Annotated in this window: 51 protein-coding genes and 1 pseudogene (1 of these 52 running past the window's edge); 24 read left to right on the plus strand and 28 right to left on the minus strand. The window is 69.3% G+C overall.

Going from position 1 to position 56,321, the window contains the following annotated elements:
- Window positions 1-57: 57 nt before the first annotated feature.
- On the plus strand, window positions 58-621 hold the full coding sequence (locus tag AMK34_RS09165) for a TetR/AcrR family transcriptional regulator (protein WP_073844295.1): 564 nt from the start codon (window positions 58-60) through the stop codon (window positions 619-621).
- Here the strand turns inward: AMK34_RS09165 and AMK34_RS09170 are convergent.
- From AMK34_RS09170 to AMK34_RS09195, 6 genes are all read right to left on the minus strand, one after another.
- Window positions 618-1,613, minus strand: a complete 996-nt coding sequence (locus tag AMK34_RS09170) for a TerC/Alx family metal homeostasis membrane protein (RefSeq protein WP_073844296.1) — start codon at window positions 1,611-1,613, stop codon at window positions 618-620. The genes AMK34_RS09165 and AMK34_RS09170 overlap by 4 nt on opposite strands.
- Window positions 1,614-1,652: 39 nt before the next feature.
- Complete coding sequence (locus tag AMK34_RS09175) at window positions 1,653-2,567, minus strand: LysR family transcriptional regulator (RefSeq protein ID WP_073844298.1); 915 nt, start codon at window positions 2,565-2,567, stop codon at window positions 1,653-1,655.
- The gene (locus tag AMK34_RS09180) at window positions 2,564-3,745 is read right to left on the minus strand and encodes a glycine C-acetyltransferase (protein ID WP_073844300.1); all 1,182 of its coding nucleotides are present in this window, start codon (window positions 3,743-3,745) and stop codon (window positions 2,564-2,566) included. The genes AMK34_RS09175 and AMK34_RS09180 overlap by 4 nt, the downstream gene beginning before the upstream one ends.
- Window positions 3,745-4,776 (minus strand): L-threonine 3-dehydrogenase, encoded by a 1,032-nt coding sequence (gene tdh, locus AMK34_RS09185; protein WP_038511790.1) that lies wholly within the window; start codon window positions 4,774-4,776, stop codon window positions 3,745-3,747. The genes AMK34_RS09180 and tdh overlap by 1 nt, the downstream gene beginning before the upstream one ends.
- A gap of 70 nt (window positions 4,777-4,846) precedes the next feature.
- A complete protein-coding gene (locus AMK34_RS09190; RefSeq protein ID WP_073844302.1) occupies window positions 4,847-5,527 on the minus strand; it encodes a GNAT family N-acetyltransferase in 681 nt (226 codons plus the stop codon).
- A 55-nt stretch (window positions 5,528-5,582) separates the two neighbouring features.
- Window positions 5,583-6,266: a TetR/AcrR family transcriptional regulator gene (locus AMK34_RS09195; protein ID WP_038511784.1), complete on the minus strand. Its 684-nt coding sequence runs from the start codon at window positions 6,264-6,266 to the stop codon at window positions 5,583-5,585.
- 66 nt (window positions 6,267-6,332) lie between these two features.
- On the opposite strand from AMK34_RS09195, the gene AMK34_RS09200 reads away from it, so the two are divergent.
- Window positions 6,333-7,091: a sigma-70 family RNA polymerase sigma factor gene (locus AMK34_RS09200; RefSeq protein WP_038511781.1), complete on the plus strand. Its 759-nt coding sequence runs from the start codon at window positions 6,333-6,335 to the stop codon at window positions 7,089-7,091.
- A 2-nt stretch (window positions 7,092-7,093) separates the two neighbouring features.
- On the opposite strand, the gene AMK34_RS09205 is transcribed toward AMK34_RS09200, so the two are convergent.
- Window positions 7,094-8,833 (minus strand): ABC transporter ATP-binding protein, encoded by a 1,740-nt coding sequence (locus AMK34_RS09205; protein ID WP_241832728.1) that lies wholly within the window; start codon window positions 8,831-8,833, stop codon window positions 7,094-7,096.
- A gap of 73 nt (window positions 8,834-8,906) precedes the next feature.
- Here AMK34_RS09205 and AMK34_RS09210 point away from each other — a divergent pair, with 73 nt between their 5' ends.
- Window positions 8,907-9,476 carry a TetR/AcrR family transcriptional regulator gene (locus AMK34_RS09210; RefSeq protein WP_038511776.1) on the plus strand — a complete coding sequence of 190 codons (570 nt, stop codon included), beginning with the start codon at window positions 8,907-8,909 and terminating at the stop codon, window positions 9,474-9,476.
- 52 nt (window positions 9,477-9,528) lie between these two features.
- Entirely contained in the window at window positions 9,529-10,410 is an 882-nt protein-coding gene (locus AMK34_RS09215) for a CPBP family intramembrane glutamic endopeptidase (RefSeq protein ID WP_073844306.1), read from the plus strand.
- Between the two features lie 172 nt (window positions 10,411-10,582).
- Here the strand turns inward: AMK34_RS09215 and AMK34_RS09220 are convergent, their stop codons facing one another.
- Window positions 10,583-11,632 carry an NAD(P)-dependent alcohol dehydrogenase gene (locus AMK34_RS09220; RefSeq protein ID WP_073844308.1) on the minus strand — a complete coding sequence of 350 codons (1,050 nt, stop codon included), beginning with the start codon at window positions 11,630-11,632 and terminating at the stop codon, window positions 10,583-10,585.
- Between the two features lie 88 nt (window positions 11,633-11,720).
- On the opposite strand from AMK34_RS09220, the gene AMK34_RS09225 reads away from it, so the two are divergent.
- Both AMK34_RS09225 and AMK34_RS09230 read left to right on the plus strand, forming a co-directional pair.
- Window positions 11,721-12,323 (plus strand): TetR/AcrR family transcriptional regulator, encoded by a 603-nt coding sequence (locus AMK34_RS09225; protein ID WP_038511767.1) that lies wholly within the window; start codon window positions 11,721-11,723, stop codon window positions 12,321-12,323.
- Window positions 12,324-12,412: 89 nt separating this feature from the next.
- Window positions 12,413-13,768, plus strand: coding sequence for an MFS transporter (locus tag AMK34_RS09230; protein WP_073844310.1), 1,356 nt, complete (start codon window positions 12,413-12,415; stop codon window positions 13,766-13,768).
- A 6-nt stretch (window positions 13,769-13,774) separates the two neighbouring features.
- Here AMK34_RS09230 and AMK34_RS09235 read toward each other — a convergent pair whose 3' ends face one another.
- The 6 genes and pseudogenes from AMK34_RS09235 to AMK34_RS09260 form a co-directional block, all read right to left on the minus strand.
- Window positions 13,775-14,236: an ATP-binding protein gene (locus AMK34_RS09235; protein ID WP_038523034.1), complete on the minus strand. Its 462-nt coding sequence runs from the start codon at window positions 14,234-14,236 to the stop codon at window positions 13,775-13,777.
- Between the two features lie 101 nt (window positions 14,237-14,337).
- Complete coding sequence (locus AMK34_RS09240) at window positions 14,338-14,973, minus strand: TetR/AcrR family transcriptional regulator (protein WP_241832729.1); 636 nt, start codon at window positions 14,971-14,973, stop codon at window positions 14,338-14,340.
- A complete protein-coding gene (locus AMK34_RS09245) occupies window positions 14,949-15,782 on the minus strand; it encodes a class I SAM-dependent methyltransferase (RefSeq protein ID WP_073844314.1) in 834 nt (277 codons plus the stop codon). Before AMK34_RS09245 ends, AMK34_RS09240 begins: the two co-directional genes overlap by 25 nt.
- 72 nt (window positions 15,783-15,854) lie before the next feature.
- Window positions 15,855-16,562, minus strand: a pseudogene (locus AMK34_RS09250) (hypothetical protein); the annotation flags it as partial.
- 79 nt (window positions 16,563-16,641) lie between these two features.
- The gene (locus AMK34_RS09255; protein WP_073844318.1) at window positions 16,642-18,714 is read right to left on the minus strand and encodes a YhgE/Pip domain-containing protein; all 2,073 of its coding nucleotides are present in this window, start codon (window positions 18,712-18,714) and stop codon (window positions 16,642-16,644) included.
- A complete protein-coding gene (locus AMK34_RS09260; protein WP_073844320.1) occupies window positions 18,714-21,410 on the minus strand; it encodes an MMPL family transporter in 2,697 nt (898 codons plus the stop codon). The genes AMK34_RS09255 and AMK34_RS09260 overlap by 1 nt, the downstream gene beginning before the upstream one ends.
- Before the next feature lie 116 nt (window positions 21,411-21,526).
- Between AMK34_RS09260 and AMK34_RS09265 the strand changes: the two genes are divergently transcribed.
- The gene (locus tag AMK34_RS09265) at window positions 21,527-22,180 is read left to right on the plus strand and encodes a TetR/AcrR family transcriptional regulator (RefSeq protein ID WP_073844322.1); all 654 of its coding nucleotides are present in this window, start codon (window positions 21,527-21,529) and stop codon (window positions 22,178-22,180) included.
- A gap of 4 nt (window positions 22,181-22,184) precedes the next feature.
- Here AMK34_RS09265 and AMK34_RS09270 read toward each other — a convergent pair whose 3' ends face one another.
- On the minus strand, window positions 22,185-22,664 hold the full coding sequence (locus AMK34_RS09270) for a hypothetical protein (RefSeq protein ID WP_073844324.1): 480 nt from the start codon (window positions 22,662-22,664) through the stop codon (window positions 22,185-22,187).
- 155 nt (window positions 22,665-22,819) lie between these two features.
- Between AMK34_RS09270 and AMK34_RS09275 the strand changes: the two genes are divergently transcribed.
- Together AMK34_RS09275 and AMK34_RS09280 are read left to right on the plus strand one after the other, a co-directional pair.
- Window positions 22,820-23,557, plus strand: a complete 738-nt coding sequence (locus AMK34_RS09275) for a carbonic anhydrase family protein (RefSeq protein WP_073844326.1) — start codon at window positions 22,820-22,822, stop codon at window positions 23,555-23,557.
- Window positions 23,558-23,843: 286 nt separating this feature from the next.
- Window positions 23,844-24,284 (plus strand): hypothetical protein, encoded by a 441-nt coding sequence (locus tag AMK34_RS09280; RefSeq protein ID WP_038523025.1) that lies wholly within the window; start codon window positions 23,844-23,846, stop codon window positions 24,282-24,284.
- Here the strand turns inward: AMK34_RS09280 and AMK34_RS09285 are convergent.
- The 4 genes from AMK34_RS09285 to AMK34_RS09300 form a co-directional block, all read right to left on the minus strand.
- Window positions 24,256-27,138, minus strand: a complete 2,883-nt coding sequence (locus tag AMK34_RS09285) for an AfsR/SARP family transcriptional regulator (protein WP_198941648.1) — start codon at window positions 27,136-27,138, stop codon at window positions 24,256-24,258. The two genes, AMK34_RS09280 and AMK34_RS09285, sit on opposite strands and share 29 nt — an antisense overlap.
- A gap of 20 nt (window positions 27,139-27,158) precedes the next feature.
- Window positions 27,159-27,821 carry a response regulator gene (locus tag AMK34_RS09290; protein WP_073844330.1) on the minus strand — a complete coding sequence of 221 codons (663 nt, stop codon included), beginning with the start codon at window positions 27,819-27,821 and terminating at the stop codon, window positions 27,159-27,161.
- Window positions 27,818-28,984 (minus strand): sensor histidine kinase, encoded by a 1,167-nt coding sequence (locus tag AMK34_RS09295; RefSeq protein ID WP_038511741.1) that lies wholly within the window; start codon window positions 28,982-28,984, stop codon window positions 27,818-27,820. The genes AMK34_RS09290 and AMK34_RS09295 overlap by 4 nt, the downstream gene beginning before the upstream one ends.
- A gap of 120 nt (window positions 28,985-29,104) precedes the next feature.
- Window positions 29,105-29,476, minus strand: a complete 372-nt coding sequence (locus AMK34_RS09300; protein WP_073844332.1) for an MmcQ/YjbR family DNA-binding protein — start codon at window positions 29,474-29,476, stop codon at window positions 29,105-29,107.
- A 114-nt stretch (window positions 29,477-29,590) separates the two neighbouring features.
- Here AMK34_RS09300 and AMK34_RS09305 point away from each other — a divergent pair, with 114 nt between their 5' ends.
- From AMK34_RS09305 to AMK34_RS09315, 3 genes are read left to right on the plus strand one after another with little or no spacing between them, the layout of a single operon-like run.
- A complete protein-coding gene (locus tag AMK34_RS09305; RefSeq protein WP_073844334.1) occupies window positions 29,591-30,805 on the plus strand; it encodes an SGNH/GDSL hydrolase family protein in 1,215 nt (404 codons plus the stop codon).
- Between the two features lie 45 nt (window positions 30,806-30,850).
- Window positions 30,851-32,236, plus strand: a complete 1,386-nt coding sequence (locus AMK34_RS09310) for an FAD-binding oxidoreductase (protein WP_073844336.1) — start codon at window positions 30,851-30,853, stop codon at window positions 32,234-32,236.
- A gap of 27 nt (window positions 32,237-32,263) precedes the next feature.
- Entirely contained in the window at window positions 32,264-33,526 is a 1,263-nt protein-coding gene (locus AMK34_RS09315) for a class I SAM-dependent methyltransferase (protein WP_073844338.1), read from the plus strand.
- 5 nt (window positions 33,527-33,531) lie between these two features.
- On the opposite strand, the gene AMK34_RS09320 is transcribed toward AMK34_RS09315, so the two are convergent.
- Window positions 33,532-35,142, minus strand: coding sequence for a thiamine pyrophosphate-binding protein (locus AMK34_RS09320; protein WP_073844340.1), 1,611 nt, complete (start codon window positions 35,140-35,142; stop codon window positions 33,532-33,534).
- Window positions 35,139-35,915, minus strand: coding sequence for a cyclase family protein (locus AMK34_RS09325; protein WP_038511724.1), 777 nt, complete (start codon window positions 35,913-35,915; stop codon window positions 35,139-35,141). Before AMK34_RS09325 ends, AMK34_RS09320 begins: the two co-directional genes overlap by 4 nt.
- A gap of 100 nt (window positions 35,916-36,015) precedes the next feature.
- On the opposite strand from AMK34_RS09325, the gene AMK34_RS09330 reads away from it, so the two are divergent.
- On the plus strand, window positions 36,016-36,492 hold the full coding sequence (locus tag AMK34_RS09330) for a GNAT family N-acetyltransferase (protein ID WP_073844342.1): 477 nt from the start codon (window positions 36,016-36,018) through the stop codon (window positions 36,490-36,492).
- 159 nt (window positions 36,493-36,651) lie between these two features.
- Window positions 36,652-37,896: an HNH endonuclease signature motif containing protein gene (locus tag AMK34_RS09335; protein WP_073844344.1), complete on the plus strand. Its 1,245-nt coding sequence runs from the start codon at window positions 36,652-36,654 to the stop codon at window positions 37,894-37,896.
- A 54-nt stretch (window positions 37,897-37,950) separates the two neighbouring features.
- Here the strand turns inward: AMK34_RS09335 and AMK34_RS09340 are convergent, their stop codons facing one another.
- From AMK34_RS09340 to AMK34_RS09350, 3 genes are all read right to left on the minus strand, one after another.
- Window positions 37,951-39,303 carry a deoxyguanosinetriphosphate triphosphohydrolase family protein gene (locus AMK34_RS09340; RefSeq protein WP_073844346.1) on the minus strand — a complete coding sequence of 451 codons (1,353 nt, stop codon included), beginning with the start codon at window positions 39,301-39,303 and terminating at the stop codon, window positions 37,951-37,953.
- 124 nt (window positions 39,304-39,427) lie between these two features.
- A complete protein-coding gene (locus AMK34_RS09345) occupies window positions 39,428-40,291 on the minus strand; it encodes a sigma-70 family RNA polymerase sigma factor (protein ID WP_073844348.1) in 864 nt (287 codons plus the stop codon).
- A 9-nt stretch (window positions 40,292-40,300) separates the two neighbouring features.
- A complete protein-coding gene (locus AMK34_RS09350) occupies window positions 40,301-41,215 on the minus strand; it encodes a glycoside hydrolase family 16 protein (RefSeq protein WP_073844350.1) in 915 nt (304 codons plus the stop codon).
- A gap of 121 nt (window positions 41,216-41,336) precedes the next feature.
- On the opposite strand from AMK34_RS09350, the gene AMK34_RS09355 reads away from it, so the two are divergent.
- The 3 genes from AMK34_RS09355 to AMK34_RS09365 are packed head-to-tail and all read left to right on the plus strand — an operon-like array spanning window position 41,337 to window position 45,782.
- Window positions 41,337-42,047: a GntR family transcriptional regulator gene (locus tag AMK34_RS09355; protein ID WP_073844352.1), complete on the plus strand. Its 711-nt coding sequence runs from the start codon at window positions 41,337-41,339 to the stop codon at window positions 42,045-42,047.
- 52 nt (window positions 42,048-42,099) lie between these two features.
- The gene (locus AMK34_RS09360; RefSeq protein ID WP_073844354.1) at window positions 42,100-45,495 is read left to right on the plus strand and encodes a TM0106 family RecB-like putative nuclease; all 3,396 of its coding nucleotides are present in this window, start codon (window positions 42,100-42,102) and stop codon (window positions 45,493-45,495) included.
- Window positions 45,492-45,782, plus strand: a complete 291-nt coding sequence (locus AMK34_RS09365; RefSeq protein WP_073844356.1) for a hypothetical protein — start codon at window positions 45,492-45,494, stop codon at window positions 45,780-45,782. Before AMK34_RS09360 ends, AMK34_RS09365 begins: the two co-directional genes overlap by 4 nt.
- Window position 45,783: 1 nt before the next feature.
- Here the strand turns inward: AMK34_RS09365 and AMK34_RS09370 are convergent, their stop codons facing one another.
- Complete coding sequence (locus tag AMK34_RS09370; protein WP_073844720.1) at window positions 45,784-48,867, minus strand: AfsR/SARP family transcriptional regulator; 3,084 nt, start codon at window positions 48,865-48,867, stop codon at window positions 45,784-45,786.
- 117 nt (window positions 48,868-48,984) lie between these two features.
- Here AMK34_RS09370 and AMK34_RS09375 point away from each other — a divergent pair, with 117 nt between their 5' ends.
- The 4 genes from AMK34_RS09375 (at window position 48,985) to AMK34_RS09390 (ending at window position 52,336) form a co-directional block, all read left to right on the plus strand.
- Window positions 48,985-49,854, plus strand: a complete 870-nt coding sequence (locus tag AMK34_RS09375) for an alpha/beta fold hydrolase (protein ID WP_073844357.1) — start codon at window positions 48,985-48,987, stop codon at window positions 49,852-49,854.
- Window positions 49,855-50,138: 284 nt separating this feature from the next.
- Window positions 50,139-50,633 (plus strand): hypothetical protein, encoded by a 495-nt coding sequence (locus AMK34_RS09380; RefSeq protein ID WP_073844359.1) that lies wholly within the window; start codon window positions 50,139-50,141, stop codon window positions 50,631-50,633.
- 147 nt (window positions 50,634-50,780) lie between these two features.
- A complete protein-coding gene (locus tag AMK34_RS09385) occupies window positions 50,781-51,470 on the plus strand; it encodes a sigma-70 family RNA polymerase sigma factor (RefSeq protein ID WP_038511698.1) in 690 nt (229 codons plus the stop codon).
- A 95-nt stretch (window positions 51,471-51,565) separates the two neighbouring features.
- Window positions 51,566-52,336, plus strand: a complete 771-nt coding sequence (locus AMK34_RS09390) for an SH3 domain-containing protein (RefSeq protein WP_037348265.1) — start codon at window positions 51,566-51,568, stop codon at window positions 52,334-52,336.
- On the opposite strand, the gene AMK34_RS09395 is transcribed toward AMK34_RS09390, so the two are convergent.
- On the minus strand, window positions 52,326-52,847 hold the full coding sequence (locus tag AMK34_RS09395) for a hypothetical protein (RefSeq protein WP_038511695.1): 522 nt from the start codon (window positions 52,845-52,847) through the stop codon (window positions 52,326-52,328). The genes AMK34_RS09390 and AMK34_RS09395 overlap by 11 nt on opposite strands.
- A 38-nt stretch (window positions 52,848-52,885) precedes the next feature.
- On the opposite strand from AMK34_RS09395, the gene AMK34_RS09400 reads away from it, so the two are divergent.
- Both AMK34_RS09400 and AMK34_RS09405 read left to right on the plus strand, forming a co-directional pair.
- Window positions 52,886-53,323 carry a MarR family winged helix-turn-helix transcriptional regulator gene (locus tag AMK34_RS09400; protein WP_083649796.1) on the plus strand — a complete coding sequence of 146 codons (438 nt, stop codon included), beginning with the start codon at window positions 52,886-52,888 and terminating at the stop codon, window positions 53,321-53,323.
- A gap of 60 nt (window positions 53,324-53,383) precedes the next feature.
- On the plus strand, window positions 53,384-54,556 hold the full coding sequence (locus tag AMK34_RS09405) for a PucR family transcriptional regulator (protein WP_073844363.1): 1,173 nt from the start codon (window positions 53,384-53,386) through the stop codon (window positions 54,554-54,556).
- Here the strand turns inward: AMK34_RS09405 and AMK34_RS09410 are convergent.
- Entirely contained in the window at window positions 54,553-54,936 is a 384-nt protein-coding gene (locus AMK34_RS09410) for a hypothetical protein (RefSeq protein ID WP_038511688.1), read from the minus strand. The two genes, AMK34_RS09405 and AMK34_RS09410, sit on opposite strands and share 4 nt — an antisense overlap.
- 237 nt (window positions 54,937-55,173) lie before the next feature.
- Here AMK34_RS09410 and AMK34_RS09415 point away from each other — a divergent pair, with 237 nt between their 5' ends.
- Window positions 55,174-56,208 (plus strand): DUF3068 domain-containing protein, encoded by a 1,035-nt coding sequence (locus AMK34_RS09415; protein ID WP_073844365.1) that lies wholly within the window; start codon window positions 55,174-55,176, stop codon window positions 56,206-56,208.
- On the opposite strand, the gene AMK34_RS09420 is transcribed toward AMK34_RS09415, so the two are convergent.
- Window positions 56,205-56,321: the 3' end of a class I SAM-dependent methyltransferase gene (locus tag AMK34_RS09420; RefSeq protein ID WP_073844367.1), read on the minus strand. Its footprint extends 609 nt past the window's final position; the window shows 117 of its 726 coding nt (coding positions 610-726); its start codon lies beyond the right edge, outside the window; the stop codon is at window positions 56,205-56,207. The genes AMK34_RS09415 and AMK34_RS09420 overlap by 4 nt on opposite strands.

Below are 56,321 nucleotides of genomic sequence, written 5' to 3' on the forward strand. Positions count from 1 at the left end.
GAAAAGTGCAACGAGTCAACTTAGTGACCGTGACAACTCCTGATGTAGAGTGCGCCCATGGAGACACCGGGACGGCGTGAACGCAAGAAGGCGGCCACCCGCCAGGCACTGGCGGACGCCGCGTTGAACCTGTTCCTGGAGCGCGGCTACGACCAAGTCAGCATCCGCGACATCGCCGAGGCGGCCGACGTCTCGACGACGACGCTGTTCAAGCACTTCCCCGGCAAGGAAGCGCTAGTCTTCGACGAATCGCAGGACCGTGAGGCACGCCTTGTCGCCGCCGTCCGGGAGCGCGAAGAGGGCCAGAGCATCGTCGAGGCGTTACGCGCCTACGTGCTCGCCACCTGGCTTCCGCTCACGACGCACCCCCAGTACGCCGAGTTCACCGCGCTGGTGAGCGGCACCCCGGCACTGCAGGAGTACGGCGAGCGTATGTGGACCCGGCACGCCGCGGCCCTCGGCGCCGCCATCGCCGAGGAGACCGGCGTGAGCTCCGAAGACATCGCTTGCCGCGCCCTCGCCCGCTTCGTACTGGACATACCGGCCCTCACCCGAGGCCGAAAGGATCCGCGAGAGGACGTCGAGAGGATCTTCGATCTCCTCGAAGCGGGCTGGCGCTAGTCCTCTTCGGGACGGGAGCCGCGCAGCGAGCCCGGGTGCGCTTTGGCGGAAGGATCGTTGCGGGTCTTGAGCAGACTCGCCACCGTCACCACCACGAGGATGCCGATGATCACCGCGAGGCTGACCGGCGTCGAGATCTCCGGAACGCTTTCGTCGATGTCCACGTGGGCCCAGTGCAGGATCAGCTTGATCCCGATGAACCCGAGGATCACCGCGAGCCCGGCGGACAGGTACACCAGGCGATCGAGCAGCCCCTTCACGAGGAAGTACAGCGCCCGCAGGCCCAACAGGGCGAACGCGTTGGCCGCGAAGACCAGATAAGGCTCGTCGGTGACACCGAAGACCGCCGGAATCGAGTCCAGCGCGAACAGCAGGTCGATCCCGCCGATCGCGAGCAGCACCACGACCAGCGGCGTGCCCACACGCTTTCCCTCGACCCGGGTGAACAGCTTGCCGCCGTCGTACTCGGTCGACAGCGGCAGCAGACGGCGCGCGGTCCGCACCACCACGTTGTTCTCGACGTCCGGATCCTCGTCCCGATGCCGGAACAGCTGGATACCGGTGTAGATCAGCAGCAGCCCGAACAGCAGGAACATGAAGGAGAACAAGGAAAGCAGCGTCGCGCCGAGAGCGATGAAGATCGCGCGCATGATCAGCGCGACGACGATGCCGAACGTGAGCACCTTGTGCTGATGCTCCTCGGGTACCGCGAAGGTGCTCATGATGATCACGAAGACGAAGAGGTTGTCGACCGACAGGCTCTTCTCCACGATGTAGCCCGCGAAGTACTGCTGCCCGAAGTCGCCGCCGTGCGCCAGCGTCAGCCAGACACCGAACGCCACCGCGACCAGGATGTAGCCGATCGACCAGGCCACCGCCTCGCCGAAGCCGACCTTGTGCGGCCGCACCGCCGCGAGGATGAGATCGAGCGCCAGGAGCCCGAGCACCAGCCCGATCGTGACGATCCAGGTGAGGGCATCGATCTGGAGCATCCGGACCCTGTCTTTCCTTCGACGGCAGGTGCCCAGATCTTAAATGCGACTCCCCCGCTCCGCATTCGCATGACCCGGCGCCGCGTCCAGCAACGCGGCGAGCACGGTCTTGAGCAACGGGTGATCCGCGCTCCCCCGCCGGACGGCGGCGAACACCCGGCGCAACGGCGGTTCGCCGCGCAACGGGACGGCGACCGCACCGGGAACCGCCGTGAAAGCGTTGCGCGGCACCAAGGCCACGCCCTCGCCGGCGGCGACCAGGGTGGTGATCGCGTGGAAATCGTCGGAGACGTGCCGGATCTCCGGGTTGGCGCAGACGATCATCAGCACGTCGCGGCAGGGATTCCCGGGTTTCGGCGCGATCCACTCGTCGTCGGCGAGGTCGTCGATGTCCACTTCGGACGCCCCGGCGAGCCGGTGCGCGGTGGGCAGCACGACGTCGAAGGGCTCCACGTACAACGGGAACCGGGTGAGCCTGCTTTCATCCGTCCGTGGCGAGAGCCGGTACTCCTCGGTGATCGCCAGATCGACCTCGCCGTCGAGCAGCAGCGGGATGCTCGCGTGCCCCTCGACGTCCTGCACCTGCATGGTCACCCCGGGCGAACCGGCGCGCAGCGAAGCGATCGCCGGCGCCACGACCATCGTGATCGCCGAGGCGAAACTCGCCAGCCGCACCATGCCCTGGACACCGGAATCGAGCGCGGCGAGAGTCGCCCGCGCCCGTTCCAGTTCGGCGGCGACGGCGTTGGCGTGCACCACCATCAATTCACCCGCCGGGGTCAGCGAAACCCGCCTGCCCCGGCGGCGGAGCAGCTGCTGGCCGCACTCGGCTTCGAGGGCGGCCAGCTGCTGGGAGACCGCGGACGGCGTCAGGTGCAGCGCCTGACCCGCCGCCGTCACGGTGCCGTGGTCGGCGAGGGCACGCAGCACGCGCAGCCGTCGCGGATCGATCATTCGTCCATCATGGACCTTGCCGTCACGAACGCGTCGACGGCCCGGTTGACGTCTTCGGTCGAATGCGCGGCCGACATCTGCGTCCGGATCCGGGCCAGCTCGAGCGGCACCACCGGATACGAGAAGCCGATCACGTAGATGCCCTGGTCGAGCAGCAGATCCGCCGTCTTGCCCGCCTTGGCGGCGTCACCGATCATCACCGGGATGATGGGGTGCTCACCCGGGAGAAGATCGAAACCGGCCTCGGTCATCCGGCGCCGGAACAGCTCGGTGTTGGCGCGCAGCTTGCCCAGCAGGTCGCTGGAGGAGTCCAGCAGTTCCAGCGTGGCGAGCGCGGCCGCGGTGATCGACGGCGCCAGCGAGTTCGAGAACAGGTACGGCCGCGAGCGCTGCCGCAGCATCTCGACGATCTCCGCGCGGCCCGAGGTGTAGCCGCCGCTCGCGCCGCCGAGCGCCTTGCCGAGCGTGCCGGTCAGCACGTCGACCTTGTCCTGCACGCCGAACAGCTCGGGCGTACCGCGACCGGTCGGGCCGGTGAAGCCGACGGCGTGCGAGTCGTCCACCATCACCAGCGCGTCGTAGCGCTCGGCCAGCTCGCAGATCTCGTCGAGCGGCGCGAGGTAGCCGTCCATCGAGAACACGCCGTCGGTGGCGATCATCCGGTACCGCGCGCCGGACGCCTCCTTCAGCCTGGCCTCCAGATCCGCGACGTCACGGTTGCGGTAGCGCATCCGCTTCGCCTTGCAGAGCCGGACGCCGTCGATGATCGACGCGTGGTTGAGCTCGTCGGAGATGATGACGTCCTGATCGGTCAGCAGCGTCTCGAACAGCCCGGCGTTGGCGTCGAAACAGGAGCTGTAGAGGATCGTGTCCTCGGTGCCGAGGAACTCCGACAGCTTCGCCTCGAGTTCCTTGTGCGGCTGCTGGGTCCCGCAGATGAACCGCACCGACGCCATGCCGAAGCCCCAGCGGTCCAGCGCCTCTTGCGCGGCCTTGATCAGCTTGGGGTGGTCGGCGAGGCCGAGGTAGTTGTTGGCGCAGAAGTTGAGGACGTCGCCGTCACCGACGCTGACCGAAGCCCGTTGCGGTCCCTGGATCACCCGCTCGCCCTTGTACAGCCCGGCTTCCCGGATCTCGGCGAGCCCGGCCTTGAGGTCGTCGCGCATCGCGCCGTACATCAGTTCTCCGTCCAGTCCAGAATGACCTTGCCGCAGCGGCCTTCCCTGGCCGTCGCGAACGCCTTCTCGTATTCGGTGTAGCCGAACCGGTGGGTGATCACCGGCGAGATGTCCAGCCCGGCCTGCAGCAGGACGGACATCGAGTACCACGTCTCGAACATCTCGCGTCCGTAGATCCCCTTGAGCTGGATCATCTTCAGCACCACGGACGCGATGTCGACCGACACGTCGGAAGCGGGAAGGCCGAGCAGCGCGACGCGCCCGCCGTGCGACATGTTCGCGATCATGTCGCGCAGCGCCTCGGGCCGCCCGCTCATCTCCATGCCGACGTCGAAGCCCTCGGCCATGCCGAGCTTCTGCTGCGCGTCGGCGATGGTCGCGGAGGAGACGTCCAGCGCGAGGTCGACGCCGACCTTGCGGGCCAGTTCGAGGCGGTGCTCGCTGACGTCGGTGACGACGACGTTGCGCGCGCCCGCGTGGCGCGCGATGGCGGCGGCCATGATGCCGATCGGACCGGCGCCGGTGACCAGCACGTCCTCGCCGATGACGGGGAAGGACAGCGCGGTGTGCACGGCGTTGCCGAGCGGGTCGAAGATCGCGGCGATGTCGAGGTCGACCTTGGTGCGGTGCACCCAGGCGTTCATCTCGGGCAGCACGGCGTACTGCGCGAAGGCGCCGTCGGTGTGCACGCCGAGGCCCTTGGTCCTGGCGCACAGATGACGCCGCCCGGCCTTGCAGTTGCGGCAGCTTCCGCAGACGAGATGTCCCTCGCCGCTGACCAGGTCGCCCACCTTGACCGTGGTCACCGACCGGCCGATCTCGACCACCTCGCCGACGAACTCGTGCCCGATGACCAGCGGCGCGGCGATGGTGCGCGCCGCCCAGTCGTCCCAGGAGTCGATGTGCAGATCGGTACCGCAGATCCCGGCGCGCAGCACGCGGACGGCGACGTCGCCGGGGCCGACCGCGGGGTCCGGAACGTCGGTGAGTTCCAGCCCGGGTGCTCGGTCGGCTTTGACCAATGCCTTCATGGCGCGAAGTCTGGCCCGCCCGTGCTGTTCAGTCCATCGCGAGTTTCTGAAATCCCTCGTTAGCGTGTCTTCACAAGGAGCCCGGGACGCGGACCGACACGAAGTCCGGCCGCGGCACCACCTCGAAACCGATCGATTCGTAGAGCCTGATGGCCGGCGTGTTCGTCGCCGCCGCGTGCATCATCGGGTGTTCGCCGCGGGCCCGGATCCCCGCCGCCACCGCGCGGATGAGCCGGGTCGCCAGTCCTTGGCCGCGATACGCCGGGTCGGTGCAGACGGCGCTGATCTCGGTCCAGCCGGGCGGGTGCATCCGCTCCCCGGCCATCGCGATCAGCTCGCCGTCGCGCCGGATTCCCAGGTATGTCCCCAATTCGATGGTCCGCTTCCGGAACGGACCCGGCTTGGTCCGTTCGACGAGGTCGAGCATCTCCGGGACGTCGTCGGGCCCCAGCACGACCGCTTCGGGATCTTCGGCGGCTTCGAGCGCGACGTCGACCAGCCGGACTCCGGCGATCCTGCCGAGGACTTCCCAGTCGGCCGGGACGGGCAGCGCGTTGTGGACGGTGACCGTCTGACCGGGGCCCGCCAGCGCGGCGACGTCGGCCCACACGCCGTCGTCCGGCTCAGGGGGCAGGGCGAAGAACGGCGCGACGTCGACCTGGTAGCGCAGGACCTGGCCGGAGCGCTCAGCGAAATGGGCGTGCGGGCCGGTCAGCGAAGCCCAGGCCGGGTCGTCGAAAGGGGTGACCATGACCGCTCCGACACCGGCGGACCGGCTTTCATTCCCGCTCCCACATCCTGAGCGCTCAGCCGCCCGGCACGAGCAGCGGCGAATGCGGGTCGAGTTCGACCCCGCGTTCCCGGAGCGTGTCGTCGATGACCCGCCAGATCCACCGCACCAGCTGGCTCGCGAGCTCCGGGAGTTCGAGGCCGCCCGGATTCTCCAGCCAGCGCGCGGCACTCGTGTCGACGAGGCCGACCAGCCCGAAGGCGAGCGGTTCGGCGATCCGGCCGTCGAGATCGAAGGTGTCGAGGTAGTGCTCGAACAGGATGGAGAGCTGCCGGGCGATCGCCGTTCTGACGTCGGTGATGGCGTCGCCGCCGCGCCGCCCGGCTTGGGAGTGCCTGGCGAGATAGCGGTAGAGGTTCCCGTGTTCGGCGAGCCAGCCGGTATGCGCGCCCACCGCGATGGTGATCAGCTGCATCGGCGTCCCGCTCGGGTCCCACAGCGGGGCCAGTTCGGCGGTGATGAGGCGGACGGCGCGGTCGGCGATCGCACGCTGCAGGTCGGCGGCGTCGTCGAAATGCTTGTACACCCGGGTTCTGGCCACCCCCGCCTCGTCGGCGATCTGTTCGGTGGAGACCTCCGGACCGTGCTCGGCGATCGCGCGCAACGCCGCGTCGACGAATTCCCGTCGGCGGCGCTCCCGCTGTCCCGCCCAGCGCGCCGCCCGGCCGTCCGGCCGCGGCGCGTCGGCTTCAGGCGTCATCCCCCGGAGTTTATCGGTGGCCGGGTTACCGGTACACTGCCGTACCCGTTACTTCGGGAGACCGCGATGAGGAATGACGTCGAAGACACCACAGCGGACGCCACGCTGCTCGACGCCTTCCGCGCCGGTGACATCGCCGCCGGCGAGACACTTTTCCGGCGCCACGCCGAGCCGCTCCGCCGCATCGCCGCCGGCTGGGTCGCCGACCCCGCCGAGCGGGACGACCTCGTGGCCGAAGCCTTCGTACGGGTCCTGAGCGTCATCCGCGACGGCGGCGGACCGCGCGAAAACCTCCGCCCCTACCTCGCGGTCACCATCCGGAATCTCGCCGCCAAGTGGAGCCGTCACCACAAACGGGTCGAGCTGTACGGCACGACCCCGGCGGTCGAAGAGGCCGCCGGAGTCGTGGGCGCGGAGGAACTCGTCATCCTCCGCTCGAACGCCCGGCTGGCGTGGACGGCGTACTGCGCGCTGCCCGGCCGCTGGCGGACCGTGCTGTGGCGGACCGAAGCCGAGGGCGATTCCCCGAAGGTGGTGGCGCCGCTGCTGGGCGTGTCGCCCAACGGCGCCTCCGTCCTCGCCTTGCGGGCCCGCGAAGGGCTGCGCCAGGCCTTCCTCCAGGCGCAGGTCCCCGAAACGGGAACGCCGTGCTGTCAGGAAGCGCGGCGCCGGATGGGCGCGTGGCTGCGCGGCGGTGTGCCGGGCCGCCGCGCGGATCTGATCGCCGCGCATCTGGCGGGCTGTGAACCCTGCCGGACCGTCGCCACCCGGCTCGACGAGGTCAACCGCGAGATGCCGCCGGGCGTCCGCGCCGTCCCCGCCTGAGATCAGCCGGGTACCGGAGCGGCCTCCCCCGCGATTCTCAACGCCTCCACCAATTCCCGGTACAGCGTGTCGGTGGCGAGCAGGTGCTCGTGGCTGCCACTCGCCCGGACACGGCCAGCCTCCATCACCACGATGGTGTCCGCGTCGATCACGGTGGACAGCCGGTGCGCCACGGTGACGACGGCACCCTCGCGGGCCAGCCGCCGGATGCAGTCGTGGATCGCGCTTTCGGTCCGGCCGTCGACCTGCGCGGTCGCCTCGTCCAGCAGCACCACGTCCGGCGTGCGCAGGATCGCCCTGGCCAGCGCGATCCGCTGGCGTTCCCCGCCGGACACCGACGTCGACGAAAGCGGCGTGTCCAGCCCGTCGTCGAGTGCGGCGATCTTGTCGCTCAACCGGACCTCTTCGAGAGCCCGCCGCACTTCCTCCTCAGTCGCGTCCGGATGCGTGAAGAGCAGGTTCTCCCGAATCGTCCCCGGCACGATCGGCGTCTCCTGCTCGACGTAGGCCAGCCGGGATCGCACGTCCGCGTACGGCAGGTCCGCGTACTCGCGGCCGTCCAGCAGCAGTGAACCCGATTGCGGCCGCACGAACCGCATGATCAGCGACAGCATCGTGGTCTTGCCCGCGCCGGACGGCCCGACGATCGCGGTGTGCCCGCGACGCGGGATCGCCAGCGAAACGTCGCGCAACGCCGGGTCTCCGCCGTAGCCCGCGGTCACGCCGCGCAGTTCCAGCACCGGGCCGTCGTGGTCCCCCTCGGACTCCGCCTTGGCGGGCGCCCGGTCCTCTTCCACCTCCAGTGTGTCCATCTCCCGGATCCGCCCGGCCGCGGCGATCCCCGCCTGCAGCGCGGTCATGTTCTGGCTCAGTTCGGTGATCGGCTCCATCAACGCGAACGCGTACAGCAGGAACGCGATGAGGCTCGACACTTCGAGCAAACCCGCTTCGACCCGCCAGGCGCCGAGACCGAGGATCACCAGGATCGCGCCCTGGATCCCCGTCCAGGCCACCACCCAGGCGACGGCTTCCCGCCGCACCGCGCGGACGCCGTGCGCCGTGGCGGCTTCCGCGTCGACCAGGATCCGCTCGGCCTGCCGGGTTTCGGCACGGCTCGCCTTCACCGTGCGGATCGCCCGCAGCGCGCCCTCGAGGACGCCGCCGAGACGGCCCAAACGATCTTGCGCCTTCTCCTGTTCCTTCGCGATCGCGGGCATGAGCCAGGCGAACAACGCGACGACCACGAGCACGGCGGCCACGGTCGTCGCCAGCAGCACCGGGTCGAGCACGCTCATCAGCACCAGGGTGCCGGCGAGCATCACCACGCCGTTGATCAAACCGATCACGCTGGACGACGCCGCCTCGCGCAACAGCACCGTGTCCGAGGTGACGCGGGTGACCAGCTCCCCTGTCGGCCGTTTCGTGATCGCCGGGATCGTCGCGCGGAAGAACCGCCGCACCATCGATTCCCGCACCTTCAGCACCACCCGCTCGCCGATCGTGCCGAGCAGGATCCACTCCGCCAGCCAGATCACCGCCCCTACCAGCATCAGGCCGAGCAACGCCAGCACCGGCCCGGCCAGCGACGCCGACGAGCCGAGCGAATCCAGCACCCACTTCGTGACCATGGGCGAGGCGAGGCCGGTCGCCGAACCGAGCAGGGCGAGGACCAGGCCGATCGCGAGTGCCCCCTTGTGCGGTCGCGCGAACGACCACAGCACCTTCAATCGTGGAGTCTTCATGGTTCTTAATGGAACACGCGTGTTCTAAAATCGTCAACCGAGTTCCATATCGGGAGCGAGGTACGGTACCGCCATGAGTGAGGGTGTGGTCACCGAGACGGGTGTCCGGGCGAGGACCCGGCGCGCGATCCTGGACGCGGCCATCGAGACGTTGACCAAGCAACCGAGCGCGACGCTCGCGGATATCGCGGCGGCGGCGAACGTCGGGCGCACCACGGTGCACCGGTACTTCGCGGAGCGATCGGACCTCATCGACGCGATCAGCCACGACGCCCTCGACAAGATCTCCCAGAGCACCGAACGGGCCCGGCTCGACGACGGTCCGGCGCCGGACGCGCTGGCGCGGCTGTGCCAGGAGTACTTCGAACACGGCGACGTCTTCCAGTTGCTGTTCACCATGCCGGATCTGGTGACGCGGCCCGAATGGGCGGAGGAGAGCGACGACGACCGTCGCCTGTTGCGGCTCGTCGAACGAGGGCACGCCGAGGGCTCGATCGATCCGGCGATGACGAAGGAATGGTTGCTGCAACTGCTCTGGAGCCTGCTCTACACGGCATGGGAGCTGGTGCGGGAGAAGACACCGAAGCACGAGGCGCTCACGTTGTGCCTGCGCAGCCTGGAAAAGGTCATCGCGGTCGGCTGAAGTCCTCCGAAGTGATGACGCGGACTCGCGCCACTTCGAAGATCCTGGCCCGGTGACAGAAAAAACCGGCACCCGCCCGGGTGCCGCCTGGGGAATCCTCTTCGGCGGGCTCGCGGTGTTCGCGGCCGCGCCGGTACTGCTGCTGACCACCGGGCACGACGCGATCAAGCCGTCCGCGGATTCGGCCAAGGAGCTTTCCCTCGCGGGCGCCCTGCTCCCCGCGCTCGCCGGGATCCTGCTGATCCACGGGATCCCGCTCCACGCGCCGAAACTGCTCCCCGAGGTGACCGACCGGCGCGGGCTGGGCAGACAGGCGACAGCCTTGGCGCTCATCGCGTTCCTGTGGCCGTTGGCGTTGTACCTGGTGTCGGCGGCGGGACAGCAGGCACTGGTCCGCGACATCTGGGCGCTCGCCAAACCGCTGGTTTTCCTGGCGCTGCCGTTGATTCTGCTTCGGGCGCTGCCCGCGCGGGATTCCTTCCGGCTCACGTGGCGACCTCGGGAGACCTGGCAGTGGCTCGCGCCGATCCCGGCGGTGGTCGTGTTCGGCTGGCTCTACGTCCTCGGCCCGCTCGCGCCGCCGCTGCCCACTTCGGAGGACTACCCGGACCCGGTCTACCTGGCGGTCGGCGCGACGCTGACGTTCTTCACCGCGAACGTCCTCGAAGAGGTGTTCTTCCGCGGCATGCTGCAGACCCGCCTGGAGGCGCTTTTCGGGCGGTGGGCGGGAATCCTGCTGTCGGCACTGCTGTTCGCGTGGCTGCATCTGCCGACGCACGGACAGGGGTCATTGCCACTCACCCTGGGCGCGATCGTTGCCTTCCAAGGGTTCTTCGGCCTGTTCACCGGTTACCTGTGGTCGCGCTACCGCAACCTGTGGGCGCCGATCGCCGCGCACACCGCGATGAACACGCTGCCGCTCCTGTTGATGTAGCCGGCGGTTGGTCGTGAGTTGCGATTCGGATTGGGCAGCTGAAGACGAAGTACATGAAGGCCCCCTTCCTGTACATAGGCGCAAGGATGGGGGCCTTCATGTACTTGGGAAGGCGTGAAGGTCGAATTTCCTCGGCTGAGCCGAGAGAAGGGGGCCTTCACGGAAAGGGAAGTCAGGCGCCGATGGTCGTCGCGTCGATGACGAACCGGTAGCGGACGTCGCTGTTCTCGACCCGGTCGTAGGCCACGTTCACCTGGTCGGCCGAGATCGTCTCGATCTCCGCGCCGATCCCGTGCTCGGCGCAGAAGTCGAGCATCTCCTGGGTCTCGGCGATCCCGCCGATCATCGAGCCGGCGAGCACCTTGTTCCCGCCCAGCAGCGAGAAGGCGTTGTAGGACAGCGGTTCGCCGGGCGCGCCGACGTTCACCATCGCGCCGCCGACGCGCAGCATGCCGAGGTAGGAGTCGACGGGCAGTGTCGCCGAAACGGTGTTGAGGATCAGGTCGAAGCGGCCGCGCAGCGCCTTGAACGTCGACGCGTCTCCGGTCGCGAAGTAGTCCTTCGCACCCAGCTTCAGCCCGTCCTCCTGCTTCTTCAGGCTCTGGCTGAGCACGGTGACCTCGGCGCCCATGGCGACCGCGATCTTGACCGCCATGTGCCCGAGCCCGCCGAGGCCGACGACGGCGACCTTCTTGCCCGGCCCGGCGCCCCAGCGGTTCAGCGGGGAGTAGGTGGTGATACCCGCGCACAGCAGCGGGGCGGCGACGTCGAGGCCGATGCCTTCCGGGATGCGGCAGACGAAAGCGTCCTTCACGACGATCTGGCGGCTGTAACCGCCGTAGGTGTTCTCGCCGTCGAACCCGACTCCGTTGTAGGTCTGGATGTTGCCCTTGACGCAGAACTGCTCGGTGCCCGCGAGGCAGTACTCGCACTCGCCACAGGAATCGACCATGCAGCCGACCCCGACCCGGTCGCCGACCTGGTACTTCGTCACGTCGGAGCCGACCGCGGCGACGACGCCGGCGATCTCGTGACCGGGCACCATCGGGAAGATCGCGCTGCCCCAGTCCTCCTTCACCTGGTGGATATCACTGTGGCAGATCCCCGCGTACGCGATGTCGATCAGCACGTCGTCCGGACGCAGGTCGCGACGCTCGATCGTCGTCGGCGACAGGGCGGCGCCCGGGGACGGCGCGGCGATGGCGTGCGTGGTCGTCGTCATGAAACCCTCCGAGAAACAGTGAGACCATGTAAGAGGTCACTTACAACTAGCGTAAGAGGCCTCTTACATATTCCGCGACCGGGACGGTGTGATCCACGACATGGGCGGCAAGTACCATCACGGCGACCTTCGCGCCGAACTCGTGCGGGTCTCCCTCGACCTGATCGCCGAACAAGGGCTCGGCGCGTTCTCGGTCGCCGAGGTCGCCAGGCGCGCGAAGGTCAGTCCCGGCGCGCCCTATCGGCACTTCCCGGACAAGGAAAGCCTCCTGGCCGCGATCGCCGCCAAGGTCGCCTGCCAGCTGGCGGACAGGGTGCACGACGCCATCGAGGCCGAAAGCGAACCGGTCGCCGCGCTCGCCGCGGCCGCCGGTGCGTACACGGAGTACCTGATCGAACGCCGGGCCGGGATGAACATCATCTACTCGGACGGCTTGCAGGGCCCGGAGCACGCCGCACTGCACGAGCAGACCCGCCGCCTGACCGACCAGTTCGTCATGCTCTGCCTCACCGTCGCCGACCGGCCGGAGGACGGGCTCGAACTGATGGAGCAGTTGTTCACCCAGGCGCACGGTTACGGCACGTTCTATCTCGACGGAGTGTTCACGAAACAGGGCTACTCCACGGAAGTCGTCGTCCGCAAATCGGTCGAGGCCGCTCGCGCCGCCATCGAGGGGCGCACGAAAATGTGACGTGATTCACGTCTGATTTGTCCGATTACCGGGGCTCCCCGCGCCGACAGGATGCGAAGCGCAATCCTTTCGACAGCGAGGAGAACCGCGTGAACATCGGGCAAGACGTCGGATCGTGGCGGGAACTGGGCCGCCATACGAGCACCGCGTCGGTACTGGCGGGTGGCGTGCTCGTCGGCGCGATCACCATCTACGTGGCGGCGAGCCTGCTGCCCACGGCGATCGAGGACATCGGCGGACGGTCGTTGTACGCCTGGACCATGACGGCGTTCCTGGTCGCCCAGGTCGTTGCGACCATGTTGGTGGGCCAGGCGCTTTCGCGCTTCGGCGGCAAGAGTTCCTATCTGGCCGGTTTCGGCGTCTTCGCCGCGGGCTCGGTGGCGTGCGCCGCGAGCCCGTCGATGCCGGTCCTCCTGCTCGGCCGCGGGACGCAGGGTCTCGGCGCCGGTCTGCTGACCGGACTGGGCTTCGCCCTGATCCATTCGGCGCTGCCGCCTCGGTTGTGGAGCCGGGGCAGCGCGCTGATCTCCGCGATGTTCGGGGTCGGCAATTTCGTGGGCCCGGCGCTCGGCGGGTTCTCGGCACAGTTCGGTTCGTGGCGCTCGGCGTTCGTGGTCCTGGCCGTGGCGGCGGCCGCGCTGGCGATCTTCGTGCCCCACGCGCTCCCCGACGGCGAACGCCCGGCGCAGGCACCGCCGGTCCCGGTCGTTTCGCTGGCGCTGATCGTCGGCGCCGCCGGAGCGGTGAGCGTGGCGGGGATCCTGTCCGACGTCCTCGCGATGGCCGCCCTCATCGCGTTGGGTCTCGCGCTCGTGGGCGCGTTCCTGGTGACGGAGAACCGTTCGGCGGCGAGCGTGCTGCCCGCTTCGGTCTACCGCCGGGGTTCGCGGTCGCGGTGGATCTACCTGACCATCATGGTGCTGGCGTCCGGCGTCGCGGTGGAGACGTTCCTGCCGCTGTTCGGCCAGCGATCGGGCGGGCTTCCGCCCGCGGCGGCGGGATTCTTCGCCGCCGCGCTGTCCCTGGGCTGGTCGGTGAGCCAGCTCGTCAGCGCTTCGGCCGGTAAGACACGACGGCTCGTGCTCGCCGGGCCGGCCTGTCTCGCCATCGGGTTCGCCGTGCTGGGACTCCTGCAGACCGAACAGCCTCCGCTGCCCGTCGTACTCGCCTGGCTGCCGGTGCTCTTCTTCGGCGGCACGGGGATCGGCATCGCGATGCCCCATCTGTCGGTCGCGGCGATGACCTCCGCCCCGGACGGCGAAGGCGGGCAGGCGGCGGCCGCGATCGCGACCGTGCTGACGATGTCGACCGCGTTCGGCGCGGCGGTCGCCGGCCTGCTGGTCAACCTCGGCGGCGCCTCGGTGGTCACGTCGGCGAGGTGGCTGTTGTTCGGGTTCGCCGCCATCTCCGCGCTCGGCCTGCTCACCGCACGCCGCGCGGTCTGAGGCAGGTCAGTTCCGGGAGCGCTTCTCGCGCACGCGCGGGAGTGCTTCCGGACAGCCGCCGTCGCACCGGATGTGCGCCCAGACGATCTTCCCGCCGCGCACCGGCTCGCGCCGGACACCCCATTGCACGGCCACCCCGTCGACGACGAGAAGGCCGCGCCCGCGGGGATCCTCGAACTGCGAGCACCGCGCCCGCGGCTGTTCGACGCTGACATCCGCGACCTCGATGCGGACCGCGCAAGGCGACACGCCACGCCACAACTGGATGTGGCGTGCCCCACCTCCATGCACATAAGCGTTGGCGACGAGCTCCGTCGCCGCCAGCAGGACGTCGTCGCGATGCCCCTCGCCGAGGTCGGGAAGGCATCTGACCACCCAGGCGCGCATGTCCGGCAACGCCCGTGGCGTCGTGGCCCGCAGGTCGAGCACCCAGGTTCCCGGCACCGGATGCTCCGCGATGTTGATCATGGAGCCACCCTTCCCCTCGCGCGCGACCTCCTTGCTGAAGTCGCACAACGGGGTTACCCAGAACACTCGCGGATCAACCCGTGTCGAACGCGACACGGGCGTCAGCGCACCGCGATACCCTCCAGCACCGTCTTGACCACGGCTTTCACCGCTGGCGACGTGGCCACCCTCGGGCCATGCGGGAGCAGTGCGGTGAGCACCGATTCGTGGCAGACGCCGACCAGCATCGCCGCCGCCGCGTCGACATCGCCGTCCAGCCTGCCGAGTTCCTTTTCCGCGCGCAGATATCCGGCGAGGTGATCGCGCCAGGTCTCACCGTCCCCGGCGAGTTCGCCGAACCTCGCGAGCACGGCGGGGCGGGCGAGCAGTCCGGCGAACGCGGGCAGGATCTCCTTGTGCAGAGCCAACCCGTACGCCAGCTGGGCGCGAAGATTGGCCTCGACCGTGGCCGAACCGGGCGCGGGCAGCTCGCCGAGCCCCGCTTCGACCCGCCGCACGTGTTCCGCCAGCGCGTCGGCCAGCAGCTCCTCCTTGTCGGTGAAGTGGTTGTACAGCACGCCGTCGGCGACCCCGGCCGCCCGGGCGATGGCCCGGACCGTGAGTTCCGCGGTGCCGTTGGCGGAGATCAGGTCCGCGGCCGTGCCGATCAGATGTTCGCGCAGGCTCCGGCCGTCTTCTGTGTCGCGCAGTGCCGCTGCTTTCCTCGGCGCCATCAGGATTTCGCCCTGACCAGCCACGCGGCACCGCGCAGCCGCACGCCGCCGGGCCCGGCAAAGGGCTGCAACGCGGCCGAAAGCGCGTCTCGCGCGCCGTTCGCCGCTTCTTCGCCGGCCAGACCGAGGTGGTACCTGACCGGACCCCAGTCCGCGATGAACCCGGCGGCGTCGGCCACGTCGCTCCCCCAGACCTGATCGGCCTCGACGCGAGTGGCCGTGACCTCGCGGAATCCGGCGTCCGTCAGCACCGAGCGGGCCCGTTCGGGGTCGGCGAACGCCGTCGGGCCGGTGCCGTCCTCGCCGGTCGGGGTCGGCAGGAACGGTGCCAGCGCACCGAAAACGGTGCCGAGATCCGTTCCGGCGAGTGCGGTCATGCACAGGAACGCGAGCCTGCCGCCCGGTTTCAGCGCCCGGCGCACGTTCGCGAAGGCGGCGACCGGATCCGCGAAGAACGTCACCGCGAACCGGCTGAGCGCGACGTCGAAAACCCCTTCCCCCAGCGGAAAGACCTGGACGTCGCCCTGCTCGAACCGCACGTTCGCCACGCCTTCGGCCTCCGCGCGGGCCCGCGCCGTGGCGAGCATCGGCGCGGACAGGTCGATCCCGGTGGCGTCCCCGAGCGGGGCGCGGACGGCGGCGAGCCGGGTGACCTGCCCGTTCCCACAACCGATGTCGAGCACCCGGTCCCGCTCGCCGATTCCGGCGGCGTCGAACAGGAAGTCGTTGAACCCGCTGTTCACCGCGTCGTAGCGCCCGTCGTGCTCGGCCCAGTGCCGTCCCTCGTAGCCGTTCCACGCCTCGGACTGCGCGGTGTTGACGATGCCGGACATCGCAGAACCCTCCTCCGTTATGAACACACGTTCATGAACACGTGTTCATACTGATCGAGGCCGGTCCCGCCGTCAAGCGGTGACGGTGAATTCGGCGGTGCGGACCTTGCCCTCGTGCTGGAAATCGAGGAACAGCCGGTAAGTCCCCGCCGTCGGGAACCCGGCGAAGAACGTCACCTCGGGACCCGCCGCGGTCCGGCCGTCACCGGGTTCGCCGTCGGGGTGGACGTGCAGGTACGCGAGGTCGCCACCGCGCAGCGCGACCAAATGCCCATACGCACCCAGGTACGGCTGGAGATCAGTGACCGCGCGGCCGTCCTTGGTGACGGTGAGGGTCACCTTCGACGGCATTCCCGGCGCGAGTTCGCCGTCGAGGCGGACCTGGTAGCCGTCGACCTCCGCGACGCGCGAGGTCCGGTATTCGACGGGGCGGAAGTCCCCACCGGCGAAGAGATCGACGCCCAAGGTGATCCCCTCGCCGCCACTGGGCTTGAAGTCCGCGAAGACGCGGTAGACCCCGGCGTCGGCGATGGTCAGCGGAACCGACCACGTGCCGTCGTCGCCGAGTTCGGGGTGGATGTGCTGGAAGCCCGCGGTGTCCCGGCGGACGACGATGAGGTGCAGCCGCTTTTCGTGCTCGACGTCGTAGGCGGTCACCGACGTGCCGTCGGCGCCGAGGATCCTGAAGGCGAAGGGAGCCGTCTCCCCAGGAATGAGCGTCGTAGTGGCGGGCTCCAGGGTGTAGCCGCCTTTGGTCGACGCGAGACCGGCGGGTTCGTGGCCATGCGTTCCGTGGTGCATCGTCGTGGTCATGAGCCCACCATACATACCCCCTGGGGGTACCGAGAGGCGATGCTCGTCACATACCCCTGAGGGGTAGCCGCAGTTCCCGTCCGGGCAAGGACCGCCGCCGGTCCGTCACCAGGATCATCGCCAGGGTCCCGATTCCCAGCCACACCACGAGCTGCGCGATCCCCGACGTCAGTCCGTCCGTCCCGGTCAGCAGCGACCGCAGCGCCACCAAGGCGCCGTTGGTCGGCAGGATCCCCAGCACGGTCCCGAAAAAGCCAGGCACGGTCGAGACCAGCGAAGCGCCGACAGTGAGCACGAGGATCGCGAGGGCGGCGAAGCGACCAGGACGTTTGAAGATCGCCACCAGCGCTTGGTTGACGACGGTGAACGTCCCCGCCGCGAGCACGAGCACCACCAGCAGTGTCACCGCCTTGCCGAAGCTCAGGCCGAGGAACGCCCAGAACACCCCGGTCAGGATCAGGGCGGTCAGCACCGCGAGCGTCGCACCGGGGACGGCCGCGGCGAGGATGATCCGCCAGCTCGGTTCGCGGGTGGTCAGCACACTCGGCGGCACCGCCCGGATCACCTGGTACGTCGCCAGCGCGCAGCCCCACAGTGCCAGCACGAGGATCAGCGCCACCGCGCCTTCGCCGAACGATCCCGAGCCCGCCGTGTCGGCGATCGCGGGGGTGGCGGCGACCTGTTTGAGGTGGTCGCGTTCGGCCTGGGTGTAGTCGGGCACCTTGCCCCGGCCCTCGTTGAGGCCCTTGGCCAGCTCCGAGGCACCCGATTCGGCGCGCTCGGCGCCATCGGCGGCGGAGCGGGCACCGGTGGCGAGCTCGCCGGCACCGGTGGACAACGTCGTCGCGCCGCCGGCGAGCTGACCGGAGCCGTCGGCGAGCCGCCGTGCCCCGGAGTCGGCGGCCTTGACCCCGGCGTCGAGTTTCCGCGCGCCGTCGGCCGCCGTGCCGATGCCGCCCGCGAGTTCCTTCGACTTGTCCGCGAGCTGCTTGTTCCCGTCGGCGACCTTCTGCGAGCCCGCCGAAAGGTCTTGCACCGCCTTCTTCGTCTGTACGACGGCGTCGCGGATTTCGGCACGTTTGCCGTCGAGGATCGCGGCGTCGGCCGTGAGCTTCTCCGAAGCGGCCTTGAGATCGGCGCAGAACTTCGTGTCCTGATCGCATTTCCGGGCCAGTTCCGCGAACTTGCGCGCCGAGTCGCCCGCCGACGGCAGGGCGTCGATGATCCGCACGACCTTGTCCGCCAGCGGCGAGATCTTGTCGGACAGCTGCTTGTTGCCGTTCGCGACCTGCTGTGCCCCGTCTGCCAGTTCCCTGGTCAACCGGGGCAGCTGCGCGGTGTCCTTCTCCGCCTGCGTCAACCCCGACGACAACTGGCCGGAACCGGTGGCGAGCTGCCCTGTGCCGTTCGCGAGCTCGCGCGCGCCGTCCGCCAGCTGCCCGGCGGCGCCGCTGAGTTTTCCCGCCCCGCCGGCGAGTTCTCCCGCGCCCGCGGCCAGTTTCCCGGTCCCGTCGGACAACTGCCGCAGCCCGACCACCAGCTGGTCGCTGCCATCGGCCGCCTGCACCAGCTGCTGGTGGATCGAGGAGAACCCGACGTACAGATTGTCCACATAGGTCTCGACGATCTGCCGGTTCAGCGCGGCGAGCGTCGCGTTCGCGACCTCGCGGCTCGCCACCGGATCGACCAGACCGGTGCGCTGCGACGTCTCGACGCGCATGATCGCCTGCTTCGCGTCGAGCGGTTTACCTGACGTCGATGTGGCCTGCGCGGAGAAGTCCCGCGGAATCGTCACGACGGCCGAGTACGTGCCGTCGGAGATGCCCTCCTTCGCGTCCTCTGCGTCGGTGAGCACCCACGTGTACGCGGAATCCTCGCCGTGCACGAGGTTTCCGGCCAGTTCCCGGCCGAGCGGGATCACCTGCCCGTTCACCGTCACCGGCTCGTCGTCGTTGACCACGGCGGCCTTGGCGGCGCCGTGGTTGTCCTCGGGCGACCAGAACGCCCACGCCAGGCCGAGCGCCACGATCACCGGCACGAGGACGATCCCGAGCCAGGTCTTCCAGGTCAGCGGTCCGATGGCGGTCGCGCGGGCGGAACCGGTGAAGAAGCGGGACATCAGCGGACCTCGGCGGGGACGGGGGCGGGTGTCATGGCGAGACCCGCGACGGCGGTGGTGGGCACCAGATCCCGCACGATGGCGAGGCTCTGGCAGGACACGGCGAAGGTCGCTTCCCTGCTCGCGAACGAGGCTCGCAACCCCGCGCGTTGGGCGGTGTTGACGACGGTGTCCAGGTCGTCGAGGAAGACGAGCGCGACACCGTCGTCGAGCGCGCGGCGGACCTCGCCGGCCGGGTCGTCGGTCTCCTTGCAGGCGACGAAGGCGGCGTTCCGCCGGACGGCGTGCGCGTGCTGCGGCAGCACCCGGCCGAGGACCTTCAGATCACCGCGGACGTTCGGCACCCGGCCGGCGAGCGCGTAGAGCAGCGCGCTCTTGCCCGCCGGGCCGGAACCGTGCACGGCGAGGATCTCCCCCGGGCCGAGATGCAGTTCGACGTCGCGGAAGATGGTGCGGCCCCGGTCGTCGTCGACCCGGAGACCGGCGGCGCTGATCACCTCGGGCGAACCCGGCGCGGGCCAGTCGGCGAGCCGGAGTTCGTGGACGAGACCGTCGCCCTCGGCGTCGAACACCGGGAGTTTGCGGTCCAGCCACGGCGGCAGACCCCAGGCGCGCGGCCCCAGCAGCGCGAGGATCGCCGGGACGAGCGTCATCCGCACCAGGAAGGCGTCCACGAACACCCCGACCGCGAGACTGAACGCGATCGGTTTGATCGTGGCGCTGCCGTCGGGCACGAAGGCGGCGAACACGCCCAGCATGATCACCGCCGCCGCGGTCACGACCCTCGACGCGGACACGAAGCCCGTCTCGATCGCCTTGTGCGCGTCGCCGTGATGGACGTAGTCCTCCCTGATCCGGGACACGAGGAACACCTCGTAATCCATGGCCAGTCCGAAAAGGACACCCATCAGGATGATCGGCAGGAAGCTGATCACACTGCCGGTGCGGGTGACGCCCAGCGCGTCCGCCAGATGTCCCTGCCCGAACACGAACGACGTCGCGCCGAACGCCGCACCGATCGAAAGCAGGTAGCCGAAGGTGGCTTTGAGCGGCACGAGGATCGAGCGGAACACCATCGCCAGCAGCACCAGCGAGAGCCCGACGACCAGGATGCCGAACGGCAGCAGCGCGTCGCCGAGTTGCGTGGACACGTCGATGCCGACGGCGGTGAACCCGGTGACCGCGGTCTGTACGCCGTACCGGTCCTTGAACTGTCCTTCCATCGACCGCAGCCGTTCGACGAGCTCGTCGGTCGCCTCGTCGAAGGCGCCGGTCGTCGGCACGACCTGGATGATCGCGGTGTCGCCCTTGGGGTTCGGCGTCGCGAGCGGGACGACGGCGACGCCGGGCACCTTGCGGATGTCGTCGGCGATACCGTTGGTGATCCCGACCGGGTCGGTGGTCGACAGGATGTCCGCGGTGACGACGAGCGGACCGTTGAAGCCGGGCCCGAAATGCTCGGCGACGGCGTCGTAGGCGACCCGCGCGGGAGTGCCGTCCTCGTCGGTCCCGTTGTCCGGCAAGGCGAGCCGGAGATCCAGCGCGGGAACCGACGCGATCGCCAGCACCCCGACGATCAGCGCGATCGTGACCCAGGGGGACTTCGTGGCGAGCCGGACCCAGCGGAGGCTGAACCGCGTCTTCTTCTTGGTCTTGCGTGCCTTTCGCGGCTTCTTGGGCCGCAGCCGCTCACCGGCGAAAGCCAGCAGCGCGGGGATGAGGGTGATGGCCACGATCACCGCGACCGCGACGCCGCCCGCCGCCGCGATACCCATCGTCGTCAGGAACGGGATCCCGGCGACGAACAGGCCCAGCAGCGCGATCACCACGGTGAGCCCGGCGAAGATGACCGCGGAGCCGGCGGTGGCGGTCGCCCTGGCGATGGACTCCTCGACCTCGAGTCCTTCGGCGAGCTGATCCCGGTGCCGGGAAAGGAGGAAGAGCGCGTAGTCGATGCCCACGGCCAGCCCGAGCATGACCGCGAGCATCGGCGCCGTGGAGGACACCGTCGCCACCGAGGTCGCCGCGTAGACCAGCGCCACCGAGACGCCGACGCCGAGGATCGCCGTCAGCAAAGGCATTCCGGCCGCGATGAACGAACCGAACACCATCAGCAGCACCACGAGCGCGATGACGAGGCCGATCCCCTCGGTGGGGCTGAGCTTCGGCACCTTGTCCGAGAACGCGTCGCCGCCGGTGAGCACCTCGGTGCCGTGGCCGATCCGGTTCTCCAGGTCCTGCGCGATCCCGGCGAGCGCGGTCCGGGTCGACGGCTGGATATCGGCCAGTCCGACGTCGAGCTGCACGGTGACCAACGCGGCGCGGCCGTCCTTGGACACCGCGTCGTGCACGGCCGGGTCGAAGGGATCGACCACCGTCGAGACCTGCGGAGCTCCGGTCAGCTCCGGGACCACGGCGGAGACGGAATCGCGCACAACGGCGGAATCGGCTCGCTGCCCTTCCGGGACGAGCACCACCAACTGCGCCGAAGTCCCGCTCACCTGCGGGAAGACACGTCCGAGGTGATCGAGCGCCTCCTGGGACTCCGAGCCGGGGATCGCGAACGTGTCGTCGGTGCCCTGGCCGAACAGCAGTGCCGCGCCGCCGGAGACGCACAGCACGACCAGCCACAACGCGGTGACCAGTACGCGTCCGCGGGCGGCCAGCCTGCCGAGGCGGTAGAGGAATGACGACACGATCGGCTCCCGGCGCTCGTTGGATACATGGCGTATCGTAATACACGCTGTATCCGATTCACGATGTATCCTGTCCCACAGCCGGGTGAACCGGGCCGATGCGAAAGAATGGCGAGATGACCGAGGAGCGGGGCGCCACCATGACCAGGCGCCGGGCGGACACCCGCCGACGGCTGATCGACGCGGCGTACGAGGCCTTCTCCGAACGCGGCATCCGGGATACCCCGGTCGAGCTGATCTGCGAACGCGCCGGCTTCACCCGCGGCGCCTTCTACTCGAACTTCAGCTCGAAGGAAGACCTCTTCCTCGCCCTGTTCCAGGAGGAGAACGCGATCCGGCTCGAGCGGTTCCGTGAGGCCACCGAGAGCGTGCTCGGCGACACCGTCGTCGGCGCGCACGAAGACCTCTCCCCGACGCTCGGGCGGATCGCCGAACTGTTCATGGTCGCGCTCAACGCGGACAAGGACTGGTACCTGCTGTGCGCGGAATTCCGCACGCAGGGCCTGCGGCAGCCGGAGATCCGCGACCGGATCGGCGCCGCGTTCCGGTATTTCCACACCGAACTGGGCGCGATCCTGGTCGGCACCCTGGACCGGATCGGCCGAAAACTGACGATCTCGGCGGAGGACGCGGTGCTCGTCCTCGTCGCCCTGTACGAACAAGGACTGCAGAACTATCTACTGGCAGGCGGCGAACTCCCCGCCGACGGCCGCTTCGTCAGCGAACTGATCCCGAAGGTGATGGCGTCGCTCATCGTCCCGGCGCACTGACCCCTCAGCACCGGGGCGGAAGCCATCCGGGCGTGGTCACGACCCGCTCGGGCGCGACGGGCATCTGCGCGATCTTCGACCCGAAGACGAAGCCGACGAGCCCGCCGGGGCAGACACGCACCGCGCCGGGCCCGTCCTGAGTCCCGGATTCGCGCCAGGCCACCGGATCCAGCCCGACCCGCCACACCTTCCAGAACGACGCTCCGTCCCGATGACCGGTGCACGGATCGCCGCCGGGCAGGCCTTCGACACGGCAGACATAGCGGGAATCGCCGTATGGCCCCGATCCGTCTCCCAGCCGCACCGCGAGCCCAGAGCGTTCGAGCGCGGTCCGCGCGTCACCGGGCGAGCCGGCCACGCATCGCACGAGCACGCCGACCGCGACCGTCACCCCTTCCGCCCCCTCGCAGGCACCCGTTCGCGCGACGGGGTCCACGGCGGGAAACAGGGCCACCAGGCTGAGGAGCACGGTCAAGATCGACATCTTCGAATACTAAGGGTGTCCACCCGGATGCGCACAGTGAATCTTTACGAAATATAGACGCGGGCCACGCTTGCGCATTCTTCGGCACAGGAAAAAGATGTGTTCTTCTCGCGCGCACCACTCCATCGGGTGCGGCTCTTCGAAAGGTTCAGAGCGTGACGCGCAGGCGCCTTGTCGCATTCGTCGTTCCCCTCGCCCTCGCCGGATTCCTGCTCACCGCGGGCGGCACCGCCCACTCACGGCAGACGGCACAGAGCCCGGTCGACATCTCCCCCGGCGCGATCAGGTTCGACCCGGCCCTGCCGAAACCGGACATCTCCTACGGCCACTCGGATCTGGACCTCGAATACATCCGAAAGGACGCGTCGGACACCAACGGATGCAGTACGAGGAATCACGAAGAAACCGAAGAGGCCATCGTCAGGCCGGGCACCGGGCACGTCACACTCGCCGGGGTCCGCTACGAACTCGAACAGTTCCATTTCCACACTCCGTCCGAACACCGTTTCCTCGGCCGCACCGATCCGCTGGAAATGCATTTCGTGCACCGCAGTGCCGCCGGGAAACTGCTGGTGATCGGCGTGCCGCTGCGCTCGGGCGCCGCGTCGCCGGTGGATCGCGTCCTGGCGAAGCTCGCCCCGGAATGCGGCGAAACGGTGGCGTTGGAGGACTTCGACCTCGCCACGCTCCTGCCACGCGACCGAAGCACGCTGCGGTACGACGGCTCGCTCACCACGGCCCCGTTCACCGAAGGGGTGCAGTGGTTCCTGATGTCCGAGCAGACCGTTTCGCCGTCGACGATCGCGCGGTTCCAGGGCCTGTTCGGTACGGGCAACGCCCGTGCGCCGCAGCCGCTCAACGGACGGCGGCTGACCGTGGTGCCGCAGTTCTAGTGAGTGGTAAGGACGGTTATTTGGGGGTAAGGCAAACGTGTCGTGGTCGCGGACGGGTCGATGGTGGGGTGAAGGCTCCCTTCACCGCGTCTAATGCGGTGAAGGGAGCCTTCACACCTGCCCCAAGTACATGAAGGACCCCTTCCTTGCGCCTAGGTACAGGAAGGGGTCCTTCATGTACTGAAGGCGCGCGGCCACAGGCGTTTCATCGGGATTTCATGGCTCCGCCCTACGGTTCCGGGCACGGATCCGCGACCGCGGACCGGTGGTCCACGAGGAGACGTGCATGAGCCCGGCGAGCCGGACCCCGTACAACATGGTGACGCCCCGGGACGACGCGCCGAGCCCCGGGCAACGGGACGGGGTCGTCGGACCGGGCTGGAGCTGGGCGGCGTTCTTCACCCCGTGGGCCGACGGCCGCCCGTCGCCGAGGTACCGGTGGACGCTGTTCGACACCGCCGCCGACGCCGTCGAAGACCTCCGTCGTTGTCTCGACGACGGCGCCGTCGGCCGGCGCGGCGCCCTCTGCTCCTCCGTGCTCCGCAAACGTGGCGCGCCAAGGGAATTGGTGCTGTGCGACGCCGCGGAGTGGGCTTACGCCGTCCACGAGGTCCGCGCCGGAGTGCACCTGGCCGACGCCGCCGACACCTACTTCGCGCGCTGGCGGACGAGCATGGCGGGGCACCGGTTCACGATCGTCAACGCCGGAGTACCGACTGTTTGGTGAGCTCCAGCCCCTCCAGCGCGAGAGTGCGCTGAGCGGGATCGCCGTCGGGTCCGATGGTGGTGAGCACCCACTCGAAATGCTCTCTGGCCGCCACCGGGTCGCCCGCGGCGAGATGGGTACGGCCGAGCCGGTTGCGGATCTCGGATTCCATCCCGACGATGGTCTCTTCGGTGACCGCGGTCAGCGCCCGCCGTTGAAGTTCGAACGCGGCGTCGAGATTCCCCAGTTCCAGTTCCGCGGCGCCCAGCCGGGCGAGACTGGTCGCGGTCAGAAGGCCGTCCGTGGTCTCCTCGGCGAGCTCGACGGACCGCCGGAGGTCGAGCGCGGCTTCGGCGAACCTGCCGGTTTCGAGCCGGACGGTGCCGCTGTGACACAGCACCCTGGCCACCATCCCGGGACTGCCGATCTCCTCCCCCAGCGCCTGGGCGCGGCCGAGGTGGTCGAGCGCCTCGTCGTGCTCCCCCTGCAGGTACGCGAGATAACCGAGCGCGGACAGCGATCTCTCGGCGAGCCAGCTGTCCCCCACCTCGTCGGCGAGGACCATCACCCGCCGCATGCCGGGGATCGCCAGATCGTGCCGTCCGGCGATCAGATCCACCATGGTCAGCCCGCCCAGTGCCCGCGCCTCCACCCCGCGGTCCCCGGAGGCCTGGCCCGCCCGCAGCGCGTCGTCGAACCAGCCGCGTGCCCGGTCCAGCTGCCCTTGCATGGCGTAGGCGTAGCCGAGGCAGAACCGCAGCGACGAGACGAGACGTTCGTCCTCGGCCCGTTCCGCCAGCGGAAGCGCGATCTGCAACGCCGTCCGGCATTCGTGGTACCGCTGCTGGCGCGCGAGATAGTCGACCAGTCCCTCGGCGACTGCGCACGCGAGGTCGTCCAGCCCGGCTTCGGCCGCTTGCGACACCACTTCCGGCAGTTCGCCGACGGCATCGAGCCAGGCGGAAGCGTCGCGCTGGCCGGTGAAAGGACCGCCTTTCTCCAACGGGAACCGCGCGACACCCCATTCGCTCGCCCGTCGAGCGGCGCCGAGATACAAGCCGTATACACGTTTCCGTGCCGCTTCGGCGGCCTCCTCGGGCATCTCCCCGGCGAGCCGCCGGGCGTAGACCGCCACCAGGTCGTGCAGCCGGTAGCGGCCGCTCGCCGGCTCCTGCACGAGGCTCGCGTCGACCAGGCTTTCCAGCCGCCGCTCGGCTTCGGCGGGCGAGCAGTCCAGCAGCGCGGAGACCGAGAGCCGGTCGAACTCGGCCGTCGGCGACAGGCCGAGCACACTGAACGCGTCCTGCTCGGCAGGGCGCAGCTGTTCGTACGACAGGCGCAGCGCCACCTCGACGCTGCGGTCCTCGGCGGTCAGTTCGCCGAGCCTGCGCTCGTCGTCCGACATCCGGTCCACCAGATCCTTGAACGTCCACATCGGACGGTTCTGCAGCCGGGCGCCCGCGATCCGCAGCGCGAGCGGCAAACGCCCGCACAGCCCGGCGAGCGCACGCACGGCGAACCGCTCGCCCTCGGCCCTCGGTGCGCCGACGATCCGGCCGAGCAGTCGTTCCGCCGCTTCGAGGCCCAGTGCGCCAAGGGAAACGCGCCGATCGGCGTCCAAACCGGACAGACGGCGACGGCTGGTCACCAGCACCCGGCTGCCCGGTCCGGACGGCAGCAACGGCCGCACCTGTCCGGCGGACTCGGCGTTGTCGAGCACCAGCAGCAACCGCAGTTGCGCGGTCGCCGCCCGCCACGACGCGGACAGCTCGTCGAGATCGTCGGGCATGAGCCCGTCTTCGACCCCGACCGCGCGCAGCAGCCGCCGCAGCGCACGCTCCGGTGTCACCGGCTCACGGCCTTCGGTGTAGCCGTGGAGATCCACGAACAACGCACCGTCCGGATAGGACTCGCGGAGCCGGTGGGCCGCGCGCACCGCGAGCGTGGTCTTCCCGGCGCCCGGGACGCCGTCGACGGTGTCGACCGAGACCGACTCCGGATCGCCGTCCGCCACGAGCAGCGCGAGTTCCCGATCCCTGCCGACGAGTTCGCCGTTGGTGGCGGGCAGCTCGTTGCGGATCCGGCGAGCGGGCTCCCTGCGCGGGGCGACACCGAGCAGCGCTTCGTCCCCGCGCAGCACCGCCTCCTGCACCTGCCTCAGCTCCTCACCCGGCTCGACGCCGAGCTGCTCCACCAGCCGCTCGCGGACGTCGGTGAACACCTCCAGCGCCTCCGCCTGCCGCCCGCCGCCGTAGAGCGCCCGCATCAGCAACGCGGCCAGCGGCTCACTCGGCGGATCGGCCGACACCAGCGCCGAGAGCTCGCCGATCACCTCGTCGAACCGTCCGAGTTTCAGCTGGGCCTTCAGTTTCCGGCGCAGCAACAGCAGTTTGCGTTCCTCCAGCCGTCGCCGCTCGCCCTGGACGAACGCGCCGGGCAGTCCCGTCAGCGGCTCGCCGTGGAACAGCCGGAGCGCGTCGGCGAAGGTGTCCACCGCGGCGACGAGGTCGCCCGCTTCCTCGGCGGCGGCCGCGACGGCGGCGACCTCTTCCAGCCGGATCACGTCGAGGAGCACCCCACCACCGGCGAACCGGTAGCCGCCGCGGTCGGACACGATCACCGAGTCCCGCGGCTTCGTCCCCGACGCGTCCAGGCATTGCCGCAACCGCCGGACGTACACCGGCAGCACGTTCGACTCCGGCGGCTTCTCCCAGAGCCCGTCGGTGAGTTCGTAATGGCTGACGGTCACGTCCGGGCGCAGCAGCAGCGCGGCGAGGACGGCCTGCTGGCGGACCGGACCGAGGTCCAGCCGGGTCTCGCCGTACCAGGCCCGCAACGGGCCGAGCACTTCGAACCGCAGTTTCGATTCCGACATGATCCCCCCTTCGTCCCGCACTAGCCCGGCACCACGATCCCGTGATCGAACGCGTACACGATCGCCGCCGCCCGGTCCCGCAACTGGAGTTTGGTGAAGATCCGGCCGATGTGGCTTTTCACGGTCACCTCCGAAATCACGAGAGTCGCGGCGATCTCCGCGTTGGTCAGCCCCCGGCCGATCGCCCTGAGCACGTCCTGTTCCCTCGGTGTCAGCAGTTCCGGCGAACGCCCGCCGCTGCCGTTCCCGGCGGCCTGCCGATAAGCGGCGAGCACCCGGCCGGTGACCCCTGGATCCAGCCAGGCGTCGCCCGCGGCGACCGCCCGCACGGCCCGGATCAGGTCTTCGGCGGGGGAATCCTTGAGCACATAACCCGCCGCGCCCGCCCGCAGCGCGTCGGCCAAGAGGTTGTCGTCGTCGAAGGTGGTCAGCGCGAGCACCGGCGGATGCCCGCCGGTCCGCCGCAGCCGTCTGGTGGCCTCGACGCCGCCGACGTTCTTCATCCGCAGGTCCATCACGATGACGTCGACCTCGTGCGCGGCCAGCGCCGCGGGCACGTCCGCCCCGTCGCCGCATTCCCCCGCGATGACGAACCCGTCGCGCCGCCGCAGGATGCGCCGCAGCCCGGACCGCACCAGCTCCTGATCGTCGACCAGCAGCACCTGGACCTCGGCGGCGGTCACGGCTTGACCCCCGGCACGGTGACGCGCACGATCCACTGCCTGCCGCTGGGCCCGGCGCTGAGATCGGCGCCGAGCTGCGCCGCCCGGACGGCCATCCCGGCCAGTCCCGAGCCGTCTTCGGCCGCGCGGCGGACGGTCGCGGGGAGGGTGTTGCTGACGACGAGGTCCAGCCCGGAACGGCCGGCGTTCAGCCGGACCTCCGCGGTCGCGCCGGGGGCGTGCTTGACGACGTTGACAAGTGATTCCTGCACGATCCGGTAGAGGCCCAATCCTTCCGAGGCGCCTACCCGGCCGAGGTCGCCTTCCTGTGTATAGCGCACCGCCAGTCCGGCGCTGCGGGTGCGTTCCACCAGCGTCGCGATGTCCTCCACGCCCGGCAGCGGGGCGCTGCCCGACGGGGAGTCGGCGAGCAGGCCGACCGTGCGGCGGATGTCGGCCATCGCCGCCCGTCCCACCTGCTCGGCTTCGGTCAGCGCTTCGATCGCCTCGTCGACGTCGCGGTCCTGCTGCAGCGCGTGCCGGGCACCGGTCAGGTGCAGCAGCGTGATGCTGAGCGAATGACCGACGACGTCGTGCACCTCACGCGCGATCCGCTGGCGTTCGGCGAGCAGCGCCTTGTCGCGGGAGGCGTCCCGGTTGCCGCGCTCGGCGGCCAGCACCCTGGTGTACCAGCGGGTCATGAGCCCGCCGCTGAGGCCGAGCAGGACCGCGACCATGTACACCGGTCCGCCGATCAGCCCGCCCCAGATCCCCGCCACGGCCAGCACCGCCTCGCAGGCGATCGTGACGAGGGCGATCCCCCATGACGTCCGCAGGACACTGCCCGCTTCGGTGGCCGCGACCAGCAACAGCAACGGCGCGAAATCCGGGAGCGCCGGCTCGGCGAGCAGGACGGCGGCGGCGGCGATCAGCGCCGCCACCCGCGCCCAGGGCACGACCCAGCCCGTGAGCGCCCACGCCAGCGGGGTGGCGATCACGAGCAGCCCGCCCAGCGCGATCGGCTGCGGCGGTACCAAGGCGTCCCGCTGCACCACCGCGACCACGGCGAAGACCACGCTCACGAAGGTGGAACTCACCGGAACCCACCAGGGCAGGGCGAGCCCGGCCCGGGCGAGACTCACCTGCGCCCGTGCCCGGAACCGGTCCCGCAAGATCTCCAGCACGCCATCAGCCTAGGAAGTCCCGGTGAACGAGTCATCGTGCGACGGGCGGCACCCGTCTCCGCCCACGGTAGGAGGCCGGGCGAGCACGGTCGGATGAAATCCGGATGAAACCCCGGGCGCTCATTCCTGGCTGAGCGCGACCCAGTTCAGTTTCTCCTGTTCTCGTTTCGGCAGGCCCGCGACGACGAGGTCGTAGGAGTCCTCGATCATCTCCCGGACGAAGTCGTCGGTCAGCGAACCGTCCAGTTCGACGGTGTTCCAGTGTCGTTTGTTCAGGTGGTAGCCGGGGATGATCGCCGGATGTTCGGCGCGCAATCGGACGGCGAGGTCGGGCTCGCATTTGAGACTGATCCGCAGCGGTTTCGCCTTGAGCGGGCTGAGCGCGAACACCTTGCCCGCGACCTTGAACACGCTGTTCTCCTCCCCGAACGGGAACTCCTCCCTGGCGCCGGGGAAGCCGAGGCAGATCTTCCGGAGGGCGGCTGGCTTCATGGCGTTCAGGCTAATCGCGACCACCGACAGAAACCTGTCCCGTCCGGGACGTTGACCGCTTGTCGGTGATTCACTGACGATGGGTGGAGCCGACTGGGTGGAGGCGAAACCGACATGCGCGTGAAACAGCTCGTCGTAGCGGGAATCCTGGTGCTGGGTGTGGTGCCCGGGGTCGCCGCGGCGGCCCCGCCGTCCGGAGTGGAAAGCGCCGCCCCGAGCGGCTGGGTGGGCACCTGGGCGGCGGCTCCCGCGGCCGGGGTGGCCGGGACCGACAACGGCTACCCGAACTTCTCGATCCGCAACATCGTGCACACCAGCGTCGGCGGGCACGAAGTACGCGTGCGGCTGTCCAACGCCTTCGGCCGGACTCCGGTGCTCTTCGGCCGGGTGACCGTCGCGGTCGCCGCCGGCCCGGACACCCCGCAGGCCGTGCCGGGCACGATGCGCACGCTGACCTTCGGCGGGGATCGCGAGGTCACCGTGCCACCGGGCGCCGACATCCTCAGCGACGGCGCGGCGCTGACGGTGCCGAGGGACGGTGATCTCCTGGTCACCACGTACACGCCGACGCCGTCGGGTCCGGTCACCTACCACCCTCTGGCGATGCAGAACTCGTACTTCACCCGGAACGGCGACAAGGCGGCCGACGAGTCGGCGGCGTCGTTCCCGGAGAAGACCGCGGTCTGGCACTACGTGTCCGGTGTGGACGTCCGGGGCCGCGGCCTGCGGGGCAGTGTCGTGGCGATCGGCGATTCGATCACCGACGGGGCGAACTCGACCTGGGGCGCGAACCTGCGCTGGCCGGATCAGCTCGCCGACAAGATCAGCGCGCGGACGGGCGTGCTCAACGCCGGGATCAGCGGGAACCGGCTGCTGCTCGACGGCGGCAACTACGGCGTCAACGCGCTGGCCCGGCTGGACCGCGACGTGCTCGGCCAGTCCGGCGTGCGGACGGCGATCGTGTTCGAGGGCATCAACGACATCCAGCAGACCCCGCACCAGGCCGATCCGAACAAGATCATCTCGGCGTTGAAGCAGATCGCCGACCGGGCGCACGACCGCGGTCTGCGCGTACTGGGCGCGACGATCACGCCGTGGAAGGGCTGGGGTTCGTACACGCCGCAACTCGAGGAGACCCGGCAGGCGGTGAACCGGTTCATCCGGACGAGCCGGCTCTTCGACGGCTACATCGACTTCGACGCGGTGATCCGCGATCCCGCCGACCCGCAGCGGATGAAACCCGAGTATGACTCCGGTGATCACCTCCACCCCGGCGACAAGGGCTTCACCGCCATGGCGGACGCCGTCCCGCTGCCGGGGCTCCGCTGATAATCAAGGGCTGCGCCAGGCGGTTCGGTGGGGCACGATGAACTGATGGCGAGCAGCGACAGCGGGATCCGGGAGACGGCGCGGCTGGTCCGGTTCGCCGAACACGAGGCGCGTGCCGAAATCCTCCGGGCGCGGCTCGCCGATCTCCACGGGACCATCCGGCTGGCGAAGCGGACGTCGAACCTGTTCCGGGCGCGGAAGGCGACCAGTACGCCGGGGCTGGACGTCTCGGGATTCACGCACGTGCTCGACGTCGATCCCTTGGCGCGCACGGCCGACGTCGAAGGCATGGTCACCTACGAGCAGCTGGTGGACGCGACCCTGCCGCACGGGCTGATGCCACTGGTCGTGCCGCAGCTCAAGACGATCACGCTCGGCGGCGCGGTCACCGGCCTCGGCATCGAGTCCTCCTCGTTCCGCAACGGGCTCGTGCACGAGTCGGTACTGGAGATGGAGTTGCTCACCGGCGACGGCAGGATCGTCGTCGCCCGGCCGGACAACGAGCACAGCGATCTGTTCCACGGCTTCCCGAACTCGTACGGGACGCTCGGCTACGCGTTGCGGTTGAAGATCGAACTGGAGCCGGTCAAGCCGTACGTCCGGCTCGATCACGTGCGATACGAAGACACCGAGGAGTACTTCGCGGCCCTCGGAGAGGCATGCCGGAGCGGGTCGGCGGACTTCGTGGACGGAACGGTCTTCGGGCCGGGCGAGCAGTATCTGACGCTGGGCACCTTCACCTCCTCGGCACCGGTGACCAGCGATTACACCTGGCTCGACATCTACTACAAGTCGATCCGCTCCCGCGAGACCGACCATCTGAGCGTCCGGGACTACCTGTGGCGCTGGGACACGGACTGGTTCTGGTGCTCGCGGGCGTTCGGCGTGCAGCACCGGCTCCCCCGGCTGTTGCTGGGCAGGCGGCTGCTGCGGTCGTCGGTCTACTGGAAGCTCGTGGCGCTCGACCGCCGGTTCGGGATCGCCGCGAAACTGCTCAAGCTCCGTCGTCTTCCCCCGGAAGAGACCATCGTCCAGGACATCGAAGTGCCGCTCTCGCGGGCCGCGGAGTTCCTGGACTTCTTCCGCCGCGAGATCCCGATCAGCCCGGTGTGGATCTGCCCGCTGAAGCAGCGGCCGGGCGGCGTGAACTCGCCGCTGTACGAAATGGACCCCGAGACGCTGTACGTCAACTTCGGGTTCTGGTCCGCCGTACCACTGGACCCCGGCGAGGCGCCGGATACGCACAATCGGCTGATCGAGGCCGAAGTGACCCGGCTCGGCGGGCGGAAATCGCTGTACTCCGACAGTTTCTATGCCGAAGAAGAGTTCTGGCGGCTGTACAACGGCGACGCCTACCGGAAACTGAAGACGGCCTACGACCCCGACGGCCGCCTGCTCGACCTGTACGCGAAATGTGTGCGGCGGCGGTGATCGGGCCCGGGAAGAAGAGAGACGATCATGGCTGAGACGACCACCGTCGGGAAGATCTTCGAGCGGTTGCTCGGCCCGAGCGCCGAAGTGTCCATCACCGCCTACGACGGCAGCACGAGCGGCCCGGCGGACGCGCCGGTGTCGATCCAGGTGCGGTCGCCGCTGGCGCTGACGTACCTGATGTCGTCCCCTGGCGACCTCGGGCTCGCCCGTGCCTACGTCGCCGGCGCGCTCGACGTGGACGGCGATCTCTACTCGGCGTTGCGCGCGCTCGTCGCCCAGGTCGATCAGCTCAGCGCCGCGGACCGGTTGTGGCTGCTGCGCGAACTCGGGCCGAGGCATCTGCGCCGCGTCGCCCCGCCCGCCGAAGAACTGCCGAGCCGCGCCAAGCGCGTCTTCGACGGGCTACGGCACTCGAAAGCGCGCGACAGCAACGCGATCTCGAACCACTACGACGTCTCGAACCGGTTCTACGAACTGGTGCTCGGCCCGTCGATGGCCTACACCTGTGCCGCGTATCCGTCCGAAGGCGCATCGCTGGAAGAGGCGCAGGCGCATAAATTCGACCTGGTGTGCCGGAAACTCGGGCTCCGGCCCGGCATGCGGCTGCTGGACGTCGGCTGCGGCTGGGGCGGGATGGTCGAGCACGCCGTCCAGAACTACGGCGTCGAGGCGCTGGGCGTCACCCTTTCGCGCGAACAGGCGCAATGGGCGCAGAAGGACATCGTGACCAAGGGGCTCGCGGACCGCGCCGAGGTGCGGCACCTCGACTATCGGGACGTCACCGAAACGGGCTTCGACGCGGTCTCGTCGATCGGGCTCACCGAGCACATCGGCGCGCGCAACCTGCCGTCATACTTCCGTTTCCTCGCAGGGAAACTGAAGCCGCACGGGCGACTGCTGAACCACTGCATCACCAACCCGGACACCTCCGTCCCGCACCGGTCACGCGGGTTCATCGACCGGTACGTCTTCCCCGACGGCGAACTGGAATCCGTCGGCGAGATCGCCACCGCGATGCACGACAGCGGGCTGGAGGTGCGGCATTCGGAGAACCTCCGCGAGCATTACGCCACCACCCTCGGCGCCTGGTGCGCCAACCTCGACGCGAACTGGGACGAGGCCGTCGCCGAAGCGGGAGCCGGCCGGAGCCGCGTCTGGGCGCTGTACATGGCCGCGTGCCGCCTCGCCTTCGAACGCCGGGAAATCGAACTGCACCAGGTGCTCGGGGTGAAGGTCGGGCCGGACGGCGACGCGGGTATGCCGCTGCGGCCGGACTGGGGCGTTTAGAGGACTCAATGCCGGAAGGCTTCGGCGAGCCACCACGAGCCGCCGTCGTCGGCGATCTTGGCATCGACGACGAGCGGCGCGTCCCGTGGGCCGTCGAGCCAGTCCTTGACGGCGGCGAGATCCTCGACCGACCGCACGGTGACCCCGGCGCAGCCGAAACCGCGTCCGATCGCCGCGATGTCGGTGTCGGGGAACCGGACCGTCGTCATGTCCGCCGTGCCGAAATGGTGGATCTCGGCGCCGTACGCCGCGTCGTTGTAGACGATGACGACGAGCGGGATCCTAAGTCGTACGGCGGTTTCCAGTTCGGAGAGGGCCATGTGGAACCCGCCGTCGCCGACCCCGAGCACCGGTAGGCGTTCCGGCCGGGCCAGCGCCGCGCCGATCGCCGTCCCGAGGCCCAGTCCGATGCTTTGGAACGCCTGGGTGAAGCAGAAGCCGTTCTCGTCGGGGACGGACAGATACGCGCTCGGGTAGCCCATGAAGTTGCCGGAGTCGATCGAGACCACCCGTTCGGCGGGCAGGATCTCGTCGAGACGGCGGCTGAGCATGCGCGGATCGATCCTCCCGCCGCCGGATAGGTCGTTATACGGGACGTCGTTCCATCGGGTGGTTTCAGGAGCTTCGCGGCTCCTGTGGTGGCCACGCCTCACGAGTTCGGCGTGCACGTCCGCGGCCGTACTGGCGACGTCGCCGACGACGCCCAGGTCGATCGGCCGGTGCGCGCCGAGCGCCGCCTGGTCGACGTCGACCTGGACCCGCCGGGCGGCCGGACCGAGCAGCGTGCCGTGCCGGGTGGTCCACATGTTCAGCGCGCACCCCCAGCCGATCACGAGGTCGGCGTCCCTGATGAGATCCGCCGCTCGCGGCGACGAAAAGCCGCCCGAGATCCCGATCGAAAAGGGATCGTCGTGGAAGAGGCCGTGCGCCACCGCCGAAGTCGCCAGCAGCGCGCCGGAGACCTCCGCGAGTTCTCTGAGAGGTGTGGCGCTCCCCCGTGCGCCGCGGCCGGCGATGAACACCGGCCGCCGCGCTTCGACGAGGAGATCGGCCAGTTTCGCGATCGCGTCGGCACTCGGACGGATCGACGCCGGACCGGGGATTTCCGGCACCGTGACCGCTTCGGGCGCTTCCTGCGCTTGGACGTCGAGTGGAAGGTTGAGCAGGACGGTCCGTCGCTGCTGCACCGCCGTCCGATAGGCACGGACGGTGTCGGCGACCGCGGTCCGCGCGCCGTGCACACGTTCGGACCCCGCGCCGACGGCGGCCGCGAGCGCGTCCTGGTCGACCCGGAAGTTCGACAGCACCGCGGACGCCGCGGTATCCCCAGCCAGGACGATCATCGGGGTCCGGCTCTTGGCCGCCTCGGTGATACCGGTGAGCGCGTTGGTCAGCCCACAGCCCTGATGGAGACTCAGTACTGAGACTTCGCCGCTCATCCGGGCGAACGCGTCGGCCATACTCGCCGCGCCGCCCTCGTGCCGCGCGGCGACGAAACGCACCCCACCCGCCCGCAATCCGTTGGTCGCGTCGAAATTGCCGCTGCCCACCACCCCGAACGCCGCACCGACACCGAGTTCCGCGAGCGTACGGCCGACCAGCTCGGCGACGTTCATACCCGCTCGACCAGCGCGTAGACCCTGGCGGGACTGCCGGAACCGCCGACGATCGGGAGCGGGCTGACGACCAGCAGCGAGCCGGTGGCAGGCAGACTCGCCAAGTTCCGCAACTGGGTCAAGCCGTGTTTTCCGGCGCCCAGAAGGAGTTCGTGGCACGGGAAGGCCGGTTCGAGTGCGAGAGCCTGCCCCGCGTCGGTGCCAACGGTCTCCACCCCGAACCCGGTGATCGGCGCCTCCTCCGCGAGCCAGCGGGCGCACTCCCCCGAAACGCCCGGCGTGTGCGGACCGTTCTCGTCGTTGTTGAGGAAGGCTTCCTGATCGTGTGAGCGAGCGTCCCAGCCCGTGCGATAGAGCAGCCAGCCGCCATCGGGCAGTGGCCCGTTCACCCGCTCCCACTCACGGATGTCTTCTATGGACAGCAGGTAATCCGGGTCTTCGGCCGCGCGGGCCGACGCGTCGAGCACCACCGCCGGGGCGACCAGCGTGCGCAACGGCACCTCGGAGACGTCGTGGCCGTCCTTTCCCGACACCCAATGCACGGGGACGTCGAGGTGGGTCCCGGTGTGCTCGCCGGTGTGGATGTTGTTCCAGTACCAGCGCGGGCCGCGTTCGTCGTACCGGCTGATCTCCTCCAGGCCGAACGGGATCGTGTTCGCGAACGGCTCCGGCAGCTGGAGGATCGGGGTGCTCGCGCTCAGCGGGGCGGTGAGGTCGACGACCTCGATCGCGCCCGTGGTGATGGCGGAGTTCAGCTGGGCCAACAACGACATGCGTGCCTCCCGGGAGTGACTGCGGCGTCTCGGCCACCTTAGGCGGATTTCGGGTTTGATGGTTGGCTGGGACGTCGCCGATACGCTGAGGAGGAGATCGATGGTCGAGGTGGCACTGCGGTCGGTCGAGGACCGCGACCTGGACACCTTGTACGAGTTGATGCGTGACCCCGAATCGGTCAGGATGGCCGCGTTCGTCGCGAGGGACCCCGACGATCGCGAAACGTTCGACCGCCACATGGTGAAATTGAGGACTTCTCCGGACCTCATCGTGCGTGCGGTGACCGGTGATGGCCGCTTCCTCGGCACCATCGGCAGGTTCTTCGTGGAAGGCGACGCTGAAATCACCTACTGGATCGACCGTGCCGTTTGGGGGCAAGGAATCGCCAGCCGAGCCCTCGCTCTGTTCCTGGAGATGGTCGAGGTCCGGCCTTTGTACGCCCGCGCCGCCAGCGACAATCTCGGGTCGCTTCGGGTGCTGGAGAAGGCGGGCTTCAGTGTTGTTGGGACCGAAGTCGCCTACGCGGCCGCCCGGGGTGGGGAGATCGAGGAAACCGTTCTGCGCCTTGACCTTTGACTTGAGTGAGGGCGGAGAGCGTGTTGCGAAAGCCACTTTCGCAACGTTGAAGGTTGCGAAAGTGGCTTTCGCAACGCGTCTCACGAACACTACTTGAATCCGATTTCGATAAAAGTTCTCACATTCGCACATTTGTTCGATGTACGGTATTCTTGTGGGGTGTCCGGACAACGTATCCTCGAGCCGCCGCGGGAGTTGTGGCGTGCCGGTGCGCGGGAGCTGGCGCATGGTGTGGTGGAGCGGTTGTCGGTGGCACGGCAGGCGTTGGCGGAGGTCGGGCAGTTCCTGGTCGAGATCGAGTCCCGCGGCCCGATGGAACTGTTCGGGCACGGTTCGACCGCGGGTTGGTTCGCTGAGACCGCGCGGGTCAGTCCGAACGAGGCCCGTGACACCGTGGCCCGTGCGTTGGCGGTGAACGAGAGCCGGAACCTCGACGGCACCCCCGCCCCGGCGTTCGCGCCGATCGCCGGAGCCGCGGCGGCGGAGGGCGACTTGGGGCATCAGCAGCTGGATCCGATCCTCGCGGTGCTGAAGAAGATCCCGGCCGACGCCTCGGCCGATGACCGGACCGGCGCCGAACAGATCCTGGTCACCTTGGCCCGCCACGCCGGGCCGCAGGAGATCGCCAACGTCGGCGCCGACCTCTTGGCCCATCTCGACCCCGACGGGAACGAACCCAAGGACGAGGACCTGAAACCACCCTCACGCGAGGTGCACCTGCACAAGCGTGACGATGGATGGTGGCGGCTCAACGGCCTCCTCGACCCGGAATTCGGGGCCCGCGCCAACGCTCTGTTCGAAACCTGGGGACAGCGAAGACCCGTCGACGAGGACGGCAACCGCGACCCGCGCACCCCAGGCGAACGCAACGGGGACGCGTTGTTCGACGCGATCCACTACGCGATGACCAACGACAAAGCCCCCACCCTCTCCGGAGACCGCACCACCATCGTGGTCACCATCCCGCTGGACACTCTGACCTCGGGGCTGGGGGCGGCCTGCGTGGACGGGGTCGCGCAGATCACCGCCCGGCACGCCCGCATGCTGGCCTGCGACGCCAAAATCATCCCCGCCATCCTCGGCAGCGAAAGCGAACCCCTCGACATCGGACGTGCCGCCCGCAGTGTCACCCCCGCCCAACGCCGGGCCTTGAACCTGCGCGACCACGGATGCGCGTTCCCTGGCTGCCGGCGAAGACCGAAACACTGCGAAGCCCACCACATACTCCCGTGGGGACAGCTCGGCGACACCGACCTCAACAATCTCTGCCTGTTGTGCCGCTACCACCACATGGTCATCCACGGCCAATCCGGCTGGACAGTCCACATCACCAACGGACGACCCGAATTCATCCCACCGCAATACTTGGACCCGCTCCAAACACCCCGCCACAACCACCGCTGAACCCGAGGAAGCCCGCCGACCAACTTGGCGACGGGCCCCTCGGCATGCGCTCGTTCAGTTGAACCAGGTTCCGAACATCGAACTCTGCGACCGGCCCTCCAGCCGCTTCCCGAGATCGACGGCCTGCGCCTCGGTGAGCAGACAGATGTAGTCGGTGACAGCCCTGGCACACCGAGCCTCCTTGTTGCCCTTGAAGGTCCCCTTCGCCTCGTCGTCACGCTTGATGTCGCGGTAGATCACACGAAGGTGGATCGGGATCTTCGGACTGTTCGGCGATTTGACCAGACAGGTGAACAATCGATCGAAGAGCGAACCGATTATCCTTTTCTGGCCTTCCTGCTGAATGGCCAACGGAGGCCTGTCGATCACGTAGAACCACGTGAGCTCCTTCAGCGCGGCGACCCGATACTGGCTGTCTTGGTCGACCTCCACAAAGGGTGGTCGATCGATGAGCCGGACAGCCTTCACGAGACTGGTGAGATGCTTGCTGGTGATCATGTTCATCTGAACTCGGTTCTCACGGGTATCCCAGCACTGCGACTTGAGGTTTTCGCCGAACTCGTCGACGATCACGTCGATCTGCTCCCGAAAGCGGTATTCGTTGAAGCCGACGTCCTCCTTCAGCCGGCGGCAGCCATGCTTGAGGATGCGCTTCTTGTCGATCGCGAGATTGTGCAAGGGGATCAGCCCTGCCCGGAAGTAGTCCTCGAGGTCATGGGGCGCGTAGCTGATGTCGTCGGCCCAGTCCATGAGGATCGCGTTCGCGGACCTCAACTCACCAAGACTGGAATCCCTCACCCACGCGAAGTCCTTCCATTCGGTCTGGTATGCGCCCCATTTCTCACCAAAGCCACGATTGGTCCACGAAGTCGTGGGCTTGGCCGAATCGCGTGGTTTGAGACGCGGATACTTGAGGACCGCGTTCAGCGTCGCCCGGGTCAGGTTGAGTCCTATGTGTTCCTCCTTCCGTCGGGCGAGTTTCGTCACCACACGGAAGGACTGGGCGTTACCTTCGAAACCTTCCAGGCCTGCGACCTGCCTGAGGCGCTGATCGAGGACCTCCTCCGCGATGTGCCCGAACGGTGGATGGCCGATGTCGTGCACGAGTCCTGCCGTCTCGACGACATCCTCGTTCAGATCCGCCCCCTTCGGAAAACCCACGTCCCGCGATCTATAGCGCAGGTGCTGCACAAGTCTTCGCCCCATCTGGGCGACCTTCAGACTGTGCGTGAGCCGGTTGTGCAGCACCAGCTGCTCGTTGACCGCGGCGACCTGCGCCACTCCGGCCAGCCTCCGGAACGCGGACGAGTACAGCACTCGGTCCCGATCTCGCTGATATGCGTCGCGATATGTCCGCCGCTTTTCCACTGTGTGGCGCCGGGCCTCACCGAACGTCCCCTCCGACATGGTCGCCTCCTCGTCGTGACTCAAAGAGCTTCGAAAAGAAGGCGGCCGACACCACAACACCGTTAACGACTCAAGCGAAAACCCGGGCCATCGGTATTCGTTCGCGACCGAACCGCAACCCCGATCAGTCCACCATCACCAAATCCAGTCCCCGCACCCGTTCCCGGTCCGCGATAACGTCGATCTCGCTGATCTTCCCGTCCACGAAAGCGAACGCGAGCACCACCGAAGGCCGTCCTTCGTCGGCCATCACGAGCCCGACGCCGCCGTTCACCAGCGCGAGCTGAGTGACCGCCGCCCGCACCGAAGCGGCCGCCGCGCCGCGAGCCACCACGTTGGCGCCGCGCAGGAAGATCGGCTCGCGCGAGGGGCCTGCAGCCTTGTCCGCGCGGAGGACGACGTCGGGGTGCAGGAGTTCGAGGAGCGCGGCGAAGTCTCCGCCGCGGGCCGCGGTCAGGTAGGCGTCGACGACCTGGCGTCGTCGCGCGAGGTCCGGTTCCGCGGCGATGGGGCGGCCTTGGACCCGGCGCCGGGCTCGGCTCGCGAGTTGCCTCGCGGCGGCCGGGGTGCGGTCGATCAGCGGGGCGATCTCGTCGAACGGGACCGCGAACATGTCGTGCAGGACGAACGCGAGCCGTTCGGCGGGGGCCAGCGTGTCCAGGACCACCAGCATCGCCAGCCCCACCGAGTCGGCGAGCTCCGCGTCGGCGGCGGGATCGACCGAGGAGTCGGCGGGCTCCGAGAACGCGGCGTCGAGCGATTCCTCCCGCCGGTGGTCGCGCGAGCGCAACACGTTCAGGCACACCCGCGCCACCACCGTGGTCAGCCAGCCGCCGAGGTTCTCGATCTCCGCCGCGTCGACACGGTTCAGCCGCAGCCACGTGTCCTGGACGGCGTCTTCGGCCTCACTGGCCGAGCCCAGCATCCGGTAGGCCACCGCCCGCAGCCTGGTCCGGTGTTCCTCGAAGCGTTCCGTCAGCCGATCCACCGTTCACATCTAACAGCCACCGAGATCGTCGGTGAACCGCACACCCGAAGACCGGTACGACGCGGCCCGGTCGGCGGCGGCCTGCGGCGTCAGCACCTCGTTCTTCGCGTAGTAGACCCAGTCCACCTGTTCGAGGTAGGTGCTCGTCCCGCCGCTGTGCTGCGTGAGATCGATGAACCACTGGTTCACGTTGAGCGACATGTTCTGCCGCGGGTACACGTCGAACGGCCCGCTGCGGTCGTGATCGGCCACCAGGGCGCCGTCGATGTAGTACCGCACATGGCCGTCGGACACCGTCGCGACGACAGAGCGCCATCCGTCGATACTGCGATGCTGGCTGTCGCTCTTGTTCTCGGCGTACCAAGGGTCCGGCGTGTAGGTGTGCCAGCTGGTCTGGAAGTTCACCGGCCCCGCCTCGCCCCATCCGCCGTTGGGCAGGTACTCCGAGAAGTCCAGCTCGCTGTAGATCGGGTCGTTGTCGTAGCGGAGCGGGCTGATCGTGAAGAACGTCTGGTTGATCCGGTCGCCGTCGGGGCCGGACGCCGGCGCGTCGGAGAAGCGGATCCGCGCCGCGTAGGTCCCTTCGAAGAAGCGGCGATCGGGCTGCATGATCTCGGTCTGCGTCGTCCCCGCGGGCGTGCCGTCGGTGGTGGAGGCGAGTTGCAGCACCTTGTCCCCGTCCGACGTCGGGAACGTGATGCCCTCGGGCGCCCAGCGCGCGCCGCCGACACCGGGGCCGCCCGCACCGGAACGTACCTGCCAGCCGTGCTCGGCAAGGAGACCGTCGGTATGCGAGCCGTAGTGGAAGTCGTCGAACAGCGCGCCGCAACCGGCCGCTCCCGAAGCGGCGCCCGGCGCCAGACCCAGTGCGGCGACCGACAACGCCGCGACGGTGGCGGCGCGGAACTTCCCTGAAGTCGACATCTCGTCTCCTTTACCACTGGTCAGTTTCTTTCCACCGTCACCCGGTGAAGTGGTAAAGTCAATAGGTCTAGACAACTTGTCCACCAGCCAATTCTCCGTGACCACTGGGTAGGCTGTGGTCATGCGGCGAACAGAGGTCAAGGATCGGCTACGCCAGCTCATCGAGCGGCGGCAGCCGGGAGAGGTCCTGCCTTCGGAACGCGCGCTGAGCACCGAGATCGGCGTTTCGCGCCCCACCCTGCGGGCCGCGATCGACGAACTGGAACGCGACGGTCTCGTGGTCCGCGAGCACGGCCGCGGCACGTTCACCGCGCCGCGCAAGATCTCCCAGGACCTCATGCCCGCCACCGGCGGCGAGCAGTTCGCCCCGCCCGCCGAGGGCCACTGGACGAGCCGCGTGATCGACTTCGCCACCACACCCGCCGGCGCCCGCCTCGGCAAACGGCTCGAGGTCTCCCCCGGCCACACACTGGTGGCCGTCACCCGCGTCCGCGTCGTCGAAGAAGCACCGATGGCGATCGAGCGGATCCTGGTCCCGCGCGATCTCGTGCCCGACATCACGGCCGCGGGTTTCGAATCCGGCTCGTTCTACGAACTGCTCCGCACGCGGTACGAGGTCGTGCCCGCGACGGCCGTGCAGATCATCGAGCCGACCGTCACCGACCCCGACGAGTCCGGCCTGCTCGGCGTCCCGCAGCACTCCCCCGCGCTGCTGTTCGAACGCACCACCCGCGACGACGGCGGCCGTGTGATCGAGTACACCCGCTCGATCTACCGGGGCGACCGCTACCGGATCACCTCGCACCTGACGTTCGACCACACCTCGGGCTGACTCCGGCGTGCCGGGGCGGTCGCGGCCGGAGTCCATGTAAGACTCCCGGGCGATGTACACCCCGTCCGATCTCGCCGACCTGCTCGAATGCGAGCACCGCAGCCTCCTCAACCAGGCGCTGGCCGCCGGCCTGCCGGGCGCGCCGCGGCCGGGTTCCGGGCCGGATCAGCTCGCGGTCACGCACGGGCGCGCGCACGAGGCCGCGACGCTGGACAAGCTGCGCGGCGAGCGGAGCGCAGTCGTCGAGATCGACGAACGAGACCCGGTCGTCGCCGCGAAGGCCACCGAGGAAGCGCTTCGGGCCGGTGCTCCGGTGATCTACCAGGCGGTCTTCCACGACGGCGAGTTCTCCGGCCGGGCCGACTTCCTGATGCGAGACGACGAAGGCCGCTACGAGGTCTACGACACGAAGCTGGCCAGGCACGCGAAGCCCGCCGCGGTCGTCCAGCTGACCGCGTACGCCGACGCCCTGCGCCGGGCGGGCTGGCCCGCCGGTCCGCGAATGCACCTGCTGCTCGGCGATCACAGCACGCGTTCGTTCCGGGTCGACGACTTCCTCCCGCTGGTGGACCGGCTCCGCGCCCGGCTGCGAAACCGGCAGCCGACCCTGCCCGTCCAGCTCTGGGCCGACGAGCGGCCCGCGTGCGGCGGCTGCTCCTACGCCGCGCACTGCGCGAGCGCCCGCGAGGCCGACCGTGACCTTTCGCTGGTCGCGGGGATGCGCGGCGATCAGCGGCGCAAACTCGTCGCCGCCGGACTCGGCACCATCGACGCGCTCGCGGCCGCCGCGCCGGAAGACCGTCCGCGCGACATCTCGACGACGTCGTTCACCACGCTGCGCGCCCAGGCCGCGATCCAGGTCCGGCAAGACGAAACCGGGCAGATCGCCTACGAGGTCATCGATCCGGACGCGCTGGCCGAACTGCCGCCGCCCGCACCCGGTGACGTCTTCTTCGACATGGAAGGCGACCCGTACGCGCTGGCGGGCGAAGGACTGGAATACCTCTTCGGCGCCGTGACAGCCGACGACGGCACGAAGTTCACCCCGTTCTGGGCGCACAACCGGTCTCAGGAGAAGCGGGCCTTCGAAGAGTTCGTCGACTTCGCCACCGCGCGGCTCGCCGAGCATCCCGGCTCGCACGTCTACCACTACGCGCCGTACGAGGTCACCGCGATCAAACGGCTCGCCGCCGTGCACGGAACCCGTGAGGACGCCGTCGACCAGCTGCTGCGCAGCGGCGGCCTGGTCGACCTGTATTCCGTGGTGCGCAAGGCACTCCGGGTTTCGCAGCGGTCGTATTCGATCAAGTACCTCGAACCGCTCTACATGCCCGAGGCGCGCGACGGCGACGTCAAGACGGCGGTGTCGAGCATCGAGGCCTACGAGGAGTACCTGACGCTCACCGCCTCCGGCGAGACCGAGCACGCGGACGAGGTGCTGCGCGGGATCAGCGACTACAACGAATACGACTGCGTCTCCACGCTGCGGTTGTTCGAGTTCCTCCACAAGATCCGCGTGGACGAAGGGATCGCGCTCGCCGAGCCGCCCGAAGAGTCCGATGTGGACGCTCTGCTCCGCCAGACCGAGGAGGACGTCGCCGCCCAGAAGCGCGCCGAACGCGCTGCGCAGCTGGCCGCGCTGGTCGATCCGCTGCTGGACGGGCTGCCCGACGATCCGGCCGAGTTCACCGGCGAGGACCGCGCCCGCGCGCTGCTGGCCGCGTCGGTCGGCTATCACCGCCGCGAGACGAATCCGGCGTGGTGGGAGTACTTCCGCCAGCTGGCCGCCCCGCTCGGCGATCTGGAGACCGACAACGCCTGCACCGTCCCGATCTCGTTGGAGGCCGGGGAATGGGTGCCACCGTCGGGCCGGGTCCGCAAGGCGAAGCGTTCGCTCGTGCTCCGCTGCGACCCGGACCGCCCGCATCCCTTCGCCCCCGGCGACGACGTCCGCCTGCGGTACGGCGCGGCCGCGCGCGACGCCAAGGTCGTCTCGGCCACCGCCGTCGAACTGACCCTCGAAGAAGGTTGCCCGCCGGACGAGACCACCGCCGACCGGCCGGTCGCGGTGCTGCCCGGGAGCCCGGTCCGCCCTTCCCCCAAGGACGACGCCGTCGCGGACCTCGCCCGTCTGGTCGTCGACCGGCTGCCGACGCTGCCCGCGCATCCCGGCGTCGATCTGCTCCGGCGCACGACACCCCGGCTTCGCGACGACAAGACCCTGCCCGAACCCGGGACCGACCTGGTGAACACGGTTATCGAGGCCGTCGAAGCGCTCGATGGCTCCACGCTCGCCGTCCAAGGCCCGCCGGGTGCGGGGAAGACCTATCTGGCCGGCAGGCTGATCGCGAAACTCGTGCGCGCGGGCAAGACGATCGCCGTCACCTCGACCAGTCACAAGGCCGTGGAGAACGTGCTGTCCGCCGCGCTGAAGAACGCGCCGGACCTGCCGTGCGCGAAACGCGCCAAACGCACCCCGGATCCGGCCGCGCCGTGGGAGCAGCCGAAGACCAATCCCGCGCTGGTGAAATGGCGCGAGGAGCACGACACCGGCCATCTGGTCGGCGGGACAGCCTGGACGTTCGCGAACGCCGCGATCCGGGAAGAGCCCTTCGACCTGCTGATCATCGACGAGGCGGGCCAGTTCGCCCTCGCCGACGCGCTCGCGGTGTCGATGTGCGCCAAGAATCTCCTGCTGCTGGGCGATCCGCAGCAACTGCCGCAGGTCGTGCAGGGCACGCACCCCGCCGGTGCCGAGGCGTCCGCGCTCGGGCATCTGATCGGCGAGGCGGACATCATCCCGGCCGAACTCGGGTACTTCCTCGACGAGACCCGGCGGATGCATCCGGCCGTCTGCGCGCCGGTGTCACGGCTGTCCTACGCGGGCCGCCTGCACTCGCATCCTTCGGCCGCCGAGCGCGCGATCGACGGCGTCGAAGCGGGCCTGTACCTCGCCGAGGTCGACCACCACGGCAACACGACCCGGTCGGTCGAGGAGGCCGAGGCGGTCACCGCCCTCGTCGCCGAACTCCACGGCCGTGCCTGGACCGATCACGGCGAGCCCCGGCCGCTCGGCGACGAGGACATCCTGGTCGTGGCGCCGTACAACCTGCAGGCCAGGGTCGTCGCCCGCGCGCTGGACGAGGCCGGGCATCCCGGTGTGCGGGTGGGCACGGTGGACCGGTTCCAAGGCCAGGAGGCGCCGGTGGTGATCACCACGATGACCTCGTCCTCGGCGGTCGATCTGCCGCGCGGCCTGGACTTCCTGCTCTCCCGGAACCGGCTCAACGTGGCGCTCTCGCGGGCGCAGGCGCTCGCGATCGTGGTCTGCTCGCCGCGACTGGTCGAGGCCGACATCCGCACGGTCGACCAGATGCGGCTGGTTTCGGGCATGCTCGGGTTGATGACCGAAGCCGTGCCGTGGCACGCAGGACGGAGTGGACGATGACCGAGAAGGACCCGGACAAGGAAATCCTCGACGCCGAGATCGTCGACGAGTCCCCGACAGCCCCTGCCGAGGTCCCGGAGCCGGATTACAGCGAGGGCGGCGTGCCCTCGTTCGATCACGTGCGGGACCGGATCGAGCAGCGGTACACGACCTCGCTGGGCTCGACCGAGCTCGCCGGCCTCGGCGGCAAGGAAGACGTCGCTTCGCTGGACAAGAAGATCGCCGACCGCGACAAGGCCGCGAAGGACAAGCTGGCCGAGATCCGCCGCGCGATGCGGGAGCAGTGAGCTAACCCCAGTGCGGTGAACCGGCTTTCACCGCGATGGCCCGCGCCTTCCGGTAGTGCCCGGCGGCGGCTTCCGGCAGGTCGAGTGCTGTGGCCAGGTCACCGAGATACCACGCGACCGGGCGGAGGGTGAGCATCCCGCTCCCGGCACCGGCGATCTCGCCCTCGGCGGGCAGAAGCTCGGCGTACAGGCGTTCCATCGCCGCCCGGTCGCCGAGTTCGATCGCGACCACGGCGTGGAGACACGTGCGGGCCTCGAACAGCAGATCCCGGGGCGAGTCCGGGATCGGGAGTGCCGGGCGGCACCAGCTTTCGTAGGCGCCGTAGCTCTCTTCCAGCGCTTGTGGTGGCAGACCGCGCTGAAGCCGGTCGCAGAACAGGGCGAGCGCGAGGATTCCGTTGTCCACTCCGGACATGGCCGTTCCGGCGAGCCCCGCCGCCGCGGCACGATAGGCGGCCGCCCCGCCGGGGCCGGTCATCGCGGTCCGCATCGCGCGGTACCACCGGGTGAACACGCCCACGAGCGGCAGGCCGTACTTCTCGCCGAGTTCGTCGGCCGACACGGCGTGCCGGTCCGCGGCGGCGAAATCCGCGAGCGCGCACTTCGCCTGCAGAAGCACGAGATGCCCGAGCACCTCGAACGTCACCAGCCCGTGCCGCGAGGCGAGGTCGACCAGTTCGGCGCCGATCGCCGCCCGCTCGGGAGCGAGCCCCGCGCGGTCGAAGGATTGCAGGAACCGGGCGTTGAGCGCGAACGCGAGCAGCGCCGGGTCTTCGAGCCCCCGGGCGAGCGTCTCGGCTTCCCTGGCCGCGTCGCGAGCCCGCCGTCCGCCCGCGTTGCGCAGTTCGACGGCGAGCGTGGCCAGCAGGCGGCACCGCTCGGCCCGCCGTTCCCCCGGTAGCGCGGCGAGAGTCCGCTCGACGGCGCCCGCGATCCGGGACGCGAGCTCCCTGTCGTCGCTTTCGGTCCAGATGGCGGGGACGTCGAAGGCGCCGATCACCCGCGCGGTCAGCAGCGGATCGTCCAGCTTTTCCGCCAGTTCCAGCGCTTCGGCCCGATGCCGCCGCGACCGGCCGAGGCCGCCGGCGACGGCCGACGCACGGGCCATGCCCATGATCAGCTCCAGCCGCCTCTCCGGGTCGGAGCCGCCGGATCGGTCGTACGCGGTGAGCGCTGCTTCCCAGAGCCGAGCCGCTTCCGTTGGCGCGAAACGACTTTCGGCTCGTTCCGCGGCTGCCCGCGCGTAGCGTGCGGCCCGGTCGCCATGCTCCTCCGACAGCAGGAAATGGTGCGCCAGCGCGTCGACGTCGTCCGGGCGAAGTCGTTCCAGCGCCTCGGCGATCCCACCGTGCTCGCGGGCCCGTCGCGAACGCGAGAGGTCGTGATAGAGCGTGTCCCGCACGAGCGCGTGCGCGAACCGGAACCGGTTCGGCGCCCGCTCGGTCAGGATCCCTTGCCTGGCCGCGACTTCCACCGCGTCGAGCGCGGTTTCCCCCACCAGGGCCTCGAGTACGTCCAGATCGACATCCGTACCGAGCACCGCCGCGCGCCGCACCACACCGCGGACCTCGTCCGGTAACGCGTCCACCCGGTGCCGGACGACGTCGCGGACTCCGGGCGGCACCGCGGCCAAGGCGGCAGGCCCTTCGGCGGCCAGCAGGCGGGCGAGTTCGCGGACGAAGAAGGCGTTCCCGCCACTGCGCCGATGGATCACCTCGGCGGTCTCCGGCTCGATCTCCTCCCCGGTCGTGGCGCTGACCAGCGCGGCGATCTCGGTCTCGGGCAGCCCGCCGAGATAGATCCGCGCCGGCTCGTGGCGTGCGGCCCGGCCGAGGAAGTCCGTCAACCGCGCGGGCGGGTCGGTGCCGCGATAGGTCGCGACGATCAGCACCGGCTCGCTCAGCACCGAGGCCAGCAGCGCCAACGTCTCCTCGCCCGCCCAGTGCAGGTCGTCGAGGACGAGCAGCAACGGTGTCATGCCGGAGAGGTAGGCGGCGACCGCCCGGTGCCATCGCCAGCGCGCGGCCAGGGGATCCTCGATCGCCGGGTCCGCGGCCGGTGGCGCGCCGTACCCGGCCTCGGCGAGGGTCGCGAGGATCCGGCTCCAGGCGTAGGCGGGCGGCGCGCCCTCGTCGTCGGGGTTGCTTCCCCAGGCCGTGGTCCAGCCGCGCGCGGCGAGACGGGCGGAGAACGCCTCGGCGAGCGCGGTCTTCCCCACCCCCGCCTCGCCCGACACGAGCACCAGTCGCGACTCCGCCGCTGCTTCTTCGAGCCTCGCCAATTCCGCGTCCCGCCCGATCAGCGGCCGCTCGGAGGTCTCGGGCACGGACTGCTCCAGCCGGGCCGCTTGCGCGAGGATGTCGGCTTCCAAGTCTCGCAGGCCGGCGCCGGGATCGATGCCGAGTTCGTCGGCGAGCCGTTCACGCGTGGTGCGCAACACCGCCAGGGCGTCCCCTTGCCGTCCGGAGCGGTAGAGCGCCAGTGCCAGCAGCCGGGAACCGTTCTCCCGCAAGGGATACTCGCGCACCCGTGGTTCCAGCTCGGGGACCACTTCGGCGGCGCGCCCGAGCGCAAGCAGGGCCTCTGCACGAAGTTCGCCCGCCAGCAACCGGAGTTCGGTCAGCCGGGAGACCTCACCGATCGCCCAGCCTTCCTCGGCGAACTCGGCATACGCGGGGCCGCGCCACAGCGCGAGCGCGGTGTCTACTTGAGACAGTGCCGCGTCCGCCCGGCGGGCGTCGAGGAGCTCACGGGCCGTGGCGACGGCGGCCTCGAAGTCCCACGCGTCGACGGAATCGGCGCGCAGGGCGTAGCCGCGGGCGACCGTGACGAGCAGCCGCGCGGGCTCACGGGGCGCGCGATCCGGTTCCAGCGCGCGGCGCAGGGCACCGACGAAGGTCTGCACCGCGCCGACCGCGCCCTCGGGCGGTCGTTCCCACAGGTCGTCGACCAGGCGTTCCACCGGCACCACGCGGCCGCGGGCGATCAGAAGCCTGGCCAGCACCGCGCGGTGTCGCGGCCCCTTGAGCCCGACCTCGCCGCGCGCGTCCTCGGCCACGAGCGGGCCGAGCACCCCGAACCGCATCGTCACCTCCTTCACCGACGGTGATCATCGTGCCCCGGCCGCTCGGTCGTCGCTGACCGGGTGCTGATTCGGGCCGGGAACGCTGGCGGTCGTCACGGAACGACCAGGAAGGTACCCATGCGCATCACCGGATTCGACTACCAGCGTGTGCCCGTCGCGGACGGCGTGGCACTGGACGTCGCCGTCGCCGGGACGGGCAGCCCGATCGTGCTGCTGCACGGCTTCCCCCAGACCCACCTCATGTGGCGGCACGTCGCGGCGGATCTGGCGGCCGACCACACAGTCCTCTGCCCTGACCTGCGAGGATACGGCGAAAGCGACAAGCCCGCCGACACCGGCGAGACCTACTCGAAGCGGTCGATGGCGGCCGACGTCGTCGCCGTCGCGAAGGCCTTCGGCCACGACCGGTTCGCCCTCGCGGGGCACGACCGGGGCGCGCTGGTGGCCCTGCGGGCCGGGCTCGACCACGCGGACAAGGTGAGCCACCTCGCGATCCTCGACGTGCTGCCGACGCTGGACATGTGGGACGTGCTGCACGGCGCCGGCGCCGCGGTCGGCTTCCACCTCTATCTGATGGCGCAGCCGCCCGGACTGCCGGAACAGCTGATCGCGGGCGCGCCGGACGCGTTCTTCGGTCACTTCCTCGACGCGTGGACGCGCGACGGCGACGCGATCCCCGCCGACGTGCGTGCCGCGTACCTGGAGGCGTCACGGAACGCGGTGCCCTCCATCGTCGCCGACTACCGCGCGTCGGCGGGCATCGACGTCGCGCACGACGAGGCGGACCGCGCGGCCGGCAACCGGCTCACGATGCCGCTCACCGTGCTTCAGCAGGACTGGGGCGCCGTGCTTGGGTACGACGCCGTCGCGCTTTGGCAGGCGTGGGCGACGGACCTGGACCACCGGACGGTCACGTCGGGTCACTTCATGGCCGAGGAGTCGCCCGCGGAGGTGGCGAAGGCGCTTCGAGACCTGCTCACGCGTTAGAAGGCGCTGGTCAAGTGAGCGGCGGTGGCACCGAACTCACGTGATCGAAGGCGTGACTCGCGTGATCGGGGGCGGAACACCCGAGTGCGGCCTCCAATCACGCGAGTCACGTCCCTGATCACGCGAGTCACGCCTCCCCTCACGCCGCGCCCTGCGTTCCCGGTCCGTGAAGCGAGCCGAACGGCGCAATCCGTGCCCCCGCTCGCGCCAATCCGACAACCCCTCAGGTTTAGCCCGCGACCTGAGGGGTATCGGGAGGCGGCACACCGAACGAGGGGCCCGACATGACACCCACCGTCAAACGCGCGCACACCGCCGCACGCGATCTCCTATCGCTCACCAGATCGGGTGAAGCCGACCGGCTCGCCACCGCACTGGTGTCCATCGCCTCCTCCACCCGGCGAGGACCGGCGCTCAACGACGTCGTCGGACGACTGGTCGACACGTTCTCCTTGGCGGCCAAGGATCGCCGCCGTTCGCTGCGGATCGGCGAACCGTTCACGCTGCGCCTGCGTGATCACGCGGGCATGACGGTCCGGCCCGACCGCCTCGAGCCGGGAGTGGCGGCGATCGTCCGCGCCATCGCCGCCAGTGTCCGCGACGACCGGGACACCTGCGCCGACCAGATCGGGCAAGCCTGCGAGAACGCGGATCTCGATCAGCGGATCCGGGTGCTCGCGCACTGCGTGGTCTGGACGGCGGATCTGCTCAGCACCGACACGACGGCCTATCCCCCGGTGCTGTCCTGTCTCAAGGTATCGCCAGGTAACAGTCCATAGTAGACATTGCGCGGTTCGGATGACTTCCGGCCCGTCGTATGGACATCCCCTGCACGGAACGGCAAGCTGGACAACCGCGCACGAAGTCCCGGCCCCCGATGACGGGCGCACCTTGGCGGCCAGTTCCCCCGAACCAGGAGTGCAGACTTGGACGAGGTAGCGCCCTCGACGGTACCCGCGGACTCCCGTGCCGCCGACACGGCGGGACGGCTGCCCAACCCGGACAGCAGATTGGTCCGGGCGGCCGTGGCCGGTGACCCGGACGCGCTCCGGGAGCTGACCCGTTTCCTTTCCCCGCACGTGTTCCGCTACTGCGCGAGCAGGCTCGGGACCGCCGGAACGGGGGCCTGCGACGCGCAGGACTGCGCGCAGGAGGTGTTGCAGGCGATGCTGATCGCCTTGCCCCGCTACCGGTACCGCCCGGACCGGTTCCTCGCGTTCGTCCTCGGGATCGCCGGGCACAAGGTGGCCGACCTGCACCGGCGCCGCTCCCGCGAACCGGTCGCCTGCGTGCCGGAGATCGGCGACGGGCTGACGGCGTGGGCACGCCGCGATCCGGACGAGATCGAACGGCTGGAGCACCGGTTGCAGGCCGGGGTCCTGCTGGCGCGATTGCCGATGCCGCACCGGCAGGTGCTCGCGCTGCGGTTCGTGTTCGGGCTTTCGGCCGAGGAGACGGCGGAACGGCTCGGCCTGCCGAGCGCGGGGGCGGTCCGCGCGGCCCAGTTCCGGGCGCTCGCCCGGCTCCGGGTCCTGCTCACCGAGCGGAACGCCCGATACGCGAGCGATGTCCCGATCATCGGGCAAATCCCCGAACCGGAGCTCGTCCCGGTATAGAACAGTCCACTGAGGACGATCGTTTTCTTGTACGGCGCTTGTACGACGTTCCTCCATCCTGGCCCCCTATTCGGGGAAACCACTGGAGGACACAGATGAAGATCCGATCGAGGATCGCCAGAGGCGCCGTGGGCACCATCGCGCTGGCCGGGGCGATCATGCTCGGCGGCGCGGGCGAGGCGCTCGCGGCGACGGGCACGGTGAACACCGACTCCGGGGTGGCGGTGACCGTGCGGTCGAGCCCGAGCACGAGCGCGAGTTCGGTCGGCACCGTCGCGAGCGGCACCGCCGTCACGATCGACTGCCAGACGAACGGCACGACGGTGACCGGGAAGTACGGCACCACCGACATCTGGGACTACGTGCCGTCGAAGGGCGGCTACATCAGCGACGCCTACGTCTACACCGGTTCGGACGGCCGGGTCGCCCCGGACTGCGCCGGCAGCACCCTGTCCTGCTCCACCGCGGGCACCGGCAACCCGAGGACCTGCGCCGAAGCCGTCGCGTGGGCGAAGGCGCACGTGCACACGAACAACGACCCGAACTACTACCGCTGGTGCGACCGGATCAACTCGTGGGCCTACGGCTGGACCGCGAGCGGTTCGGAAACGGCCTACGTGCACTGGACCCAGATCCCGGGTTCGTACAAGCACCCCGGCGACACCCAGGTCCCCGCGGGCGGGCTCGCGTTCTTCAGCAACGGCGGCACGGGACACACCATGATCTCGATCGGCGGCGGCAAGTTCCTGTCGAACGACATCCACGGCCCCGGCAGCTTCACCGAGACCACCATCTCGGAGATCAAGAACGCCTGGAACTACACCTATCTCGGCTGGTCGCAGCCGTGGTTCAAGATCAACCACTGAGCGCGCGAGTGGCCTCGAAACGCTGCCGGACGAAGGGGTCCTCGTCCGGCAGCGTTTCCTCCGCCCGCCAGGAGAAGCTCGTGGCGGTCAGCTCGGAGAAGATCCACCGGCGCCGGACGCCGTCGGTGTCCGCCTCGATCTCGAAGCCGTCCTCCGTCGGCTTGCCGCGGAACGGGATCACCCAGCCGTTGCCGGGGCCGAGCCAGGTCGACCGGAACGCGTCGATCTTCTCGTCGTAGAAGCGCAGGCTCATCCCCCACTCCCCGTCCACGCCGCCGGTCCTGCTCGCCCGCGCGGGACTGATCCACACGTCGGCCAGCGCCCGGCCGTCGAGCGCCCAGCCGAAATGCCATTCCCCGTCGACTGTCCGGACACTTCCGTCCTCGGCGTGGTTGTGCACCACCAGGTCCCAGCTGCCGATCAGCGGCTCGAACACGCTCAGCCGTGCGGCGAGTTCGGGGCGTGGTCCGGCGGCGGTGAACACGGCGGCGATCTGTTCGGCGACGTCCATGCGGCCAGAATGGACACTTTGACAGTATGCTGTCAACCATGAGCGAGCTCGTCCACGACTACCGGCTGCTGATCGCCGACGTATACGAGCTGGCGGGAGTGAGCCGCCGGATCAGCGAACGGGAGGCCGCCGGGCAGGGCACGACCGTCGCCCGCTGGCATGTGCTGAGCACGGTGTCCGAAGAACCACTGGCCGTCCCCGCCATCGCGCGACGGCTCGGCCAGGTCCGCCAAGCCGTCCAGCGCGTCGTGGACGACCTCACCGAAGCCGGCGAACTGTGCGCGCGACCCAATCCCGCCCATCGCCGCTCCCCCTTGTACGCCATCACCCCCGAGGGCGAGCGACTGCTGAAGCGGCTCTGGGACGCGAGCGAAACCCTGCGCGGGGACGTGCTCGACGACAGCGGTGTCACCCTCGACGACCTGCGGCGAGCCCGCGAAACCCTGCGCAGGTTGTCAACCGCGCTCAGCCCGTGAAACCGCCCTTTCGTCGCATCGTGATAAAAAGCGGCCGCTCCATCGGGTTAGAGTTGACGGATGGGCACCGAAGCTCTCGCTACTCCCGCACCCCGGGAGCAGCGTGTGCTCATGCAGGCGATGCTCACCCGGCTGCCCGAGTTCAGTGACCGCCTCGCCCAGCTGCTCAGCGACGAGGACGAGTTCTACCACCAGGTGGACAGCACCGCGCCGGACGAATTGCGCAAGGTCTGCCGGGCGAATCTCGAGCGGGCACTGACGGCGCTCGTCGAGGGGCGGGGGCTGCCGCTCGACGCGGCCCGCAAGACCGGGCTGGCCCAGGCCAGGCAGGGTATCCCGCTACCGTCCGTGCTCCGCGCGTTCCGGATCGGCGGGATCTTCGTCTACGAGCGCCTGCTGGAACTGGCAGGCCCCGGCTTCATCAACCCGGCGCGCACGGTGGAGATCAACTCCAACGTGTGGAAGACCATCGACCTCTACTCCGACGCGCTGACCACCGCGTACAGCGAGGTCGCCGCCGAACTCTCCCAGGAGAAGCTCGCCCTGCTCGACGGTCTTCTGCAGGGCCGGTTCGCCACCCAGCCGGAGCTCGAGAACGCCGCGAAGGAGCTCGACCTCCCGGCCGCGGGCACGTTCGTCGCCGTCGTGACCGAAGCCGTCGAGCCGGAGGAGCGGCCCGGCGTCGAGGCACTGCTGCGGGCACGGCGCTGGAAGTCGGCCTGGCGGCCGGGCGCCGAGGTCGGGCTCGTGGTGATCGACCGCGTCGAGGACGTACGGCGGCTGCGCGACCTGCTGGGCACCCTGCCGCTGGCGGCGGGGATGAGCAGGCCGTTCAACGGATTCCTCGAAGTACCGGACGCCGTCCACCGGGCCCGGATCGCCCGCCGCTCGCTGGCCACCGGTGCCGCCGGTGTCGCCGTGTTCGGCGACTCCCCGGTCACCACGCTGGTCGCGAGCGCGCCGGAGATGTCGCGGGACGTGCTGCGTTCGGTGCTGACCGGGCTGCTCGTGCTGCCCAAGCCCGAACGGCAGGTCCTGCTCGACACGCTGATCGCGTGGTTCGCCGGGCACGGTTCGGCCAAGGAGGCCGCGGACCGGCTGATCGTCCACCCGAACACGGTCCGCTATCGGCTGCGGCGGGTGCAGGAACTGACGCGGCGCGACCTGTCCGACCCGGTCGACGTCGGCGAACTCTACGTCGCGCTGGAAGCGGTCCGGCTGACGGACTCTTAGACCGTTCTTTCCGGCGCCATGTCGGCGTCGATGATCCTCGCGAGGTCGAGCAGCGTGTGCCCGAGACCGGGCCTCGCGGTGAGCCGCACCGCGAGCGTCCGGCCACGCGAGGTCGTGGCGACCGGCAAGGTCACTTCGGGATTCGCGGATCTCGTCCACTGTGGACGGCGTCCGGCCGCGGACAGGACGATGTCGGGATGCGGCGACCGCCGCCCGGGACGCCACCGTGATCTCCTGGCGTCGAGATCGCGAATCACGTTGCCGTGCAACGAAAGCAGCGCGGCGACATCGGCGACGGCGTCGCGGAGCTCGACGTCGGTGATGGAATCCGAGTACGCGCCGATGTCCAGCGCGCGGCGATCGTTCGGGTCCTGCGGCACAGAGTTCCTTTCCACGCACCGGAAGTCGTCCGATGGTGGTCCCCATCACGTTGTTCCGGGGAACAAACATGTTTGGCTGACTGCGCCGAATGGCGGCGCCGGTACCACCTTCCGGTCGCACGGCGTGCCTGTGACCGTCGGTCACACCTTTGACGCCGACCGGCGCGCGGGCCAGTATCTGGCGACTGATTACCGATGGGTAATGTGGATGTTTCCGTGGTCTCACCAGGAGGACCGTTGCGTCGAGCGTTGAGCCTGATCTTCTTGGCCCTAGGGGTGTTCTCCGTCGCCAGCGCGGTGTTGCTGCCGACCTACGTGAAACCCGAACTCGCCAAGGTGCCGCTGAACCAGGAATCGACGTCGGTCCTCGAAGGCACCGCGTCGAAGGTGCTCGCGGTGAAGAAGGTGGGCGACAAGACCGTCACGGAGATCCGTGACGACGCCAAACTGAAGGCGACCGCCCACGTGGTGGCGAATTTCGCGCCGCCGGAGATGCAAGAGGGCACGGACGTCGCGGTGTGGCTGATGGCCGTGTCGGTCGTCGACACCAGCGACCAGACCGTCGTCAGCGCGAGCAAGCGCCAGGTCTGTTTCGACCGCCGAACCGCGGAAGGGTACGTGCCGCCGGGCGGCGACCAAGAGGCGAAGTGCTCGGCCAACAGCAGCTTCGTCACCAAACTCAAGGAGAAGGCCGAGAAGGAGAACGAAAAGCCCGAGGAGGTCCAGGAGTACAAGCCGCAGCCCGGCCTGAACTTCAAGTTCCCCTTCGACACCGAGCAGAAGGACTACCAGGTCTACGACGACAACACCGGCCGCGCCGTCCAGGCCCGGTTCAAGGGCGTCGACGAGATCAAGGGTGTCGAGGTCTACAAGTTCGTCCAGGAGATCCCCGACACGAAGATCTCGACGAAGAAGGTGCCGGGCTCGCTCATCGGGGCCACCGGTGATTCCGTCGAAGCCGGCCAGTTCTACCAGGGCACGATCACCAGCTGGATCGAGCCGGTGACGGGTATCCAGGTCAAGCAGGAACAGCAGTCGCACCAGGAACTGCGGTCGGCCGCCAACCCCACCCCCACGGTGGTCTTCGACGGCAAGCTGGAGTTCACCGACGCGACCGTCGACGCGATGGTCAAGCAGGTCGACGAGAACAAGGGCAAGCTGGACTTCATCGGGAGCACCGGGCCGATCGTGCTCGGCGTCGCCGGCGCGGCGTTCCTCGCCCTCGGGGTCTTCCTGCTGGCGAAGCGCCGCCCCACCCCCTCGCGCCACTAACGCTTGCGCAGCACCATCACCAGATTCCACGACGCGATCTCCCGGACTCCCGGGACATGCGCGATCCACTGGGCCCAGGAGGGGTGGTAGCGCGGGTAGACCTCCTGGAGATC

The organism is Amycolatopsis sp. CB00013 (assembly GCF_001905755.1).
Classification (GTDB): Bacteria; Actinomycetota; Actinomycetes; order Mycobacteriales; family Pseudonocardiaceae; genus Amycolatopsis; species Amycolatopsis japonica.

Excerpts from the sequence above, each read along its gene's own strand:
- AMK34_RS09165 (WP_073844295.1), top strand. The coding sequence starts at position 58 with ATGGAGACACCGGGACGGCGTGAACGCAAGAAGGCGGCCACCCGCCAG.
- AMK34_RS09170 (WP_073844296.1), bottom strand. The coding sequence starts at position 1,613 with ATGCTCCAGATCGATGCCCTCACCTGGATCGTCACGATCGGGCTGGTG.
- AMK34_RS09175 (WP_073844298.1), bottom strand. The coding sequence starts at position 2,567 with ATGATCGATCCGCGACGGCTGCGCGTGCTGCGTGCCCTCGCCGACCAC.
- AMK34_RS09180 (WP_073844300.1), bottom strand. The coding sequence starts at position 3,745 with ATGTACGGCGCGATGCGCGACGACCTCAAGGCCGGGCTCGCCGAGATC.
- tdh (WP_038511790.1), bottom strand. The coding sequence starts at position 4,776 with ATGAAGGCATTGGTCAAAGCCGACCGAGCACCCGGGCTGGAACTCACC.
- AMK34_RS09190 (WP_073844302.1), bottom strand. The coding sequence starts at position 5,527 with ATGGTCACCCCTTTCGACGACCCGGCCTGGGCTTCGCTGACCGGCCCG.
- AMK34_RS09195 (WP_038511784.1), bottom strand. The coding sequence starts at position 6,266 with ATGACGCCTGAAGCCGACGCGCCGCGGCCGGACGGCCGGGCGGCGCGC.
- AMK34_RS09200 (WP_038511781.1), top strand. The coding sequence starts at position 6,333 with ATGAGGAATGACGTCGAAGACACCACAGCGGACGCCACGCTGCTCGAC.
- AMK34_RS09205 (WP_241832728.1), bottom strand. The coding sequence starts at position 8,833 with ATGAAGACTCCACGATTGAAGGTGCTGTGGTCGTTCGCGCGACCGCAC.
- AMK34_RS09210 (WP_038511776.1), top strand. The coding sequence starts at position 8,907 with ATGAGTGAGGGTGTGGTCACCGAGACGGGTGTCCGGGCGAGGACCCGG.
- AMK34_RS09220 (WP_073844308.1), bottom strand. The coding sequence starts at position 11,632 with ATGACGACGACCACGCACGCCATCGCCGCGCCGTCCCCGGGCGCCGCC.
- AMK34_RS09235 (WP_038523034.1), bottom strand. The coding sequence starts at position 14,236 with ATGATCAACATCGCGGAGCATCCGGTGCCGGGAACCTGGGTGCTCGAC.
- AMK34_RS09245 (WP_073844314.1), bottom strand. The coding sequence starts at position 15,782 with ATGTCCGGCATCGTCAACACCGCGCAGTCCGAGGCGTGGAACGGCTAC.
- AMK34_RS09255 (WP_073844318.1), bottom strand. The coding sequence starts at position 18,714 with ATGTCCCGCTTCTTCACCGGTTCCGCCCGCGCGACCGCCATCGGACCG.
- AMK34_RS09265 (WP_073844322.1), top strand. The coding sequence starts at position 21,527 with ATGACCGAGGAGCGGGGCGCCACCATGACCAGGCGCCGGGCGGACACC.
- AMK34_RS09270 (WP_073844324.1), bottom strand. The coding sequence starts at position 22,664 with ATGTCGATCTTGACCGTGCTCCTCAGCCTGGTGGCCCTGTTTCCCGCC.
- AMK34_RS09280 (WP_038523025.1), top strand. The coding sequence starts at position 23,844 with ATGAGCCCGGCGAGCCGGACCCCGTACAACATGGTGACGCCCCGGGAC.
- AMK34_RS09285 (WP_198941648.1), bottom strand. The coding sequence starts at position 27,138 with ATGTCGGAATCGAAACTGCGGTTCGAAGTGCTCGGCCCGTTGCGGGCC.
- AMK34_RS09300 (WP_073844332.1), bottom strand. The coding sequence starts at position 29,476 with ATGAAGCCAGCCGCCCTCCGGAAGATCTGCCTCGGCTTCCCCGGCGCC.
- AMK34_RS09305 (WP_073844334.1), top strand. The coding sequence starts at position 29,591 with ATGCGCGTGAAACAGCTCGTCGTAGCGGGAATCCTGGTGCTGGGTGTG.
- AMK34_RS09310 (WP_073844336.1), top strand. The coding sequence starts at position 30,851 with ATGGCGAGCAGCGACAGCGGGATCCGGGAGACGGCGCGGCTGGTCCGG.
- AMK34_RS09315 (WP_073844338.1), top strand. The coding sequence starts at position 32,264 with ATGGCTGAGACGACCACCGTCGGGAAGATCTTCGAGCGGTTGCTCGGC.
- AMK34_RS09320 (WP_073844340.1), bottom strand. The coding sequence starts at position 35,142 with ATGAACGTCGCCGAGCTGGTCGGCCGTACGCTCGCGGAACTCGGTGTC.
- AMK34_RS09325 (WP_038511724.1), bottom strand. The coding sequence starts at position 35,915 with ATGTCGTTGTTGGCCCAGCTGAACTCCGCCATCACCACGGGCGCGATC.
- AMK34_RS09330 (WP_073844342.1), top strand. The coding sequence starts at position 36,016 with ATGGTCGAGGTGGCACTGCGGTCGGTCGAGGACCGCGACCTGGACACC.
- AMK34_RS09340 (WP_073844346.1), bottom strand. The coding sequence starts at position 39,303 with ATGTCGGAGGGGACGTTCGGTGAGGCCCGGCGCCACACAGTGGAAAAG.
- AMK34_RS09350 (WP_073844350.1), bottom strand. The coding sequence starts at position 41,215 with ATGTCGACTTCAGGGAAGTTCCGCGCCGCCACCGTCGCGGCGTTGTCG.
- AMK34_RS09355 (WP_073844352.1), top strand. The coding sequence starts at position 41,337 with ATGCGGCGAACAGAGGTCAAGGATCGGCTACGCCAGCTCATCGAGCGG.
- AMK34_RS09360 (WP_073844354.1), top strand. The coding sequence starts at position 42,100 with ATGTACACCCCGTCCGATCTCGCCGACCTGCTCGAATGCGAGCACCGC.
- AMK34_RS09365 (WP_073844356.1), top strand. The coding sequence starts at position 45,492 with ATGACCGAGAAGGACCCGGACAAGGAAATCCTCGACGCCGAGATCGTC.
- AMK34_RS09370 (WP_073844720.1), bottom strand. The coding sequence starts at position 48,867 with ATGCGGTTCGGGGTGCTCGGCCCGCTCGTGGCCGAGGACGCGCGCGGC.
- AMK34_RS09375 (WP_073844357.1), top strand. The coding sequence starts at position 48,985 with ATGCGCATCACCGGATTCGACTACCAGCGTGTGCCCGTCGCGGACGGC.
- AMK34_RS09380 (WP_073844359.1), top strand. The coding sequence starts at position 50,139 with ATGACACCCACCGTCAAACGCGCGCACACCGCCGCACGCGATCTCCTA.
- AMK34_RS09390 (WP_037348265.1), top strand. The coding sequence starts at position 51,566 with ATGAAGATCCGATCGAGGATCGCCAGAGGCGCCGTGGGCACCATCGCG.
- AMK34_RS09395 (WP_038511695.1), bottom strand. The coding sequence starts at position 52,847 with ATGGACGTCGCCGAACAGATCGCCGCCGTGTTCACCGCCGCCGGACCA.
- AMK34_RS09400 (WP_083649796.1), top strand. The coding sequence starts at position 52,886 with ATGAGCGAGCTCGTCCACGACTACCGGCTGCTGATCGCCGACGTATAC.
- AMK34_RS09405 (WP_073844363.1), top strand. The coding sequence starts at position 53,384 with ATGGGCACCGAAGCTCTCGCTACTCCCGCACCCCGGGAGCAGCGTGTG.